Annotated in this window: 43 protein-coding genes and 2 pseudogenes; 18 read left to right on the top strand and 27 right to left on the bottom strand. The window is 70.2% G+C overall.

Annotated elements, in window-relative coordinates; translation table 11 throughout:
• Positions 1–413: 413 nt before the first annotated feature.
• Entirely contained in the window at positions 414–785 is a 372-nt protein-coding gene (locus tag IF06_RS0128870; protein WP_030274786.1) for an ArsR/SmtB family transcription factor, read from the bottom strand.
• A gap of 188 nt (positions 786–973) precedes the next feature.
• On the opposite strand from IF06_RS0128870, the gene IF06_RS0128865 reads away from it, so the two are divergent.
• Positions 974–2,020: an ArsO family NAD(P)H-dependent flavin-containing monooxygenase gene (locus IF06_RS0128865; RefSeq protein ID WP_123111594.1), complete on the top strand. Its 1,047-nt coding sequence runs from the start codon at positions 974–976 to the stop codon at positions 2,018–2,020.
• Positions 2,021–2,131: 111 nt separating this feature from the next.
• Here the strand turns inward: IF06_RS0128865 and IF06_RS0128860 are convergent, their stop codons facing one another.
• From IF06_RS0128860 to IF06_RS0128820, 9 genes are all read right to left on the bottom strand, one after another.
• Entirely contained in the window at positions 2,132–3,529 is a 1,398-nt protein-coding gene (locus IF06_RS0128860) for an FAD-dependent oxidoreductase (RefSeq protein WP_030274782.1), read from the bottom strand.
• Positions 3,530–3,685: 156 nt separating this feature from the next.
• Positions 3,686–4,618, bottom strand: coding sequence for a thioredoxin-disulfide reductase (gene trxB / locus IF06_RS0128855; RefSeq protein ID WP_030274780.1), 933 nt, complete (start codon positions 4,616–4,618; stop codon positions 3,686–3,688).
• A gap of 64 nt (positions 4,619–4,682) precedes the next feature.
• Positions 4,683–5,090: an arsenate reductase ArsC gene (locus tag IF06_RS0128850; RefSeq protein WP_030274778.1), complete on the bottom strand. Its 408-nt coding sequence runs from the start codon at positions 5,088–5,090 to the stop codon at positions 4,683–4,685.
• Positions 5,087–5,278: a hypothetical protein gene (locus IF06_RS0128845; RefSeq protein ID WP_030274776.1), complete on the bottom strand. Its 192-nt coding sequence runs from the start codon at positions 5,276–5,278 to the stop codon at positions 5,087–5,089. The genes IF06_RS0128850 and IF06_RS0128845 overlap by 4 nt, the downstream gene beginning before the upstream one ends.
• Positions 5,275–6,021 (bottom strand): aquaporin, encoded by a 747-nt coding sequence (locus IF06_RS0128840; RefSeq protein ID WP_036311740.1) that lies wholly within the window; start codon positions 6,019–6,021, stop codon positions 5,275–5,277. Before IF06_RS0128840 ends, IF06_RS0128845 begins: the two co-directional genes overlap by 4 nt.
• A gap of 53 nt (positions 6,022–6,074) precedes the next feature.
• Entirely contained in the window at positions 6,075–6,737 is a 663-nt protein-coding gene (locus tag IF06_RS34485) for an arsenate reductase ArsC (RefSeq protein WP_030274772.1), read from the bottom strand.
• Positions 6,734–7,420 (bottom strand): helix-turn-helix domain-containing protein, encoded by a 687-nt coding sequence (locus tag IF06_RS0128830; RefSeq protein WP_030274770.1) that lies wholly within the window; start codon positions 7,418–7,420, stop codon positions 6,734–6,736. Before IF06_RS0128830 ends, IF06_RS34485 begins: the two co-directional genes overlap by 4 nt.
• Positions 7,421–7,521: 101 nt before the next feature.
• Positions 7,522–8,196 (bottom strand): permease prefix domain 1-containing protein, encoded by a 675-nt coding sequence (locus IF06_RS0128825; protein WP_030274768.1) that lies wholly within the window; start codon positions 8,194–8,196, stop codon positions 7,522–7,524.
• Positions 8,178–8,516: a PadR family transcriptional regulator gene (locus tag IF06_RS0128820; protein ID WP_030274767.1), complete on the bottom strand. Its 339-nt coding sequence runs from the start codon at positions 8,514–8,516 to the stop codon at positions 8,178–8,180. The genes IF06_RS0128825 and IF06_RS0128820 overlap by 19 nt, the downstream gene beginning before the upstream one ends.
• A gap of 117 nt (positions 8,517–8,633) precedes the next feature.
• On the opposite strand from IF06_RS0128820, the gene IF06_RS0128815 reads away from it, so the two are divergent.
• Positions 8,634–10,847, top strand: coding sequence for a PEP/pyruvate-binding domain-containing protein (locus IF06_RS0128815; RefSeq protein WP_176921742.1), 2,214 nt, complete (start codon positions 8,634–8,636; stop codon positions 10,845–10,847).
• 98 nt (positions 10,848–10,945) lie between these two features.
• On the opposite strand, the gene IF06_RS0128810 is transcribed toward IF06_RS0128815, so the two are convergent.
• Positions 10,946–11,293, bottom strand: coding sequence for an ArsR/SmtB family transcription factor (locus tag IF06_RS0128810; protein ID WP_082171419.1), 348 nt, complete (start codon positions 11,291–11,293; stop codon positions 10,946–10,948).
• A gap of 62 nt (positions 11,294–11,355) precedes the next feature.
• Between IF06_RS0128810 and IF06_RS0128805 the strand changes: the two genes are divergently transcribed.
• Complete coding sequence (locus IF06_RS0128805; RefSeq protein WP_047893943.1) at positions 11,356–12,474, top strand: flavin-containing monooxygenase; 1,119 nt, start codon at positions 11,356–11,358, stop codon at positions 12,472–12,474.
• Between the two features lie 45 nt (positions 12,475–12,519).
• Here the strand turns inward: IF06_RS0128805 and IF06_RS0128800 are convergent, their stop codons facing one another.
• The gene (locus IF06_RS0128800; RefSeq protein ID WP_030274759.1) at positions 12,520–12,903 is read right to left on the bottom strand and encodes an ArsR/SmtB family transcription factor; all 384 of its coding nucleotides are present in this window, start codon (positions 12,901–12,903) and stop codon (positions 12,520–12,522) included.
• Positions 12,904–12,990: 87 nt separating this feature from the next.
• On the opposite strand from IF06_RS0128800, the gene IF06_RS33730 reads away from it, so the two are divergent.
• From IF06_RS33730 to IF06_RS0128765, 7 genes are all read left to right on the top strand, one after another.
• Positions 12,991–13,140, top strand: coding sequence for a hypothetical protein (locus IF06_RS33730; protein ID WP_157551546.1), 150 nt, complete (start codon positions 12,991–12,993; stop codon positions 13,138–13,140).
• A 14-nt stretch (positions 13,141–13,154) separates the two neighbouring features.
• Positions 13,155–13,403 carry a hypothetical protein gene (locus IF06_RS0128790; protein ID WP_030274757.1) on the top strand — a complete coding sequence of 83 codons (249 nt, stop codon included), beginning with the start codon at positions 13,155–13,157 and terminating at the stop codon, positions 13,401–13,403.
• Positions 13,400–14,644, top strand: a complete 1,245-nt coding sequence (locus tag IF06_RS0128785; protein ID WP_030274755.1) for a M28 family metallopeptidase — start codon at positions 13,400–13,402, stop codon at positions 14,642–14,644. The genes IF06_RS0128790 and IF06_RS0128785 overlap by 4 nt, the downstream gene beginning before the upstream one ends.
• An 11-nt stretch (positions 14,645–14,655) precedes the next feature.
• Positions 14,656–14,982, top strand: coding sequence for an ArsR/SmtB family transcription factor (locus IF06_RS0128780; RefSeq protein ID WP_030274753.1), 327 nt, complete (start codon positions 14,656–14,658; stop codon positions 14,980–14,982).
• Positions 14,982–15,476 carry a GNAT family N-acetyltransferase gene (locus IF06_RS0128775; protein WP_030274750.1) on the top strand — a complete coding sequence of 165 codons (495 nt, stop codon included), beginning with the start codon at positions 14,982–14,984 and terminating at the stop codon, positions 15,474–15,476. Before IF06_RS0128780 ends, IF06_RS0128775 begins: the two co-directional genes overlap by 1 nt.
• A 76-nt stretch (positions 15,477–15,552) precedes the next feature.
• Positions 15,553–16,962: an FAD-dependent oxidoreductase gene (locus IF06_RS0128770; protein WP_030274749.1), complete on the top strand. Its 1,410-nt coding sequence runs from the start codon at positions 15,553–15,555 to the stop codon at positions 16,960–16,962.
• Complete coding sequence (locus tag IF06_RS0128765) at positions 16,962–18,353, top strand: MFS transporter (RefSeq protein WP_082171418.1); 1,392 nt, start codon at positions 16,962–16,964, stop codon at positions 18,351–18,353. The genes IF06_RS0128770 and IF06_RS0128765 overlap by 1 nt, the downstream gene beginning before the upstream one ends.
• Here IF06_RS0128765 and IF06_RS0128760 read toward each other — a convergent pair.
• Positions 18,325–19,023: a hypothetical protein gene (locus IF06_RS0128760; RefSeq protein ID WP_030274747.1), complete on the bottom strand. Its 699-nt coding sequence runs from the start codon at positions 19,021–19,023 to the stop codon at positions 18,325–18,327. The two genes, IF06_RS0128765 and IF06_RS0128760, sit on opposite strands and share 29 nt — an antisense overlap.
• Positions 19,024–19,339: 316 nt before the next feature.
• Here IF06_RS0128760 and IF06_RS0128755 point away from each other — a divergent pair, with 316 nt between their 5' ends.
• Positions 19,340–19,642, top strand: a complete 303-nt coding sequence (locus IF06_RS0128755; protein ID WP_143025381.1) for a hypothetical protein — start codon at positions 19,340–19,342, stop codon at positions 19,640–19,642.
• Between the two features lie 249 nt (positions 19,643–19,891).
• A complete protein-coding gene (locus IF06_RS32370) occupies positions 19,892–20,683 on the top strand; it encodes a tyrosine-type recombinase/integrase (RefSeq protein ID WP_091331295.1) in 792 nt (263 codons plus the stop codon).
• Between the two features lie 582 nt (positions 20,684–21,265).
• On the opposite strand, the gene IF06_RS34055 is transcribed toward IF06_RS32370, so the two are convergent.
• Together IF06_RS34055 and IF06_RS32365 are read right to left on the bottom strand one after the other, a co-directional pair.
• Positions 21,266–21,454: a hypothetical protein gene (locus tag IF06_RS34055; RefSeq protein ID WP_084588867.1), complete on the bottom strand. Its 189-nt coding sequence runs from the start codon at positions 21,452–21,454 to the stop codon at positions 21,266–21,268.
• Between the two features lie 187 nt (positions 21,455–21,641).
• Positions 21,642–22,927, bottom strand: a pseudogene (locus IF06_RS32365) (IS256 family transposase).
• An 84-nt stretch (positions 22,928–23,011) separates the two neighbouring features.
• On the opposite strand from IF06_RS32365, the pseudogene IF06_RS33720 reads away from it, so the two are divergent.
• A pseudogene (locus IF06_RS33720) lies at positions 23,012–23,194 on the top strand (IS3 family transposase); the annotation flags it as partial.
• Here IF06_RS33720 and IF06_RS0128735 read toward each other — a convergent pair.
• From IF06_RS0128735 to IF06_RS0128720, 4 genes are all read right to left on the bottom strand, one after another.
• Positions 23,170–24,624: a GH1 family beta-glucosidase gene (locus IF06_RS0128735; protein ID WP_030274739.1), complete on the bottom strand. Its 1,455-nt coding sequence runs from the start codon at positions 24,622–24,624 to the stop codon at positions 23,170–23,172. The pseudogene IF06_RS33720 and the gene IF06_RS0128735 overlap by 25 nt on opposite strands.
• Positions 24,621–25,520, bottom strand: coding sequence for a carbohydrate ABC transporter permease (locus IF06_RS0128730; RefSeq protein WP_030274737.1), 900 nt, complete (start codon positions 25,518–25,520; stop codon positions 24,621–24,623). The genes IF06_RS0128735 and IF06_RS0128730 overlap by 4 nt, the downstream gene beginning before the upstream one ends.
• A 10-nt stretch (positions 25,521–25,530) precedes the next feature.
• Complete coding sequence (locus IF06_RS0128725) at positions 25,531–26,463, bottom strand: carbohydrate ABC transporter permease (protein WP_013476096.1); 933 nt, start codon at positions 26,461–26,463, stop codon at positions 25,531–25,533.
• Between the two features lie 64 nt (positions 26,464–26,527).
• A complete protein-coding gene (locus IF06_RS0128720) occupies positions 26,528–27,799 on the bottom strand; it encodes an extracellular solute-binding protein (RefSeq protein WP_030274735.1) in 1,272 nt (423 codons plus the stop codon).
• A 287-nt stretch (positions 27,800–28,086) separates the two neighbouring features.
• Here IF06_RS0128720 and IF06_RS0128710 point away from each other — a divergent pair, with 287 nt between their 5' ends.
• Positions 28,087–29,082: a LacI family DNA-binding transcriptional regulator gene (locus tag IF06_RS0128710; RefSeq protein ID WP_232236787.1), complete on the top strand. Its 996-nt coding sequence runs from the start codon at positions 28,087–28,089 to the stop codon at positions 29,080–29,082.
• A 1,036-nt stretch (positions 29,083–30,118) separates the two neighbouring features.
• Here IF06_RS0128710 and IF06_RS0128700 read toward each other — a convergent pair.
• A complete protein-coding gene (locus IF06_RS0128700) occupies positions 30,119–30,388 on the bottom strand; it encodes a hypothetical protein (protein ID WP_030274731.1) in 270 nt (89 codons plus the stop codon).
• A gap of 293 nt (positions 30,389–30,681) precedes the next feature.
• Between IF06_RS0128700 and IF06_RS0128695 the strand changes: the two genes are divergently transcribed.
• Positions 30,682–31,911 (top strand): trypsin-like serine peptidase, encoded by a 1,230-nt coding sequence (locus tag IF06_RS0128695; RefSeq protein WP_030274730.1) that lies wholly within the window; start codon positions 30,682–30,684, stop codon positions 31,909–31,911.
• 219 nt (positions 31,912–32,130) lie between these two features.
• Positions 32,131–33,198 carry a glycoside hydrolase family 43 protein gene (locus tag IF06_RS0128685; RefSeq protein WP_069089513.1) on the top strand — a complete coding sequence of 356 codons (1,068 nt, stop codon included), beginning with the start codon at positions 32,131–32,133 and terminating at the stop codon, positions 33,196–33,198.
• 324 nt (positions 33,199–33,522) lie between these two features.
• Here IF06_RS0128685 and IF06_RS0128680 read toward each other — a convergent pair whose 3' ends face one another.
• Positions 33,523–33,873 (bottom strand): hypothetical protein, encoded by a 351-nt coding sequence (locus IF06_RS0128680; protein ID WP_013476101.1) that lies wholly within the window; start codon positions 33,871–33,873, stop codon positions 33,523–33,525.
• A 302-nt stretch (positions 33,874–34,175) separates the two neighbouring features.
• Positions 34,176–35,714 carry a ricin-type beta-trefoil lectin domain protein gene (locus tag IF06_RS0128675; RefSeq protein WP_030274728.1) on the bottom strand — a complete coding sequence of 513 codons (1,539 nt, stop codon included), beginning with the start codon at positions 35,712–35,714 and terminating at the stop codon, positions 34,176–34,178.
• A gap of 357 nt (positions 35,715–36,071) precedes the next feature.
• Here IF06_RS0128675 and IF06_RS0128670 point away from each other — a divergent pair, with 357 nt between their 5' ends.
• The gene (locus IF06_RS0128670; RefSeq protein WP_030274727.1) at positions 36,072–36,602 is read left to right on the top strand and encodes a hypothetical protein; all 531 of its coding nucleotides are present in this window, start codon (positions 36,072–36,074) and stop codon (positions 36,600–36,602) included.
• A 214-nt stretch (positions 36,603–36,816) separates the two neighbouring features.
• Here IF06_RS0128670 and IF06_RS0128665 read toward each other — a convergent pair whose 3' ends face one another.
• The 5 genes from IF06_RS0128665 to IF06_RS0128635 all read right to left on the bottom strand — a co-directional run bounded on the left by IF06_RS0128665 (position 36,817) and on the right by IF06_RS0128635 (position 43,279).
• Positions 36,817–37,848 carry a methyltransferase gene (locus tag IF06_RS0128665; protein ID WP_030274725.1) on the bottom strand — a complete coding sequence of 344 codons (1,032 nt, stop codon included), beginning with the start codon at positions 37,846–37,848 and terminating at the stop codon, positions 36,817–36,819.
• Positions 37,845–39,023 (bottom strand): aminotransferase class V-fold PLP-dependent enzyme, encoded by a 1,179-nt coding sequence (locus IF06_RS0128660; RefSeq protein WP_030274722.1) that lies wholly within the window; start codon positions 39,021–39,023, stop codon positions 37,845–37,847. The genes IF06_RS0128665 and IF06_RS0128660 overlap by 4 nt, the downstream gene beginning before the upstream one ends.
• Positions 39,020–40,297 carry a tryptophan 2,3-dioxygenase family protein gene (locus tag IF06_RS0128655; RefSeq protein ID WP_052166228.1) on the bottom strand — a complete coding sequence of 426 codons (1,278 nt, stop codon included), beginning with the start codon at positions 40,295–40,297 and terminating at the stop codon, positions 39,020–39,022. The genes IF06_RS0128660 and IF06_RS0128655 overlap by 4 nt, the downstream gene beginning before the upstream one ends.
• Positions 40,298–40,355: 58 nt before the next feature.
• Entirely contained in the window at positions 40,356–41,060 is a 705-nt protein-coding gene (locus IF06_RS0128650; RefSeq protein WP_030274719.1) for a tryptophan 2,3-dioxygenase family protein, read from the bottom strand.
• A 758-nt stretch (positions 41,061–41,818) separates the two neighbouring features.
• Positions 41,819–43,279, bottom strand: coding sequence for a PepSY-associated TM helix domain-containing protein (locus IF06_RS0128635; protein WP_030274717.1), 1,461 nt, complete (start codon positions 43,277–43,279; stop codon positions 41,819–41,821).
• A 170-nt stretch (positions 43,280–43,449) separates the two neighbouring features.
• Between IF06_RS0128635 and IF06_RS33335 the strand changes: the two genes are divergently transcribed.
• A complete protein-coding gene (locus IF06_RS33335) occupies positions 43,450–43,725 on the top strand; it encodes a cation transporting ATPase C-terminal domain-containing protein (RefSeq protein ID WP_082171463.1) in 276 nt (91 codons plus the stop codon).
• Positions 43,726–43,915: the final 190 nt, after the last annotated feature.

Below are 43,915 nucleotides of genomic sequence, written 5' to 3'. Positions count from 1 at the left end.
AGATCCACTCAGAGTCGGCCGCGGTGATCACCTGCACCCAGGCATCCTGCCCGACCATCCTCAACAGACAGACGGCAGGGTTACGAGACATCCCTTAGGTATCAGATGCAAGCCCTGGTTCAGGAGAAGGACCAGGCTGCCGGCAGGCCGTCGGACACGGCCAACCAACGATGACCATTGGGTCGGCAATTGCCACGGTTGAGAAGCGGCTTACCGGGCAGCGACGCCGGCTGGGCGCCCACGGGTGCATACCAGTGTCCCTGCTCCTCGACCACGGTGTCGCCACAGATCCGATCAGCCCGGGCATCATTTGATGAGGCAAGGCCTTGTCGGCGTGGTCGACGCGGCCGTGACCAGAACGGACGCCATTGTCGGCACCCGCAGGAGCGAAAGCCGGCCTTCGAGGGTGCCGGTCAGCGGGCCTTCTTCGTCGTCCGCTTGCGGGGCGGCGTCAGCAGGTCGGCGATCGCCGCGATCGCGGACGGCACCAGTCGGTAGTACGCCCAGACGCCGCGCTTCTCGCGCTCGATCAGGCCGGCCTCGGTGAGGATCCGCAGGTGATGACTCACGGCCGGCTGGGACAGACCAAGCGGCGCGGTGAGGTCACTCACGGACGCCTCGCCGTCGGGAGCGGACTGGATCAGACTGAGCAGTCGCAGCCGGGCCGGGTCGGCGAATGCCTTCAGCACTCCCGCGAGCCGCTCGGCATCGGCACGCTTGATCGGCTCGCCGGCAAGCGGCGAGACGGCAGGCGTAGCTGTTTTCGCAGTTGGCACGTCTTCCATCGTTGCACCAACACCATCGATAGGCCGCTGGAACCAGGACCCGGTCACCGTCAGGTTGCGGGTAGGGAGCCCTGTCGGCTCGTCCCGGCCGTGTCAGGGGCCGGATGGGCGGTGCCGGCGTCGGCCCAGCGTGACGTGGAACTTGGGCCACTCGGCATGATGATCCGCGGACGAAGGAGGTGCCGGGCGTGCCCGGATCGTGTGACGTGGTGGTCGTCGGGGGCGGGCAGGGTGGCCTGGCGGCGGGCTACTACCTGCGCCGTGCCGGTCTGGATTACGTCATCCTCGACGCCCAGTCTCAGCCGGGTGGCGCGTGGGGGCATGGCTGGGACTCGTTGCGGTTGTTCTCGCCGGCCGAGTACAGCCCGCTGCCGGGGTGGGGGATGCCTCGGCAGGAGGGCGAAGACTTCCCGACCGCCGGGCACGTCGTGGACTATCTGCGGGCGTACGAGCAGCGGTACGACCTGCGGGTGCGCCGGCCGGTCCGGGCACATGAGGTGCGGCGAGCCGGGGAGCGCCTGGCGGTGGAGACCGACGCTGGGAGATGGCTGGCCCGGTACGTCATCTCCGCCACCGGTACGTGGGAGTGCCCGTACGTGCCCGACATCCCGGGCCGTGAGGAGTTCGCCGGCCGGCAGCTGCACACGGTGAACTACGCCTCGCCGGAGGAGTTCCGGGGGCAGCGGGTCGTGATCGTCGGCGGAGGTAACTCCGCGGCGCAGATCCTGGCGGAGGTGTCCCGGGTCGCTGAAACCACCTGGGTCACCTTGCGGCCGGCGCGGTTCATGCCGGACACCGTCGATGGTCGGGTGCTGTTCGGTGTGGCCACCCGTAAGGCCGCCGGTGGTGCCGGTGGCGGCGTCAGCGACCTTGGGGACATCGTGATGGTGCCCAGCATCCGCGACGCGCGGGAGCGCGCGGTCCTGCACTCCCGTCCGATGTTCGTGCGGCTCACCGACCGCGGCGTGCGTTGGGCGGATGGCGCAGAGCAGCCCTGCGAGGCCGTCATCTGGTGTACAGGTTTCCAGCCCGACCTCGCCCACCTCGCGCCGCTGCTGCCCGGATGGCGGCAGGGGAAGGTGGCGGTCGAGGGCACCCGGTCAATGGACGAGGCCCGCCTTTACCTGCTTGGCTACGGCGATTGGACGGGGCCGGCGTCAGCCACGCTGGTGGGTGCCGGCCGCACAGCGAAAGCGACGGTCGCCGACATCGCCACTCGACTGCGCGCAGCTTAGCGTGCCTCTTGACAGGTCGGCTGCCCGCCGGCCGAGGTGGCGACGCGGCAAGCGGGAGTGCAGGCGAGCGACAACGACGGCGACGCGGAACCAGACGAGGGCCTGCAGCCGTCAGGGGAGGTCGGCGGTGCGGGCGCTGACCCATCGCTGCGCGGCCGTTTGCACGGCGTCCCAGGGGCTGCCCAGCGGCGGGGTGTAGGACAGGTCGAGGTCAGTGAGGGCGTCGACAGTCATGCGGTGGTGCAGGGCGCCGGCGTAGATGTCCACGCGGGTGGCGACTGCGGTGTCGCGGTGGCCGACGAGCTGGGCGCCGAGCAGCTGTCCGCTGCGCTGGTCGCCGGTGATCGCGATCGTGACCGGTTTGGCGCGCGGGTAGTAGGCCTTGTGATCGTCGACGCGGGCCACGTGCGTGGCGGGATCGAATCCGTGCTCTCGGGCATCGGCGTCGCGCAGACCGGTCCGGGCGGCTACGAGGTCGAAGACTTTGACCGCCTGGGTGCCCAGCGAGCCGGCGAACTGCCGGTCGCCGCCGGTGGCATTTTCTCCCGCCACGCGGCCCTGCTTGTGCGAGGTGCTGCCGAGCGGCAGGTACGTGTTCGTGTCCAGGAGCCGGTGGTAGGTGTGCACGCAGTCCCCGGCGGCGTAGACGTCCGGCACCCCCGTGCGCATGTGCCGGTCCACCGCAATCGCCCCGCGCACTCGGAGCCGGACGCCGGCGGTCTGCGCGAGCGCGGTGTCGGGCCGGACTCCGACGACGACAAGCACCACGTCGGTGATCTGGCTGAAGCTGCCGCTATCGCCGAGCTGGTTGGTGGAATGGCCGGTGACCTTCAGCCGGCCGCCCTCGCGTGCCACCTCAGTGACGGTGGTGTCGGTGACGACGCGCACGCCGTGGCGTGTCAGTTCGTCGGCGACCAGCGTCGCCAGCTGCGGGTCGACGGTTCCCAGCACCTGCGGGATCTGCTCGACCACGGTGACCTGCAGGCCTCGGGCGTGCAGGGCTTCGGCCATCTCCAGCCCGATGTAGCCCGCTCCCACGATCAGCGCGGATTCCGGGCCCCGCTGCAGCGTCTCGGCAAGGGAGAGGGTGTCGTCCATGGTGTGCAGCAGATGCACCCCGTCGGCCGGTGTGAGCTCGTGCAGGCCGGCGATCGGCGGGCGGACCGGGACGGCGCCGGTTCCGATGATGAGCCGGTCGTAGCGGAGCTCTTCGTCACGCCCGCCTGGCCCACTGACCGTGACGGTGCGGGACGTGGGATCGATGTGCCGGGCGCGGGTGTCCAGGAGTAGTCGCAATCCGGCGTGTTCGAGGTCGTCGCGTGTGCGGTGGGCAAGGTTCCGCCAGTCGGGCACGTCGCCGGAGATGTGGTACGGGATGCCGCAGATCGAGTAGTTGGGGAAGGCGTCGGCGGCGACCACAGTGGTCTCGACGGACGGGTCGACATGTCGGGCGCGTAGCCCGGCGCTGACGCCGGCATCGCTGCCACCGATGATCAGAATGTGGGTCATGATGCCTCTCCCATCGGCGGCCCTGGACGGGCATCTCACCGCTTAGGTTGCCTGCTTGGCCACGCTGCCCAACAGCAGCCAGCGGGTCGGGGGCGCTGGGGGTTGACTCTGCCGGGTCAGTCCTGCCGGACATCCGACCGGCAGGACTGACCGAGTTCAGGACGTGGCGGCGAGGTACCGCTCGGCGTCGAGGGCGGCGGCGCAGCCGGTGCCAGCGGCGGTGATGGCTTGCCGGTAGGTGTGGTCGACGAGGTCCCCGGCGGCGAAGACGCCGGGAATGTTGGTGCGGGTGCCGGGGGACTGCACGCGGACGTATCCCTCGTCGTCCAGGTCGACCTGGCCTCGGAACAGTTCGCTGCGAGGGTCGTGGCCGATGGCCACGAACACGCCGGTGACGTCAAGGACCGTGATCTCGCCGGTGTGGACGTTGCGCAGGCGCGCTCCGACGACGACACCGTCGTTGCCGATGATCTCCTCGACGACGCTGTTCCACACGATGCGGACCTTGTCGTTGGTGAGGGCGCGTTCGGCCATGATGCTGCTGGCGCGGAAGGTGTCGCGGCGGTGCACGATGGTGACGCTGCGGGCGAAGCGGGTGAGGAAGGTGGCTTCTTCCATGGCCGAGTCGCCGCCGCCGATGACCGCGATGTCCTGGTCGCGGAAGAAGAACCCGTCGCAGGTGGCGCAGGAGGAGACGCCATGCCCGAGGAGTTCCTGTTCGCCGGGGACGCCGAGGGGTCGCCAGGCGGACCCGGTGGCGAGGATGACAGCGTCGGCTCGATAGGCCTGCTCGCCCACGTACACGGTCTTCAGGCCAGGGCCGGTGAGTTCGACGCGGGTGACGTCGTCGGTGATGAACTGGGCGCCGAAGCGGTCGGCCTGCTTGCGAAGATTGTCCATCAACTCGGGGCCCATGATGCCGTCGGGGAAGCCGGGGAAGTTCTCCACCTCGGTGGTGGTCATCAGCGCGCCGCCGGACTGGACGCCCTCAATGACCAGGGGGGCGAGGTTGGCGCGGGCGGCGTAGAGGGCGGCGGTATATCCGGCGGGTCCGGAACCGATGATGATCAAACGGTGGGGGTCGGGCACGAGGGGCTCCTCGATCGGTCCGCCCGCCACCCCTGTAGGGGCGGCGGGCGGTGGGGTGGACTCGTCAGGTGGTGGGGGTGAGGTCGGCGAGGAGGTCCTCCACCCGGGTGCGGATCTCGTCACGGACGCGACGGACCATGTCCAGGCCCTGGCCGGCCGGGTCCTCGAGCTTCCAGTCCTCGTACCGCTTGCCGGGGAAGGCCGGGCAGACGTCGCCGCAGCCCATCGTGATGATCACGTCGGAGGCTTCGGCGGTGGCGTAGTCGAGGATCTTCGGCTTGTTGGCGGTGATGTCGATGCCGACCTCCCGCATCGCCTCGACGGCCACCGGGTTGATCTGGTCGGCGGGCTCGGAGCCGGCGGAGCGGACCTCGACGGCGTCGCCGCCGAGGTGGCGCAGCCAGCCGGCGGCCATCTGGGAACGGCCGGCGTTGTGCACGCAGACGAACAGGACGCTGGGCTTGGACATCAGATGCCTTCCTTGGAGTACACGTGGTCATAGGGCCGATTCACGGGCGTCTCGGCGCGGGGTGCAGGCAGGGACCGGTCTGGGGCGCTGCTGCGGTCGAGCAGGCGGTAGCGGCCGGCGGGACGCGGCGGGTTGAGCAGGCGGCGGTAACGCACCTCTGCCTCGCCGTGCTCCGGGTCGTGGTTGGTCATCGGCGGTGGTCCAGTGCCGGGTCGCGTTCCTCGGCAGGGACGACGACCTGGTCGGCGGCCCGCCCGGCGTCGGGGTAGAGCGCGGCGAGTAGGCCGACGCCGACCGCCAGCCCGACCAGTTGGGCGACGACGAACCCTGGGACGGAAGCGGGGGCGATGCCGGCGAACGTGTCGGTGAACGCACGGCCGATCGTCACCGCAGGGTTGGCGAACGAGGTCGACGAGGTGAACCAGTACGCCGCCCCGATGTAGGCGCCGACGGCGGCGGGAGCGACCGGCGCGCGGCCGGAGCGGGCGAGGGCGAAGATCAGCAGGATCAGGCCGGTGGTGGCGACGACCTCCCCGAGCCAGAGATGCCCGGCGGCCCGGTCCTTGCTCGACCAGGCCACGGCGGACAGGTCGAACATCAGGTTCGCCAGGATCGACCCGCCGATCGCCCCGAGGACCTGGGCGATGACATACCCGCCGAGTTCGCGCAGGGTCAGTCCGGTTCCGACGCGGCGGCCGAGGAACCAGTCGGCGGCGGACACCACGGGGTTGAAGTGGGCGCCGGAGACCGGACCGAAGATCAGGATCAGCGCGCCGAGGGCAAGAGCGGTGGCGACCGAGTTCTCCAGCAACTGGAGCCCGACGTCGCCGGGAGAGAGCGTGGCGGCCATGATGCCGGAGCCCACGACGGCGGTGACGAGCAGGGCAGTGCCGATGAACTCGGCCAGCAGACGCCGCCGGAGTGCGATGGTCATCAGTGTTTTCTCTCCCATGATCTGACTGTCCCCGACAATCGGGGCACAGCGGGTTATCGGGTGGCGGGAACGTCCAGTTCGTCGAGGAGCCGCCGGACCCGGCGCTCGATCTCGTCCCGGATCGGCCGCACATCGGCGACGCTGAGGCCCGCTGGGTCGTCGATGTCCCAGTTCTCGTAACGGGTACCGGGGAAGACTGGGCACGCGTCGCCGCACCCCATCGTGACGACCACGTCGGCGGCGCGGACCACTTCGTCGGTCCAGGGCTTGGGGAACTCCTCGGAGATGTCGATGCCGCGTTCGGCCATCGCGGCGATCGCCGAGGGGTTGATCTCGATGCCGGGTTCGCTACCGCCGGACCAGGCGACGGCGTGGTCGCCGGCGAGGTGGACGAAGAAGCCCAGGGCCATCTGGGAGCGGCCGGCGTTGTGGGTGCACAGGAACAGCACGACGGGACGGCCGTCGCGGTGGTGTCCCTCGACCCGTGCCAGGGCCCGCAACCGCTGGCGGGCGAAGCGCTCGGCGAGCAGGGGCAGGTAGTTCGGGATGCTGGCGGCGGTGGCGAACTGGTCGTAGCTGCTGTGCAGGAACCGCTTGATGGTCTCGGTGCCGTAGATGCCGTCGAACTCGGCGGCCAGCCGGGTTGCTGCGGTGTGCAGGGCGAGCTGCTGGTCGAGAGTGATCTCCTGTTGAATGCGGGCGCTGATGTCGGTCATCGGGTGCCTCTCAACATGGTGGTGGGGGCGAGGCGGTCGACGCGGTCGGCGAGGTCGGCGTAGGCCGCCTCGAACGCTTCGTCGGTGTCGATGCGGACCGGGTCCGGCACGGACCAGTGCAGGCGGGGGCGGACCGGTCCGGTGAGCTCTTCGTGGGCGTTGTCGCAGACGGCGATGACCAGGTCGTCGTCGCGGACGACGTCCTTGACGTGGGCGGTGCCGGTTGCATCGAGGTCGAGGGCGTGGCGGTGGGCCACGGCAAGCGCGCGGGGATGCACTCGGGTCGCAGGCTTGGTGCCGGCCGAGGCGGCTTCCCCATGGGTGCGCCGCTTCCACAGCGCCGCGGCCAGCTGGGAGCGGGCGGAGTTGTGGGTGCAGACAAAGACCACCCGTCCCACATCGGCCAGCGGGGGAGGGGTGAGGGCGGCCAAGGCTGCCGGCTGAAGTCGCAGGTAGGTGCGCCGCCGGTCGCCCTCGGACCGGCCGCGCTGGACGAGGCCGGCTTCGGTGAGCACCTTGACGTGGTGGGCGACGAGATTGGTCGGCATCTCGAGGGTGTGGGCGATCTCCCCGGGCGAGGCGTCGCCCTGGCTGAGCGCGTCCACGATCGCCAGGCGCGCAGGGTCGCCGAGTGCGGCGTGGACCCGTGCGCGCCCGGCCAGGGAAGCAAGCTCAGCGTTCATTGAGTCAACTATCGCTGAGTGATCTGTCGTTCGTCAAATGGGAGTGAGGGATAAGCCCGTCGGGGGCTTGGCGGCGCTCAGTCGACGGGCGGGTTCGATGATCAGGAGGGCGGCGAGGTGCGCATCGCGGTGGCGTGGCGCATCGTGACCAGGCTGCAGACGATCCGAGTGAGGCTAGCGGCGACGGCGAACGTGGCCAGTGACTTCGCCGGAATCTCTGACCGGAGGTGGCTCGCGATCACCGTGAGATCCCCGGCGAGCGCAAGGGCGGCGATGGTGATGGTCGCGGCGAGTGCGTGTTGTGGGCTTGCTTCGGGTAGCCAGCGCATGAGGCGACCGGTCGTGGCCACCGTCCCAGCGGCGGTGGCGATCGCGATGATGATCAGTGGGATGACGGGGATCGCGGCCAATAGGGCGACCAGGCCGGTGCGCCAGGGGTGGGGCTGCAGGAGCAGCAGCCACCAGATGCCCACGACAGGTCCGGTGGCGATGTACCAGGCGATGGTGCGCCGGGCGTAGGCGGTGGCCAGCTCCCCGGCGAAGGCCTCGGCGACCGCTTGCGGGGTGCCGAACTGGGCGATCGCGGCGGCGACCGCCTCACCTTGGGGTAGGCCGGCGGCGGTGCGGTCGGCGACGGCGTGGTGGAGTCCGTCGCGTAGTTCGGCGAGGATCTGCTCCCGACGCCGCCGTGGTCCACGCAGTCGTGCGGCGAGGTCGCCCAGGTAGGCGTCGAGAGGTGCTTCGCCTGCTCGGCTGGTCAGGCGGTCGTTGGCCATGCCCGCCCGCCCAGAACTGCAGTGACGGCGGTGGAGAAGTGGTCCCAGACTGCCCGCTGCTCACCGAGCGCGGCCTGTCCGGCCGGGGTGAGGTGGTAGGCGCGGCGGCGGCGGCCGCCGACGGTCTGCCAGTCACTGGCGATCAGGCCTGCGCGTTCGAGGCGGTGCAGCGCCGGGTAGACGGTGCCGGTCGGCAGGTCCAGTGCCCCGCCGCTGCTGTCTCGCAGGGCTTCGATGACGGCGTAGCCGTGCTGTGGCCCGGGTTCCAGGACCGCGAGCAGCAACGCATCGAGATGGCCTTTGAGCAGTTCCGGTCGCATCGGCAACACCTGTGGCTCCTCGTTCTTGCTGATGGCGGCCCAGCGGTTCTACTGTAGCGTCACAATACTTTGCGGTGCTACACATGGTGGTGGGTGATGAGCTCCAACCTCACGGTGGTGGACCTGGCCGAGGCGAGCGCGGTCGACCGGGCGCTGATCGGTGGAAAGGCGGCCGTGCTGGCGGACCTGACCGCAGCCCGGTTCTCGGTGCCGCCCGGGATTGTGGTCACCACCGGCGTCCTCGATGATCCGCAGCTTGACCGACGGCTCGCGGCCAGTGTCGAGGGCCTGGGCGGGGAGCGGTTCGCGGTGCGTTCGTCGGGAGCGGCCGAGGATCTACCGGATGCCTCGTACGCAGGCCTGTACGAGACGTACCTGAACGTGCCCGCCGACGGGCTGGGTGCGGCGGTGCGGCGATGCTTCGCCGCGGCGGCCAGCGAGCGGGTCACCGCCTACCACCAGCGGCGTGGCGGGGCGACGGCGGCGATGGCGGTGCTGGTGCAGGTGATGGTCGACCCGATTGTGGCCGGGGTGGCGTTCACCGCGCATCCGGTCACCGGCGACCGCGATCAGACGTTGGTGGCCGCCGTCGCGGGGTTGGGTGATCCGCTGGTGTCGGGTGTGACGACCGGCGAAGAGTGGACGGTCACCGCGAGTCGCACCGCGATGACCCGGTCCGGCCCCGGCGGTGGACGGGTCCTCACCGACGTCCAGGCCGACGCGGTCGCGGAGCTGTCGCGTCGGATCGCCGACCGGTACGACGGCCGCCCGCAGGACGTGGAGTGGGCCATCGACCGGGCGGGCCGTCTGTGGCTGCTGCAGGCCCGGCCGATGACTGCGGTGCCGGAGCCGGTGTCGTGGACGGCGCCGGGACCGGGGTTGTGGATGCGCAACTTCCGGCTCGGGGAATGGCTCCCCGAGGCCGTCACTCCGCTGTTCGCCAGCTGGCTGCTGCCGGTGCTCGAAGACGGGTATCTCGATGGGATGTACGGCAGCGTCGGGGTGCGAGTGCCGTTCCGGTACGCGCTGGTCAACGGCTGGTACTACAACGCCACACCAATCCCGTCACCAAAACTCCTCGCTGGGGTGCTGTGGCAGGGACGCTGGCGGGCCGCGAAGATCCTCTTCAACGCGTTGATCCGGGTCAGCCATGACCCGGATGCCGCCGACCGCGCCGTCCTGTCCGAACTGGAGCGGGCCTGGCGTGAACAACAACTGCCCGGCTATCGACGCCTCGTGGCCGCCGCGGAGGCGGAGGTCGACACGGCATCGCCTCGGCGATTGGCCGAGCTCGTCGACGCACTCGGGCGGGAAGCCGGGATCTACCTCTGGTATCTGGCGATCGTCGGCGGGTCGGCGTGGAAGATGGAAGCCTGCCTGACTCGCTTCGTCCGCCGGCATCTCATCGACGTGCTCCCCGACGATGAGGGCGGTGCGCAGGTGCTGTTGCGCGGGCTCCCCGGCGCCCAGCCGGTGGCCGGCGCGCACGCCGTACAGAGCGTCGACTGGTATCACCCGGTCGCCGGAGAACTGGCAACGGGCCGACCACCCCGAGCCGGGGACCGCTACCGCTCGCTTGCCGAACAGCGGATGGTTGCCGAACAACGCTGCCGAGCGACGCTGGCCGACCGCCCGCGGTTGCTGGCTGACTTCGACCGGCTGCTGAAGGTCAACCAGCGCTACGCCGTCATCCGGGAGGAGCAGGCGCGGGAGTTCACCCTCGCCTGGCCGGTCCTGCGGGCCTGCACCGCCCGCCTCGGGCGGCACCTGGTCAACCTGGGAGCTATCGAGCAGCCCGGAGACATCTACTTCTGCACGCGGGATGAAGTGAACAGCGGGATCGAAGGCGACCCCGGACAGCTGAGCGCCAGGGTTGCCGAGCGGCGCGCCCTCTGGCAGCGCCAACGCCGCCTGACCGCGCCGTTGACCCTGGGCCGTCCCGCGCGACTGATCGGCGACGTCATCGAACACGCGGTTCAACAGGCCCGCGGCACCACGGAGACCGCCGAGGGCGCCCTCGTCGGGCATCCCGCCTCGGCCGGCCGGGCCACCGGCGAAGTCGCCATCGTGCACGGACCTGAGGACTTCGACGGCTTCGCCGATGGTCAAGTGCTCGTCGCGAAGGCCACCGCCCCGGCATGGACACCGCTGTTCTCCCGCGCCGCCGCAGTGGTCACCGACGGCGGCACCCTAGCCGCACACGCCTCCCTGGTGGCCCGTGAGTACGGCATCCCCGCCGTCGTCGGCACCGGCGACGCCACCCAACGACTGCGCCCCGGGCAGCTCGTAACCGTCGACGGAACAGCCGGAACCATCACACTCCACACCTAACCTGTCATGCCTGCAGGTGCGGCATGCATGTCGGAGGGGGTGCGCGGCGTCCGGGCGGAGGGTGCTGGAGACCGCCGGGTCGCCGGTGGGCGACCTGGTCAGCAGCAGGTCGCCAGGTAAGACTGCAACTCCGCGAGGGCGGCGAGCGCGCCGTCCCGATCGGCCCGGTAGTACACGGTCTTCCCGTCGCGACGGGAGGTGACCACCCGTCCGCGTCGCAGCAGGGTCAACTGCTGCGACGCCGTGGCCTGGCTGATGCCCGTCCGCTCGGCCACCTCGCCCACCGACAGCTCGGCGCCCTGCGCGAACAGCATCATGATCCGCTGCCTGGTGGGGCTGCCCAAGGCCTTGAGGAACTCCTGCGTCTGCGGCGCCAGGCCCTCCGGGACTCCGGCCGCGCGCGCGGGCGGGGATGCCCCTGCGGGCTGTCCGGTGGCGTCGCTCATGGCCCTACCTTTCCCCACCATCATCATATTGTCATTCAACAAAACGACGATATGATCGTGACATGACCACCCCATCCCAGCCAGTGATCATCGTCGGCGGCGGCCAGTCAGGCCTGGCCGCCGCCCGAGCCGCCCTGACCGCGGGCCTGCGGCCCGTTGTCCTGCAGGCGGGCAGCGAGCCGGTTGGCTCCTGGCCTGACTACTACGACAGCCTCACCCTCTTCTCGCCCGCCCTTTACAGCGCCCTGCCTGGCATGCGCTTCGACGGCGACCCGGACCGCTACCCCCGGCGCGACGAGGTCACGGCGTACCTGCGCCGGTACGCGCAGACCGTGGACGTCGACATCCGCACCCGCACCCGCGTCACGGCCGTGCACCCTCGCCGCGACGGGGGGTACCTCGTCCGCACTGACACCGGGGACGAGATGGCTGCGGTCGGCGTCGTCGCCGCCAGCGGATCGTTCGGCAACCCGTACCTGCCGACGCTGCCCGGCCAGGACGACTACGCCGGCGATCTCCGGCACGTCGCTCACTACCGCCGGCCGGAGGTGTACGCGGGCAAGCGGGTCATCGTCGTGGGTGCCGGCAACTCCGCCGTCCAGGTCGCCTACGAGATCGCCGGCCACGCCCGGGTCACGCTCGCCACCCGGGAACCCGTGCGCTTCCTGCCCCAACGCCTCGGCGGGCGGGACCTCCACCACTGGCTGCGGGTCACCGGCGCGGACCGCCTGCCACGCCGCGTCCTCACCCGACTTGTCCGACACGCCACCGTGCTCGACACCGGCGTATACCGCGACGCTCTCGCCTCCGGGCTGCTCTCCCGGCGGGACATGTTCACCGCCTTCACCCCTGAGGGCGTCATCTGGGCCGACGGCACGCCCGAGCCGGTCGACGCGGTCATCTTCGCCACCGGCTACCGCCCGGACCTCGCGTACCTCAAGCCCCTGGGCGCCCTCGACCATGGCGCGCCCCGGCACGTGGGCGGGATCTCCACCACCCATCCAGGGCTGATCTATCTCGGGTTGGAGTTCCAGCGATCCTTCGCCTCGAACACCCTGCGTGGCGTCGGTCCCGACGCCGCGCACGTCATGACTGCCCTCGCCGCTCACGTGTCCGGACGGCAAGGCCGGCAGCGGACAGCGGACGTCGCCTCGCACACGGGATCCGGCGCTCAACGCTGATCGCGTTGCGCGGTCGGCGCTGGTAGGTACGGGTTTGCCCGCGGCTTACGCCTGCGACGAGGGGGCGGGCTCGACCGACAGCAGGGCGGCGAGCTGGCGCAGGATTCCCGGGCGGGCGCGGTAGTAGACCCACGTGCCCCGCCGTTCGGCATCCACCAGGCCCGCTTCGCGCAGCGTCTTGAGGTGGTGCGAGATCGTTGGCCCGGTCAGGTCGAACGCCGGCGTCAGGTCGCACACGCACGCCTCCCCGCCCTCGGCGGAGGCGATCATCGACATCAGCTGCAGCCGCACCGGGTCGCCGAGGGCCTTGAACGCGGGAGCGAGCACCGCGGCCGTCTCGGCCGGAATCCGACGCTGCGCCAGCGGGGGGCAGCACGGCGTGTCGGCGTTGAGATCGATGACGGCGAGGGGCGCCTGTTGCTTTGACATGTCTCTAGGTTGACATCTCTCTAATCAACGTGCAACTCTCTGCTTAGACGGACGTCAAGACAGGCGTCTGGAGGAAGGGGACCCACCATGTTCGGCTCCACCCGCCGCTCATCCGCTCTTCGCGCTGGAGTCCGGTTCTGCGACTCCTGCGCTCAGGTGTCCACCGCCGACCAGCGTGCGCAGCGCCGCTACGACCGTGCCCGCACCACCGTCTACACGCTGATCAGCCCCCGCTGACGAGAGGACCTGTCATGAGCGACAACACCCAGACCACCGGCGGTTTCGCGGGCGACCCGGCCGCCGCCCTGCAGGTCACCGGCTCCGGCGCCTGCTGCGGCAGCCCCGCCCAGGCCGTCGGGTCCATCCTGCCGCCAATCGGCGAGGCCGCGAGCGCCGGCCCGTGCTGCGGCACCCAGGAAGCCGCGCAAGCGGCCGGCTCGTGCTGCGGCACGCAGGCCAAGGCCGACGCGGTGGCCGCGGGACAGGGGTGCTGCGGATGACCACCCCAGACGACCTCGCGGGCCTGCTCCGGGTAGTCAGCGCCGACCGGATGTCCGCGACCGTCGCCACCCTCGCCTCCGACCGCATGGCAGGACGGCGAGTCGGATCACCCGGCGGCGCGGCAGCCCGGGCGTGGCTCGTCGACGAGCTCACCGCTCTCGGCGCCACGGTCCGGACTGAGGAGTTCCCGGTCCGGGCGGTGCCGCAGGTGCACGAGGCGCCGACGGTCACCTGGGGCGGCGGGAGCAGCCCCATGCCGCTGGTATTCGGTCGCCAGGTCGCGATCCATTCCGCCTCCGCCGACGCCGCCGAGACCCGCCGCGGCCCGCTCGGCGTCGCCGGTGCCGACGACCCGGCCGGGCGGTGGCTCGTGGTGCCGGCGGAGATGAGCCTGTTCGACGCCTACCGGGACACCCGCGGCGCGGCCGGGCTGCTGATCCGCCGAGCCGTCGACGCCGACGGCTGGCAGTTCACCACCCTCGCCGGACCGGACCCGGGACCGCTGCCCGTCCTGACCCTCGACCCGGACACCCACCGCACCGTCCTCGCTGCGGCAACCGACAGCGCCAGCTGGTTCGCCGGCGCCACGCCGGTTCGCCGCGACGACGTCACCGGCACCAACATCCACGCCCGACTCCGGCAGACCGTCCCCGGCGGGGCGGAGCTGCTCCTGACCGCCCACTACGACGGCGTCGGCGACCACCCCGGGCTCCGCCAGCCCGGAGCGTCGGACAACGCCACCGGCGTCGCGGTGGTCCTCGAAGCCGCCCGCGTCCTCGGCCGCGGACTTCCCGACGGCGTCGGGCTCTGCGTCGCGCTGCTCGACGGTGAGGAGGTTGGCGCGCTCGGCTCGGCCCACCACGCCGCGCAGCTGCGCGACCAGGGCGCCGCGCCCCTGGTGGTCAACGTCGACGGAGCCGGCCGCCTGGATGGGGCGGCGGCGGTCGAGGCCGGCGGGCCCGCCCACCGCCTCCTGGCGCTGCTGGACCAGGCCGGCCGGCACACCGGCGTCCCACTCGCTGCGGGGCCGATGGCCTCGGACAACCGCCGCTACGGCGCAGCAGGCCTCGCCGCGGTCGGCATCGGTGCCGGGATGGGCGGCTACCACAGCCCCGCCGACACCCCTGACAAGGTCGACCCGGCCACCCTGGCCGCGATCGCCCGCCTCGTCGTCGCAACCGCCCACCTCACCGGGACGGCGCCTGCTAGGCTTTCATCGCCAATCGGCGATAAACGATAGAGGGAGTGGTGGTGGGCGAACTCCTCGACCGGGATACCGCGCAGACCTACGCCTCGTGGTTCCGGGCCCTGGCGGACCCGACCCGGGTGCAGATCGTGGAGTACCTGGCCCGGCATGCCCGGCCGATGAGCGTGGGGGAGATCGTCGCAGCTGTCGGGCTCGCCCAGTCCACCGTCTCCCAACACCTGAAGATCCTGACCGAGGTGCGGTTCGTGCTCGTCGAGCCGGTCGGCACCGCCCGCCACTACCGCATCAACGACGCATGCGTCGGCTGCTTCCCCTCCGCCGCCGACGTCGTCATGGGCCGACCCGCCCCCACCGTGAAAGGAGCCTGCTGATGGCCGACATCACCGTCCGCCCGATGACCTCGGACGACGCCGATCGTGTCCTCGCCATCTACCAGGCTGGCCTCGACGCCGGCAACGCCAGCTTCGAGACCACCGCCCCGACCTGGACAGCATTCGACGCGGCCAAGCTGCCGGACCACCGCCTCGTGGCCGTCGACGCGGACGACACCGTCCTCGGGTGGGTGGCGGTCTCGCCGACATCGAGCCGCGCGGTCTACGCCGGGGTGGTCGAGCACTCCGTCTACGTCGACCCCGCCGCCCAAGGCCGTGGCGTAGCCCGGCTGCTGCTGGACGCGCTGATCGCCTCCACCGAGGCCGCCGGCATCTGGACCATCCAGTCCGGAATCTTCCCCGAGAACACCGCCAGTCTCACCCTGCACCAGCGGGCCGGCTTCCGCGTCATCGGCACCCGCGAGCGGGTCGGCCGGCACCACGGCCGGTGGCGCGACGTCGTCCTGCTCGAGCGGCGCAGCCCCGTCATCTGAACCCCTTCGGCTCCGCCCGCCCCAGCACAACTGCACCTTCTTGATTCGACAGTTTTCAACACAGAGGAGTTTTCCGATGAGCATCCCGAACGAGCTGCCCGTCGTGGTGATCGGCGCGGGCCCGGTGGGTCTGGCCGCCGCCGCCCACCTGCACGAGCGTGGCCTGCCCTTCCTTGTTCTGGAGGCCGGTGACACCGCCGGCGCGGCGGTGCGGCAGTGGGGGCACGTGCGGGTGTTCTCCCCGTGGCGGTACAACGTCGACCCGGCCGCCCGCCGCCTGCTCGACGACGCCGGCTGGGTCGCCCCGGCCGAGGACGCGCTGCCCACCGGCGCGGAGCTGGTCGCCGACTACCTCCAGCCCCTCGCGGAGCTGCCGCAGCTCAAGCCGCACCTGCGCTACGGCGCGCGGGTGGAGGCGATCAGCCGCCTCGGCCTGGACCGGCTGCGCACCGCCGGCCGCGAGCAGACGCCGTTCCTGATCCGCCTCGCCGACGGTGACGAACTGCTGGCCCGCGCGGTCATTGACGCCTCCGGCACCTGGGGCACCCCCAACGTCCTCGGCGCCTCCGGCCTGCCCGCCCGTGGAGAGAAGGACGTGGCCGCGTACCTGGAGCACGCCCTGCCCGACGTACTCGGCGCCGACCGGGACCGGTTCGCCGGCCGGCACACCCTGGTCGTCGGCGCCGGCCACTCCGCCGCGAACACGCTGCTCTCCCTGGCCGAGCTGGCCGCCGCCGAGCCGGGCACGGAGGTGACCTGGGCGATCCGCTCGGCCAGCCCCGCCCGCACCTACGGCGGCGGCGACGCCGACGCGCTGCCCGCCCGCGGCGCGCTCGGCTCCCGGCTGCGCGAACACGTGGACGCCGGCCGGATCCGGCTGCTCACCGGCTTCTGCGTGCACGCGCTCACCCCGGCCGACGGCCGGGTCGCCGTCGTTGTCCGGCACGCCGACGGTAGCGAGGAGGAGGTGATCGTCGACCGGATCGTTGCCGCGACCGGCTTCCGCCCGGACCACTCGATCGCCGCCGAACTGCGCCTGGACCTGGACCCGGTCATGGGCGCCACCCGGGCTCTCGCCCCGCTGATCGATCCGAACGAGCACTCCTGCGGCACCGTCCCCCCGCACGGCGTCCACGAGCTCGGACACCCGGAGTCCGGCTACTACGCCGTCGGCATGAAGAGCTACGGGCGCGCGCCGACGTTCCTCATGGCCACCGGCTACGAGCAGGTCCGCTCCGTCGTCGCCGCCCTCGCCGGCGACTGGCAGGCGGCCCGGGACGTCCAGCTCGACCTGCCCGAAACCGGCGTCTGCAACAGCAACCCCGCCGAGGCGACCGGCACCGACAGCAGCTGCGGCCCCGCCCCGCAGCCGGCCGGGAAGGGGCTTGCCACGGGCATCGCCGGTGGGCTGCTGTCCGCCCCGCTGAGCCTCATCAGCCTCGACACCTCGACCAGCGGCCAGACCGGCGGCTGCTGCGCCAGCTGATGACCACCACCACGATGGCGCCCGCCGACCCCACCGTCGGCGGGCACCACCGGTGGCGCATCGTCGCCGCCCTCGCGATCACCTCGACCGTCGGCTACGGCACCATCTACTACGCCTACGCCGTGCTGCTCGGCCCGATGGCGACCAGCCTCGGCGCCTCGATCACCGCCGTCACCGGGGCGCTGACCGTCAGCGTCCTCGCCGGCGCGTTGATGGCCATCGCGGTCGGCAGGTGGCTCGACCGGCACGGCGGACGGGCCCTCATGACCCTCGGCTCGATCACCGCCACCGCGCTGCTGATCGCCTGGTCCCAGGTCCAGACCATCGGGCAGCTCTACGCCGTCATGATCGGTGTCGGGATCACCGGCGCGATGGTCCTCTACGAACCCGCCTTCGCCGTCATCGTCTCCTGGTTCACCCCCGACCGACGCCCCACCGCCCTGCTTGCGGTCACCGTCGTCGCCGGGTTCGCCAGCACGATCTTCATGCCACTCACCGGCTACCTGGTCGCCCACCTCGGCTGGCGCGGCGCGCTCCTCACGCTCGCCGCCGTCCACGGCGTAGTGACCGTGCCGCTGCACGCCCTCACCGTTCGCAAACCGCCGCACGTCACAGCGTCCAACCCCACGCTGCGAACGGCCCACGCCTCGCGGCGGACGGCGGCGCGCGCCGCGATGCGCGATCCCCGGTTCTGGATCCTCGCCGCCGCCCTCATCGCCCACGGCGCCGCCACCAGCACCATCGGCGTCCACCTGGTCAGCTACCTGACCAGCCGCGGCCACCCGGCTACTTACGCCGCCACCGCCGCCGGCCTCCTCGGCGTCCTGTCCGTCACCGGAAGACTCGTCCTCACCGCCGCCCGACGCCGACTCCCCGTCACCACCATCGTCGCTGGCGTCTTCGCCATCCAAGCAGTCGCCGTCCTCGCTATGCCCCTCGCCGCCGGAACCCGCGTCGGAGCCATCGTCACCGTCACCGGATTCGGGCTCGGCTTCGGCATCGCCAGCCTCGCCACCCCAGCACTCCTCGTCGACCGCTACGGCACCACCGCCTACGCCACCATCGCGGGACGACTCGCCGCCCCCGTCACCACCGCCAAAGCCGCCGCACCCCTGCTTGCCGCCACGCTCCTACCGCACGGCGGCTACCACCTCTTACTCGCCGCCGTCAGCACCGCATGCCTCCTCGCCGCCATCAGCATGCGCACCGTGGGGGAGGCCAGGACCGACAGCGGCGAGTACCGCAACCAGCCGGACTTACCGCGTCCAGGAACCCGCGTGGCTGCCGTGCCAGGGCCAGATTCAGCTCAAGCACCGGCAGATGGCGAGCGTGCAGAAGGCCGACACAACGACAGCCCGACGTCTACCCCAGGTCCCACGCGGTCCACGTGACGACCCATGGCCGCCCGGGTCGCGCGGCCGGAAGCGGCTGATCCCCGAAGAGAACTGCTCCTACCGCCTCGGCGGCTGCCCGCATCTTCGCCTCCGCGTCCCGCAGCGGATCACACACCACCAGCAGGAGATCGCCGTGAACGAGTGTCTGGGCGTGGTGGCCCGTCTGCTGCCTGATCAGCGACCGAATCTCCTTCCGAAGGACGGCAAGCTGGTCACCGGGGACCTGCCGGACCTCCGCGTGCCCGTGCTCACGCACCACGTCGCAGACCACCTGCGCGACGACCGGGACTCTGCGGTCGACCGCCGGCGCGGGGAACAGGCGGTCCATCAGCGTCAGACACCGTCGGCACGTCGGCGCGAACGCCGGCTCCCGGTACCTGCTCAGCGTCCCGCCGTCACCGCCGACCATCAGCGCCCAGACCCGCCCGCACATCGTCGTGTGCTCCCAGATCGGCTCCCGCAGCGCCTCGACGTCATAACGCCGCTGGACTGCCTCACGCTCACTGTCCCCGCCCGTGAGGTAGTGGTCGGGTACGGCGCTGCGGCCCTGCTCCAACGGCCCCTGCCGGCGCGCGAGGTGCACGGCCTCACCGCCGGCGACCGCCACGAGAAGCAGCACGGCCTCCCCGGCGGTGATGACGTTCGGTCCGTGCAGGCCGTCACGCATGCCAGCAGTATGCCCGCCCCCGTTTGATGCCGGGCGGCCACACGCGAGGCTTGGTCCGGCCTCCAGAGCCCGCTGCCGTCAAGCTCGTCGAGCACGTCGACGCGGGACCGCATCTGCCGTTGTCGCCGGCATGACACAAGCTTCCCGCCTGTACGGCGAACAGCTCGTCCGGCCGCTCGTTCCTGCCGCCATGCCCACCTGGCCCCGCCCGTGCCCGAGGCCGATGCCGGCACTGCCCGTTCACGTTCCTCCGCGGGTGTTCGCCGCCGCGCAGGACGTGCTGCTGGGGATGGCTGTCCCGTCGAGCTGCGGCCGGGTGACCGCACAACAGCTCCTGCACCCGTTGGGCTGGGAGCCGGGCCGCCGCCTCGACATCCAGCCACCTCAGGGGATGCTCGTCGTCGGCTCGGCCCACGACGGACGGCACCAGATAGGCAGCCGCGGTGAGCTGCCTCTACCGGCACCTGCGCGGCGGATGTGCGGGATCGAGCCCGGCTGGCCGGTGCTGCTCGCTGCTCTCGTCATCCACGACCTGCTCGTCGTGCACCCCGCCAGCACCGTCATCGGCGTCCTCGCCGACCTACACACTCGACTTGCGGGAGCTGGACATGCCCGCTGACGCCACCGCCGACGCCGCAGCGCGGCAGGTCTTGGCTCACCTCGGCGTTACCCTGACCGACCTCCAATCCCACACCGACGGCCCAGCCCCCCCTGCCGACGATCGCCGAGTACCTACCCCGCGTCATCGCCGCAGCAGGCCCCGGCGCCCAACGCACCTACGGCACCTACTGGCAGCGCATGGCCGCCGTCTGGCGCGACCGACCGCTGGACGCCGTCGCGGCCAGCGACGTCGAGGCCATGACAGCAGATGACCATCACTGCCCGGTCGCGGCGTAACAGCCGCAACGGCCGGCACGCGGGCGAGCATGTCATCGCCGCCGCTCGCGCTTTCTACTCCCGGGCTGTTGCTGATGGTCTGATCGACGCGTCGGCCAGTCCCGCCCATCGTGTCGCCAAACCCCGCCGCCTCCCTAGCACCCGCCGTGCCCTGACGTCCTACGAGTTGGAGGAGATCAATGCGGTGGCACGGACCAGCGGCAATGACGTCATCCTCGACGCCCTCCTGCTACGCCTGCACACCGAAAGCGCCTGCCGGCGCGGCGGCGCCCTCGCCCTGCGGCTTGTTGATCTGGACCGCTCCAACGGCCTCGTGCGCCTGAACGAGAAGAGCGGCACCGTACGGTGGCAGCCGATCAGCCTCGGCCTCGCCGAGCACCTGCACGAACACGCCCGCGTCCGCGGCGCAGTTCTGCCCACCGACCAACTGTTGCGCTACCGCAACGGCCTGCCGATCAGCAGCCGCCGCTACGACCACCTGTGGAAACGCATCGGGGAACGCCTGCCCTGGGTCGTCGTGCACGGCATCTCCACCCACTGGCTGCGGCACACCACGCTCACCTGGGTGGAACGCCACTTCGGCTACGGGGTAGCCCGCGCCTACGCGGGTCACACCGACAGCCCAGCATCGTCCACCATTACCTACATCAAAGCCGATCTCCACGACGTGGCCGACGCGCTGTCGGCGATGACCGGACAGCCACACCCATTCGCAAAAACGAGCGAGACCCCGAACGGCCCGGCGACAGACACCCTGCCCTGATTAGCCTATGTGACCCACCCGGGCGGCGTGCTGGGGAATGGCTCCGCATCGCGCCGAACGGCAATTTCAAGAACTCCGGATTCTTCGGCCGTATTGGTGCCAGCGCAGGCAGCAGAATTGATTGCATTAGTTGCGCCCTGGCGTGCTCGCGGGCAGCTCACGCCTGTAGTGTTACGCATCGTGAAGTGCTAGACTTAACGCATGAGCACCCGTTTGTATAACGGATGCTACATAGGAGTGTTCAGCTCCCCCCTCGGACACAAACCGAATCCCAACGGTGCGTGGCAAGATCTACACTTGCCCGCACCGTTTGCGTTTCCGGGTCGTACGACAGGCGCAGCCCAGGCTGCGGTAGACCTCCAGCTTGTGTTCCGGCTCGGCGTTCCACAGGGCGCGCTCACGAGGTCGCCGAATACTTCGACGATGGCGATGATCTCCTCCTGGCTGAAGCCCGGAGCGGTTTCGGCTTTCTCTTCGATTGGCGTGTGCCGGCGTTGTTCAGCACGCTGGCGTCCGGCCTAAGTTCCGGCGATCCAGCCGGCGACCACGGCCGGGTCGGCGCCGGCTTCGAGTGCCGCTCGATTAGCGGGCCAGTTTCGCGTCGCACTCAGCCACGGTCGGTCCGTCCGGTACGACTGGGGTCACGGCTGGCATGTCGGCATGAGCCTGGTCGAGGAGCGCGGCGACGGTGTGACGCCGCTGTAGCGGCCCGAAGCCCTGGACGAGCCAGGTGTCCAAGGGTTTGACCAGTGCGTCTTCCTGCATGATCACGTTGCGTGGGTGGCTCAAGGCCGTCGCCGGCAGCCGGGCCGCCAATCTCAAGGTCTTGTCGTACGCGCTGGAGGATCAGGCGGCACGGCTCGAGAAACTGTCTGGTCGCGGATCGCGGCAGACGCGGCGGCCCGGGGGCACGCCAAGCTTGGGGCTGTCTCGCTAACGGTGTTTCCGGCGATCTTGGTTAGTAGGTTTCAGCGGCTGGGAAGCGGTCGCTGAAGGTGATGGCGAAGGTGTTCAACGCGGGTTTCCAGCGCATCGTCCATCGGGTTCTGCCTGCTCCGGTGGGGTCCAACGATCGGGTCACCAGGTACAGACACTTCAACGCGGCCTGCTCGTTGGGGAAGTGGCCGCGGGCTTTGACGGCCCGCCGGTAGCGGGCATTGAGCGACTCGATCGCGTTGGTGGAGCAGATGACTGTGCGGATTTCCAGGTCGTAGTCGAGAAACGGGATGAACTCGGCCCAGGCGTTGTCCCACAGCCGGATCACCGCCGGATACCGGCCACGCCACTTGTTGGCCAGGTCGTCGAACGCCGCCCGGGCGGCGTCGGCGTTGACGGCCGTGTAGATCGGCTTGATGTCCCGCTTGAGCTCGTCCCAGTACTTGCGGGAGGTGAGCCGGAAGGTGTTGCGGATCAGGTGGATCACGCAGGTCTGCACCACCGTCTGGGGCCACACGTTCGTCACGACCTCGGGCAGGCCCTTGAGACCGTCACAGACGAGGAAGAACACGTCTTTGACGCCCCGGTTGCGCAGGTCGGTCAGCACGCTCATCCAGAACTTCGCGCCCTCACCGCCAGCGCCGGCCCACAAGCCCAGGATGTCCTTCTCCCCGTCGAGGGTGACGCCGATCGCGGCGTAGAACGGCCGGTTGGCGACCTGCCCGTCGCGCACCTTGACCACGATGGCGTCGATGAACACGGCGGCGTAGATGGCGTCGAGAGGTCGGTGGGACCAGTCGGTCATCTCCTCGATGACCTTGTCGGTGATCCGGGAGATCGTCTCCTTCGACACCGAAGCCCCGTAGATCTCGGCGCACTTCGCCGAGATCTCCCCGGTCGTCAAGCCTTTGGCATACAGCGACAACACGACCTCGTCGACCCCTGACAGGCGCCGCTGCCGCTTGCGCACGATCTGCGGCTCAAAGGTGCCTGCCCTGTCCCGCGGCACGTCAATCTGCACCGGCCCGTTGGCCTCGGTCAACACGGTCTTCGGACGGGTGCCGTTGCGGATGTTGCCCGAACCAACACCGGCCTGGTCGTGCTTTTCGTAGCCGAGGTGCTCGGTCATCTCCTTTTCAGCGCGGTCTCCAGGACCGTCTTGGTCAGCTGCTTCAGCAGCCCGTCCGGACCGGTCAGGGACAGCCCTTGTTCCTTGGCTGCCCGGACCAGATCGGCGGCGGCCTTCGCCTCCGCCGACGGCTCGGGCCGCTTCCTGCGTCCGGTCTGGTCGTTCAGTGTCGCGGTCATCACGGCGCCCTCCTCACCAGGCACAACGCCCGGCAGGTCAGGCCGGAAACACCCTTAGATCCACAGACCCGGAAGGATCGAGAGATGGCAGGAACGAAGCCGTATCCGCTGGAGTTGCGAGAGCGGGCGGTGCGGATGGTGGCGGAGGTGCGGCCGAACTACGAGTCGGACCGGGCGGCGATCACGGCGGTGGCGGCCCGGCTCGGGATCGGTACGGCCGAGACGTTGCGCAAGTGGGTCCGTCAGGCGCAGGTCGACGATGGGCAGGTGGAGGTGCGTTTCCGCCACGCCCGCAAGCGGTCACGCAGCCAGTGGTAGCTGGCCTTGGGCGTACGGGATCCGGTGCCGTAGTCGACGTGGGCCAGACCGAAGCGGGGCCCGTACCCGCGGGCCCACTCGAAGTTGTCGATGAGCGACCAGTAAAAGTACCCCCGCAGATCGAGCCGGTCGTCGACGGCGGCCGCACGGGCCGCCGCCGCCAGGTGCCCGGCCACGAACGAGATCCGTTCCGGGTCCGGCTCGGGTTCGTCCCGCAGGTCGGCGCAGCCGTTCTCCGTCACGTACACGGCAGGCAGGCCCGGGTAACGGTCCGCGAGCCCGGTCAGGGTGTCGAAGAGCCCTTGCGGCTCCACCGGCCAGCCCAGGTCGGTGGTGGGCAACCCGTCTGGCCGTAGCTGCCGGACCCCGATGTCGAACGCGCTGCGCAGCGCCGGGTCGGGCTGCTCGTATGGGGCGTCGGCGACGTGCACCCGGTAGTAGTAGTTGACACCGAGGAAGTCCAACGGTGTCGAGATCACCGCCAGGTCACCGTCCCGGCGGAACGACAGATCGCTCACCCCGGCGTAGAGCCGCTCGAACCCGGACGGGTACGCGCCGCCCAGCACCGGATCCGTGAACTGCCGGTTGAGCATGAGGTCCTGCCGATCCGCCGCCGCCCGGTCGGCCTCGGTATCGCTGGCCGGCACGGCGGGGGAGAGGTTGAGCGTGATGCCGACGCGCGCCCGCGGGCCGGCGGCGGACCGGACTGCGGCGACCGCCCTGCCGTGCCCGAGCAGCAAATGGTGGGCGGCGGCCAGGGCACCGTGTCCTTCGGCGGCGCCGGGCGCGTGCCGGCCCTCCGCGTAGCCGACCATCGACGAGCAGTACGGCTCGTTCAGCGTGATCCAGTCCTGGACCCGGTCACCGAGGACGCCCGCCACCGCGGCGGCGTACTCGGCGAACCACTCGGCGGTATCCCGTACCCGCCAGCCACCCTCGTCCTCGAGCGCCTGGGGCAGATCCCAGTGGTACAGCGTGACGAACGGCCGGATGCCGTGCCCGCACAGGGCGTCGACGAGCCGGTCGTAGTAGTCGAGGCCCCGCCGGTTCACCGCGCCCCGCCCTGCCGGCATGACCCGTGGCCAGGCGATCGAGAAACGGTAGGCGTCCACGCCGAGGCCGGCCAGCAGGTCCACGTCCTCCCGCCAGCGGTGGTAGCTGTCACAGGCGACCGAGCCGGAGGCGCCGTCGTCGACGGCACCGGGGCGGCGGCAGAAGGTGTCCCAGATCGACGGCCCGCGGCCGTCCTCGTCGACCGCCCCCTCGATCTGGTACGCCGCGGTGGCCGCGCCCCAGCTGAAGCCGGCCGGCAGGTCCGGCAGCTCGGGCAGGTCCGGCTGGGTTGCGGCCGCGGCGGCACCTTGGGATGTGGTGGTCATCCCTTCACCGCCCCCTGCATGATGCCGTCGACGAGATGCCGGCCGAGGAGCATGAAGACGACGAGGATCGGCAGCGTGGCGAGCAACGTGCCGGTCAGCGTCAGGGTGTAGTCGGTGGTGTAGCCGCTGGCCAGTGCGGAGAGCGCCACCTGCACGGTCGCGTTGTTCTGCAGCACGACCAGCGGCCAGAAGAAGTCGTTCCACGCCTGCATGAAGGTGAACAGCCCGAGCACCGCCGCGGCGGGGCGGGCCGCCGGCAGGACGATGTGCCAGTACAGGCCGAACGTGCTGGACCCGTCGACGCGGCCGGCCTCCAGCAGTTCGTCGGGCACGGCGCGGCCGAGGTACTGGGTCATGAAGAAGACGCCGAACGCGGTTACCAGCCCAGGCACGATCACGGCGGTGAGGCGTCCGGTCCAGCCGAGGTCGGCCATCAGGATGTACAGCGGGATGATGCCGAGCTGGTGCGGCACCATCGAGGTCGCGATGGCCACGACGAGAAGCGCCTTTCGGCCTCGGAACCGCAGTTTGGCGAACGCGAACCCGGCCAGGGTCGAGAAGAACACCACGGAGACGGTGATTGAGCCGCTGACGATGAAGGAGTTCACCAGGGCCCGGCCGAAGTCGGTCGTGTCGAACACGCGCGCGATGTTGTCGAAGAGGTGCCCGCCGGGCACCAGGGCCGGCGGCACCTTCGTGACGGCGTCGCTGGTCTGCGAGGACACGACGATGGACCAGTAGAGCGGGAAGACCGACCCGGCCACGACCGCCAGCAGGGCGCCGTAGCTCCAGACCGAGCCCTTGCGTGGGTACCCGAAGCTCCGGCGCCGGTGGGACCGGCGTTGCGGCGGCGAGGGTGTGGTGCCGGTCTGTGCGGGGTCCGCGAGGGTGGTCACGGCGTCCTCCTCAGTCCTCGTCCTTGGCGATGCGCCGGGTGAGCAGGAAGTTGATGATCGCGAAGATGGCGATGACCAGACAGAGCGTCCAGGCGACCGCCGAGGCGTAACCGAAGCGGAACTCCCGGAACCCCTGCTCGTACATGAACAGGGCGACGGTCTGGAACTGCCGGTCGGAGCCGCCGGTGGGCGTCTGGGAGCTGGCGAACAGCAGGGGTTCGGCCATGATCTGCAGGCCGCCAATCGTCGAGATCACCGTGGTGAAGATGATCGTCGGCCGCAGCATCGGGACGGTGATCCGCCTGAACTGCTGACCCTGCGACGCGCCGTCGAGGTCGGCGGCCTCGTACAGGTGGTGCGGGATCGCCTGCATCGAGGCGAGGTAGATGAGGGCGTTGTAGCCGGTCCACCGCCAGGCGACGATGAACGAGATGGCCAGGTGGGAGCTCCAGGTGTTGGCCTGCCAGTCGATCGGGCCGATGCCGACGAGGCCGAGCGCCCAGTTGACCATGCCGAAGTCGCGGCCGAACAGCTGGGTGAAGACGATCGTCACCGCCACGATCGAGGTGACGTTGGGCAGCAGCACGCCCATCCGTAGCGCGGTGCGGGCCCGCAGCCGGTGGTTGAGCAGGTGGGCGATCCAGAGCGCGGCGAGCAGTTGCGGCACGGTGGACAGCACCCAGATGCTGAGTGTGTTGCCCAGGGCGTTCCAGAAGTACGCGTCCTGCAGCATCTCGCGGTAGTTCGCGAGGCCGACCCAGCGGTGCGACCCGGAGTCGAGCAGGTCCCAGTCATTGAACGAGACGTACGCCGTGTACAGCAGCGGGAACAGCCCGAACGCGCCGAACAGCAGGAAGAACGGGAGGATGTAGAGGTAGGGCGAGCCTTTGGTGTCGAGCCGGCTCAGGCCGGCCCGGCGGGCCTGGTGGAGGTAGGTGGCCATCGTCGATCCTTCGTCGCCGAGGGCCGCCGGCGGTCAGGGGCGACCGCCGGCGGCGCGGGTCGAGTTACTTGGCGAGGCGCTCGACGTCGCTGACCATCTGCTTCCAGGACTCGTCGGAGCTTTGCTTGCCCTGTTCGATGCGGACGAGGGCGTCGCGGATGGTGGTCTGCACATCCCCGGCTCGCGGGCCCTGGTGCTGGGGCTTGAGTTGCTTTGCCGCGGTGGTGAAGAGCTGGCCCACCGGGGCGTTGTTGAAGAAGGCGTCCTTGTACTGGGCAATGTCAGGCTTGTCGTACAGCGCCGGGATGGACGGCAGGTTGCCCCGCGCGGTGAACACCTTGGCCTGCTGTTCCGGGGCGGTCAGCCACGCCGCGAGCTTCTTGGCCTCCTCGATGTGCTTGCCCTGCTTGGGAACGGTGAGGTACGAGCCGCCCCAGTTGCCGCCGCCGCCCGGGACGCTCGCCACGTCCCACTTGCCGGCGGCATGCTTCGCCTGGTCCTTGATCTTGGCCATCATCCAGGCCGGGCACGCGATCGTGGCGAACTGGTCCTTCGCGAAGCCGTTGTTCCACTCCTGCGAGCTGCCGATCAGCCTGGCCGACAGGCTGCTCTGGATCGCCGTCACCGTCAGGTCCCAGGCCTTGCGGACATCGGGGTTGGTTCCCACGACGATGCCGTTGTCCTCGTTGTAGTACCCGACCGGGGCCTGGCCGATGATGGCGTTGAACAGTTGGCCTCCGCCATCGAAGAAGGCGCTGCCGGCCGGGGCCTTCGCCGCGTACCGCTTGCCGAACTCGATGTACTTGTCCCAGCCGCTGCCCCAGGCGGCCGACACCTGGTCGCGGTCGAACGGCATGCCGGCCTTCTCGAACAGGTCACGCCGATAGCAGATGGCCAGGCCGCCGACGTCGGTGCCGTACCCGATCTGCTTGCCGTCCTTGGCCAGCGACGCCGCCCACTTCCAGTCGAGGTACTCGGACTGGCGGTCCTTGCCCAGGTCGACGAAGAGGTTGCCCCGCTCGCGCATCTGCGCGATGAAGCCCGTGTCGACGCCCTCGATGTCGCCCGCGCCGGAGCCGGTGGCCAGGTGGGTGATCAGGTCGCGATGATGGTCGTTGTAGGCGGCCGTGTGCTCCTGGATCGTGATGTTCGGGTGCGACTTCTGGTACTCGTCGTACAGGTCCTGGTACCCGAAGTTGCCGAACAGATTGACGTTCAGGGTGATCTTTTCGTTGCCGCCGCCGGAGCTTTCGTCAGTGCCGGTGCCACACGCGGTCAGCAGTACTCCGGCGGCCAGGATGGCTGCCGTCAGTCGCAACAGTCGGTTTGGGTGCATACCAGGGAACCCTTTCGTGCGATCATGTAACCGGTTACTTGAAACCGGTTACATTGTCGGCGAAGCGATGGCGGTGGGGCGGGTGGAGTTGGATGAAGATCGGATGCTGGCCGAGTCGAGGGTGACCGCCGGTGAGCGCCTTTCCTGGGAAGTGTGAACGGTTTCGGCTAGGGGGTGTCAAGTTACGAAACGGTAACGGTCGATGCAGCTTGACCGGCGGACATCGCTGACGCTACGGTCGTGAAACCGGTTACAGATAAGGCACCACATTGACCACAATTAGGGAGTTGGCGCGCCGCTCCGGCGTGTCCGTCGCCACCGTGTCCCGCGTCTTCAACACCCCCGAGGTCGTCAGCCAGCACACCCGCCAGCGCATCCTCGACCTGGCCGCCGAGATCGGCTACCTGCCGAACGGGTCGGCCCGGACGCTCGCCACGAAGAAATCCAACATGGTGGGCCTGGTATGGGACACCGACCATCGCCGCCCTGGATGGCGCCACCCGTTCCTGCAGGAGATCCTCGTCGCGCTCAAGACGGCGCTCAGCGCGCACGGGCTGAACCTGCTCATGCTCGCCGGCCACGACGCGGCGGGGCCCGACGACGGGCAGCGATACGTGCGCGCCGTCCGCCAGCACAATCTCGACGGCGCCGTCATCATCGACAACGGCACCCGGGATCCAGCCGTGCTCGCCCTCGTCGAAGCCCAGGTGCCGTGCGTCGCTCTCGACCTGCGGGTCGACGGCCCGACGTCGACCTACATCACCTCGGACAATGCCGGCGGCGCGGCGCTCGCCGTGCGCCACCTCGTCGAACGCGGCCACCGGCACATCGCCACCATCACCGGCCCGCTGCGAACCTGGCCGGGAGCCGAACGGCTCGTCGGCTTCCGGGCCGCTCTGGCCGGGGCCGGCCTGCCGCTCGCCGACAGCCACGTCATCGAGGGAGACTTCTATCTCGACGGCGGTCACGCCGCGATGAACCGGCTGCTCGCCCTCGACGACCGCCCTACCGCAGTGTTCGTCGCCGGTGACGAGATGGCTGTCGGCGCGATGCGTGCGGCCCAGGCGGCCGGCCTACGGATCCCCGACGACATTGCGATTATCGGCTTCGACGACATCGAAGTGGCCGCGCTGATCCCGCCCGGGCTCAGCACCGTCGCCCAAAACAAGCCCGGCTTCGGCACGGCCGCCGCCGAGGCGCTGGTCGCCATGCTGCACGGCGGCGACGACCCGCCCAAGCCGACCGTGTTGCCGACGACGCTGGTCGTCCGCGGCTCCACCTGACCCGAACCGCGCGACGTCGGCGCCGTCCCGCTCTGGATCGTGCTACTGCTCGCGGTTGCTGTTGCCGGAGCCGCTGTCACCGCCCCCGCAACCGGGCCTGCCTCGAGCGTCACACCCGTGCCTGGGCGAGGTCGCGGCCGGCGGTGGCTCGAATGATCCGGGGCCAGGTCCATGCGGCGCGCAGGATGAAGGCCAGAGGAGCGGGTCCCACAGTTCGAAGTCTTGATGGCGGCCATCGGGCGATGGAGCGACTGGGTCTCGTCGCCCGCCCGAAGTGGTCACCGAGGCCGGGCAGAACGGAAGGCTTTGGCCTGCGGTGATGTGGGCGATGAATCCGGTGTGACCTCCCAGAGAACTCCGGAGTGGTCACGCGCATCGCTCCCCGCTTGACTGGTGTCGGCTGTTGTCTCGAAGCTCGCTGACGTCAGCCAACAGGGCTTCGTCGCGTCACCGCATGGCACGGATGCCATCGCGGTGACGTCGGCATGCATCCCGGGGCTGAGACTCGAATCCCACCCGAAGCCTGCTGACCAGGGCATCGTGCTCGGTGACCTCTTCGGCGAGCCCGAAGGTTCATGCAGCCGGGTTTCCTGACCGACGCGACGCTGTCCGGGCGGGAGGTCAGCTAGACCTCGGGTCCCTAAAGTCTCTGCTGCCGCGCAGATGGTCAGCCGGTGCTCTCAGGCACGGGTGCGGATGGCCCTGACACTTGCCATCACTTCCGAGGCCGCGATTGCAGGGGTTGGGATGGATCGGGGAGACAGACGCACACGCGGAGCGGCTCGGGCTCTTCCGGGCCGAGTACGGCCACCGGTTCGGCGTGCCGGCCGAGGCCGCAACGGAGACGTAGCGGGTGCCACTCAGGTCGGCCGCACCAGCTACCGCCTCGAAGATCCCGGCTAGGCCCAGCAAGACAGCCGCCAGTCGTAGGCCACGACCTGCTGACCTGGCAGGTCAGCGACAACGGGCCCGGGCTGGGTGAGATCTGAGCCGCGGCCCGCCGAACCAGTTGGGCCGCCGTTCGGCGTTCATGCGCTCACCACGCCATCGCGATGATCATCTGCTCGGCAGAAGGTTGGCCATCTCGGTCTGGAGCCAGCCCAGCATTGCCCCCGTGTTCTCCTCCCTGGGTCCGACGTTCGGGCCACGAGTCGCGCAACGCCGCGTCGACCTGCGGCCAGTCGGGCATGGATGCACCGGGGTGGGTGTCCACCGCCCCGGTCAGCGGCAACGCGAAGGAATTCTCCTGCCCCTCGACCCTCGCCATGACCTCCGGAACGACCGCGATGCCCGAGGGCGTGGTCATCGATCGACCTGCGGTCGTCACATCCGACTGAAGCTGTCGATGCCTCCGTCCGCAGCCGCAGGAGGGCCGGGGCGTTACGCCATCTCGGCATCCCCACGGACCCGCGGGGGGCGGGCGACCGTGCGGCGCTCCGGCCTCGCTGCCGGGCCGGCCGTCGAAGGCGAGCGGACGGGCGCGGGCAGCCGTTCGATTTGGCGGTACCGCATCCCGCCATCAATCGATACTCTTCTATAAAAGCTCGTGCGAGGGAGCCCGTCGGAACGGCATCCGCCGTTCCTCGGAAAGGAGTGCGGATGAGACACATGTTGCGGCGCGGTGCGCGATACGCGGCGGTAGTGCTCGGCGTGTGGGCGCTCGGGGTGAGCATGCTGCCCGCGTCCGCCTCCGGGGCGAATCCGGCCCGGCCGGTGGCTCCGGCGTCGGTCCGGGCGCCGGAGGCTGCACAGTTCTCCGCCGAAGGCGTCACCACGGTGGGTGAGCTGCGCACACTCGACACCACCCGCACCGCCGACCGGCCGGGTGCGCGTCAGCTCATCCGGCATCCCGGCGCCACGTACATCAAGGTCCACTTCAGCGCACTGCGGCTGAACGAGGGGGACTACGTCACGGTGTCCAGCCCGGATGGCCGGGAGACCTACCGGTACGACCGGAGCCTCGACCGGACGACCGGCTCGGACTACACCACCGACGGCGGGCCGGGCTTCTGGGCGATGTCCGTGACGGGGGATACCGCCGTGGTGACGCTGCACAGCGCGCGGCCCGCTCGCGCGGTCGTCGACATCGACCGGTTCTGGCGAGGGTACGACCAGGCCGAGATCGCCCAGCACAACTTCTCGACCACGTCCGTCTGTAGCACCGACGCCCGCCGGGACGTGGTCTGCTACCAGAGCACACACCCCACCGAGTACGCCCGGGGCCGGGCGGTGGCACGGTTGCTCATCGGTGGCGGCGGACTGTGCACCACCTGGCGGGTCGGGAACACCAACCGGATGCTGACCAACAAGCACTGCTTCTCGACCCAGTCCGCGGTCAGCGCCAGCGAGGCGCAGTTCAACTACCAGTGCGCCACCTGCGGTGGCAGCAACCCCGGCCCGGGCACGAAGGTGAGCGGTGCGACCCTCTACCGGGTGAGCAGCGGTGGCTCGGGTGAACTGGACTACGCGCTCTACTCGGTGAACAATTTCGCCGCGATCCAGGGGTTCGGCACGCTCTACCTGAGGACGACCGCGACCAGCACCGGCACCCGGATGTACGTGCCCGGGCACGGTGATGGCAGCCCGAAGCGACTGTCGATCTACGAGGACACGCAGAACGGTGGTGTCTGCACGGTGCGCAACGCGAACTACAACACCTGGAACATCAGTTACAGCTGCGACACCTCGGGCGGCAACTCGGGTTCCCCGGTACTCGACGCCAGTCACCGCGTCATCGCCCTGCACCACCTCGGTGGGTGCCCGTCCAACCAGGGGGCGAAGGCACACCTGATCTACAACGAGATCGCCGGGCTGATCGACAACGGCTGACGGGCGCTTGCCGGTGGCTCGCCGACCGCACCCGGCGGCCGGGCCACCGGCGCGTCGCGGTCGCCACGCGCCGGCCGACGGTCGGTCCGTTGCCCCCCACCCGCACTCGACCCGAGTCGTTGGTTGACACGACGAGCGTCGATTGGTCAGTCTGGGAGAGCGCTCTTGCGCGCCGGGAGGTCAGCCGCCTCTCGTTTCTAGCGGGAACCGGTCGATGCCATGAGACGGCAGCGGATGCTCGGCAAGCTCCTCGTCGCCGTCCTGCTCGCCGCGGCCGGCTTGTGGCAGGTGGGGTTCGTCTACTCGCCGGCCGAAGCCGCGCAGAGCATCCGTGCGGCGGATCCCAGTGTCATCCGGGTCGGCGGCACCTACATCTCCACCCAGTCGGTCGGTGACGGCATCGCCGTTCGTCAAGCCTCGTCACCCGACCAGTTGAGCGGGGCGGTTCAGCGCCAGGTGTGGACGGACACCCGGGGCCGCGGCGGCGTCTGGGCACCGGAGATCGTCCTCGACGGTGGACGCTACTACATCTACTTCGCGCTGGGCGCGGGCAGCAGTCGCCGCACGTTCGTGATCAGCTCGACGTCGCCGGACGGTGGGTACACTGCCGAGCAGAAACTGGCCCTGCCGGACGACAAGTGGGCGATCGACGGGTCGTTGTTCACGTTCAACGGACAGCGCTGGTTCGTCTGGTCCGGATGGGCCGGTGACACCAACGTCGAGCAGAACATCTACCTCGCCAGGATGAGCAGCCCGACCACGCCGGTCGGGGCGCGCTACGTCATCTCCCAACCCCGGGAGCCGTGGGAGCGGGTGGTCGGCAACCCGTTCATCAACGAGGGGCCGGAGCCGATTCGAGACCCGAATGGCCAGTTGCACATCGTCTACTCCGCCAACGGCAGCTGGAGCGACCAGTACTGTCTCGCGGACCTGCGACTGCGGGCCGGAGGCGACCCGACGTACGTGTGGGACTGGTACAAGTCCAACGGCTGCCTGTTCGGCTCGAACCGGTCCACCATGATGTCCGGCTGGGATCCGACCCTCTACGTCAACGGCCCCGGGCATCACACCTTCGTGCTGCTGCATGGCGACATCGCCACGAGCCCACCGGCCGGGCCGCGATTCCCGCTGATGTTCCACGCGGTGCCGAAGGGAACGCCCTACACCTGGAGCAACCGGTTCTGGTACACCGGCACGTTCTGCTGGTGGGGCAACACCACCTACCGGCGGGCTAACGTCCCCGGCCCGAACACCGACACCGGCTGGAGCCTGAAGTTTTTCGAGTAGCGGCCGGTAGGGGGACCACACGGGCGGCGGACAGCGCGGACGCCACTCGTCCGCGTGTCGGCATCCGGGCCCGCCCGGTGGCGTGCAACAGGAGCGTGCCGGGGCGGGAGGGAACGGGCCCCGGCCAGCCGGAAGGCCGCCGCCACGTGGCCAAGCTCCACCTCGCCCAGCGGCGAGTCGGTTTCGGCTGCGGTGAGGATATCGAGGGCACGTGTGCCGGCTCGTGGTGAGCCATCGTCCCTCTTCGAGGGCGGGCGCCGGTGCCGGGGCCCCACGGCATGCGGAACTGGCGTCGCGCGTGTGTCCGGTCCACCCCGCGCAGGGTCAGCCGGCGACCTGGTCGAGCAGTTGCAGCAGGTCGTGCGCGGCCAGTTCGACGTCTTTGTGCCGCCACTCCGAGGCGCGGTAGACGCACGCGACCAGACCGGACCGGTGGACGCGGCGGAAGTCGCCGTAGGCGAAGGCGTACCGGGCCTTCGTCTCCTCGTTCGCACCCTCGGTACGGCCAAGGAACCATTCGCCATACTCGCGCCACGAGTGCTTGTCGAGGTAGCCGTTCTCGTCGGTGGCCCGGGGCTGGACAACGCCCCAGTCACTGTCGAGCACGTACTGGCGCGCTTCGATGAGCCGCCGGGCGCGGACGACAGCCGCCTGATCCACCGAGTACGAGGCCATGCCCGGCAGTATTCCCCGGCGAACGATCCGCCATGCCTACCGAGGTGGCCTCCAGGGTCCGGTCCGGCCATCCTGACTGGCGGAGTAGCGGGTCCGCCTCGGCGGGCTCGTCGGTCCGCCGGGGCCGTCGGTCACCGTGGGCGCAGCGCGGAACCGGCTCGCCAGCACCCCGCGACGAGGGTGATCGGCGCACCGTCCGACACCGGTCACTGCCGGCGACGGCCGCACCTGAGCTGGCACGTCCCGGAGCGACACGGCGCACCTCGGACCGCCCCGGGCGGGACGCCGTGTCAGGCCTCGGATCAGCCGGAGCGCCACTTCTGGTTGGCGGTGCCGGCGCACTCCCAGAGTTGCAACCGCGCACCGTCGTTGCCGTTCCAGTCCTTGATGTCGACGCACTTGTTGGCCTGCGGGTTGACCAGGTCGCCGGCGGCGGACAGCACGAACTGCTGGGCCGGGTTGCCGCTGCAGGTGGCGATCTGGATGACCGCTCCGTTGTCCCGGGAGCCCCAGGCGACATCCATGCACATGTTGTTCTGCGTGCGCAGGCTGCCGCCGGTGAACGTCCACGCCTGCGCGGCCGTGCCGTTGCAGTTCCACGCCTGCAGCGGGACCCCGTCGGAGAAGTTCGAGTTCGGCACATCGACGCACTTGTTGTTCCAGTTGCTGATGATCCGGGTGCCGGAGCCGCCCCCGCCGGTGGTGACCAGACTGAGTCCGAAGACACCGAGGATCTCGTTGACCGGCTGGAACCACATGGTGCCGCCGGTGGTGCAGTTGCCGGATCCGCCGGAGGTGACTCCCTGGGCCTGGTCGCCGGAGAGCCAGGCGCCGCCGGAGTCGCCGCCCTCGGCGCAGGCGTTGCTGCGGCTGAGCCCGTAGACCGCGCCCTGCGCGTAGTTGACCGTCTCCTCCCGGCCCAGCAGTACGCCGCACCGCCAGCCGGTCGTGCGTCCCGACCGGCACACGGAACTGCCGATCACCGCGTCCCGGGACCCGGCGACGGGAGCATTGCCGCCGGCGTAGTTGTTCACCCAGGGCCGCGGCGTCCAGTCGGCGTTGGTGCGGACCCAGGCGTAGTCGTTGCCCGGGAACGACGAGCCGGCGAAGGTGCCCTGGGCTGCGTTATTGAAGCCGCGGGTGGGGCTGCCGGCGGCTCCGCAGTGCCCTGCGGTGACGAACCCGCCGACCACGGCGAAGCCGACGGAGCAGAGTACGTTGCCGTTGATGACGAACTGGTCGCCGCCGCGGATGTCGTACATCGGGCGCGGCGCGTCGGGCGCAGGCGCGTAGCGAACGAGCGCGTCGGCGAGGCCGGCGCCGCGCACGAACGCTCGGCCGGTGCGTTCCTGTCCCGGTGCCACCCGCACCACCACCTGGTTGGCGGCGACGTCCACGTACCAGCCGCGGACGGCGGCCCCGGGCGGTTGACCGGCGGCGCTCCGGTCCAGGGCGGTACGCGCCGATGTCAGGCTCGTGAGCGTCCGAGGGACGAGCCTGGGCCGGGCTCCCTCGGCCCGCACCGCGTCGGCCGCGGAGGCGTCGGTGACGGCGACCGTGAGCGGGCCGTCCGTCTCCAGCCACGAGCCGGCGTACCCGGTGCCGAGGCGCCCGCGCAGCCGTCGGTCGACCAACGCCGCGGCGGCCTCGGCCGCGAGCCGGGCGGTGAGTTGGTCGTCGGTCAGGTGCAGGTCGCGGCGCATCGCGGCGGCCATGCCGAGCGGCAGGCCGGCCACGGCCGGCCGTGCTTCGGAATGGTGGGCGATGTGAGCCGCCGCGGGGACGGCCGGGACAGACAGGCCGAGCATCGCAGCGGTGAGCAGCGCAGTTGTCTTGATCATCGAACTCCTTCCGGTTGTTCGTGACGCACCGGAGGCGGCGCGGGAGAGCGCTCTCAGCCTGAAACCGTAAACAATCCTTGTCAATAGATTGAACTCGATTTATTCCCTAGTTGAGCGGCCGTCGCGCCCGTCTCGGCGGATCGACGGGACGAGCGCCGGTCACCACCCGGACGTCAGCGGGAGCTCCACGTCTGGTCGGACTGGCGGTTGCCCGAGTCCCATATGGCCGACCGGGGTGCCGTCCACCGTGACGCACTGGTGCGGGCCGTCCTGGTCGTGTTTCCTAGGCGACATTGCGTCGTGGCGCCTGTGCGGGCACCGCTCGGAGCGGTGGTCATCGGCACCTAGACTGCGCCGATGGATGCTGAATTCGCGGCCAACGCCGCGGCCACCGCCGCGATTTTCGGGGTCTTCGGGATCGTCTGGTTCGGCTGGGCGCAGGAGGCACCGCCCAGGGCGTGGCGTCCGTGGCTCGGCATCGGTTCGGTGTTGTCTCTGGTCGCAGCGATCATCGGCGGCATCGTCACCGCACGCACCTGGGACAAGGGCAGTTCCGTGGACGAGAGGACGGGGCCGGTCTTCGGGGTGATCGTCCTGATCGAGGTGGTCCTCTGTGCCGTCGGCGCGATCTGGCTCCGGCGCGCCGGCCGCACCTCCCTGGTTCCGGTTTGGATCGCCCTGATCGTCGGCCTGCACTTCTTCCCCCTAGCGCCGCTTCTGGGGTATCCGGCCCTCGCGATCTGGGCCGCGCTCGTCACCCTGGTCGCGCTCGTCAGCGTCCCTGTCGCCCGACGGTGCGACTTCACCCCCAGCGCCGTCGTCGGTGCCGGCACGGGTGTGGCCCTCCTGGCCGGAGCGGCGACCGCACTGGTGCACGCGCTCACCTAGGTGTATTGCCGGAGTCGCTGGTGCCGCACAGCGCTGGGACGTGTCTGACCGACGGCGACACGGTGGGCGGTGCGCGACGCCGAGCTCCGCGCCGATGCGCCGGACGGATCGGCCGTCACGGCCGCAGGGACGGGCGCGCCGGCCGGCAACGGTGAGCCCGGGACGACTTGCGGCGGGTGCGGCTACGCCCGCACCGTCACGCCGGCTGGGCGGGTCACGCTTCGGCCACCGGTTTGTGCCCGCAGGCCAGCTCCCAGCCGCCGGGCAGCACGGCCACCCGGTCGAAGCCGACCTCCTTGAGCAGACTGGTGTAGAACTCCACCTCCCGCAGCCGACTGACGCAACTGTCGACCCCGATGAGGAAGTAGCTCCAGAAGAACTGCATCGCCAGGCGGTCTGGGGTGCGGAACTCCTCGCAGATCACCAGCAGCCCGCCCGGTTCGAGGGCCGCGTACGCCTTCTCGACCAGCCGGCGGGCGACGTCGTTCGGCCAGTCGTGCAGCACCCGGACGAATGCCATGGCGTCGTAGCCCGAGGGCAGCGGCTCGGCGAAGAAGTCGCCGCCGACGAAACCCAGCCTGTCGACATGCCCGGTGCGGGTCCGGGTCGCCTCCACCAGCGGAGCCACGGCCGGCAGGTTGTACACGTCGACCCGTAGCCCAGGCGCGTCGTCGAGGATGTGCGCGGCGAGCGTGCCGTCACCCCCGCCGATGTCCAGCAGACGGCGCCGGTCCGACCACAGCCGGCTGGCGTTGCGATGCATCGTCTCGATCACCGGACCGAGACCGACGGCCATGCTGCGCTCGAAGTCGGCGGTCTGTTCGTCGGTCTTCGGGGGCCAGGCGAAGTCGTCGTCGCTCATGCTCACCTCGCCGCGCAGGCTCTCGGCCAGCCGGCCGTGCAGCAACCGCCAGGGGTAACGGTCCCGGTCACGTTCGACAGCACCGGGGCCGACGACCGCCATGACGGCATCCCGGAGGCCGGGTACCGCACGGTACGTTGCCATCGCGATGTCGTCACCTGGCTCGCTGCGCTCAACGACACCGAGGCTTTCCAAGCAGTCGAGGAACTTGTAGAGCCGCAGGGGCCGCACGTCGAAGCGGGCGGCCAGCTCACCGAGGCTCGCCGGCCCGGGCTCCAAGGCGTCGAGCAGACCCGTGCCGAGCGCGGTCTCCAGCACGTCCATGGCCTTCGGCCCGTTGGCGAGCAGACTCATCAGCGCGCGTGGGGACAGCGTGACCTTCACCGTTTCAGCTCCTCTTCCAGGGCGTCCATGAACGTGTCGATCTCGTCGAGGGTGTTGTAGACGTGCGGGCCGACCCGCAGGTAGCCCCGCCAGCTGCAGACCATGTCGCGAGCGACCAACCGCCGCTTGACCGCCTCGCCGTCGGCGACGTCCAGGCACACGACGCCACCGCGCCGGTGCGGCTCGGTTGGGCTGACCACGTCGATGCCAGCCACCGCGGCCCGCTCCAGGATCCGCTGGGTGCAGGCGAGCGAGTGCCGTCGAATCGGGCCGGCACCTACCCCGGCCAGCAGATCCAGGCCGACCTGGGAGATCAACGAGGTCAGGGGGAACGGCGTCCCGCCGGCGAACCGTCGGGCCCCACCGGCCCAGCCTGTCGACGGCTGGAATGTGAAGGCCCGGTCACCGGCCTGCCAGCCGGTCGCCGCTGGCTCCAGCTGCGGCACCAGACCCGGGCGCACGTAGAGGAAGGCAGTGCCGACTCCGCAGAGCCACTTGTGCGCGCCGCCGAGAACCACGTCGACGCCGAGCGCCGTCACGTCCATCGGCATGACCCCTACGCTCTGGAAGGCATCAACGACCACCAGCGCGCCGACGTCGTGGGCGCGCCGCACCAGCCGGGGCAGGTCGACGGTGGCCCCCGAGGAGAAGCTGGCGTGCGGGATGCACACCAGCAGCGTGCGTTCGTCGATCCGTGCCTCGACGGCGTCCTCGTCGAACCGCGGGCCGCCCGAGCCGACCACGTCGAGCCGGGCGCCGTACCGACGGAACGCGTTCCAGATGAACGGCACCGTCGGATACTCCAGATCGGTGGTGACGATCCGGTTCCGCGGCGGACGATAGTCGAAACAGGACGCTACCCGGGCGAGCAGCGTGCTCAGGTTCGCGTCGGTGACCACGCTGCCCGCCGGTGCGCCGATGAACGCGGCGACGGAGTCGGCGTACCGGTCGAGGCCGGCGTGCCAGTCCTGCCAGACCTCGTCCCGCCAGTTCCGCAGCGTCCGCCAGTAGCCGGTGAGCACCTGTTCCGCGCCCCGCGGCACCGCGCCCGTCGAGTTGTTGTTCAGGTAGACGCCGGTGCTCAGCAGGGGGAACTCGGCGCGCAGCGCGGCGTGCGCGCTGGCGTCGAGGCACTCGGGCGTATCGAGGTCGGAGTTCCGGTGCGGTGGGCTCACTCAGGGCTGCCTCTGGTCGGCTCGATGGGGGACGGGGGGCGGGGCTCGCAGGCGACGGAGGTGAAGACCGGGATGGATCGGGCGGCGGCCAGATAGGGCGTGCCCTCCGTGTAGCCGGTGCCGGCCCGCGGGCCGAGCATCCGGGTCGCGAGCCGGTGGTGCGTGCGCCGCCACTGGAATACCGCGGCGGCGAACGACCGCATCTCCTCCTCGACCCGCCCGCCTTCGGGCGCGGCGAGCAGGCCGTCACGCACCGCCGCCCGGAACGCGTCGTCGATCGACGGCTGGCCGGCGTGCACCAGCTCGCGCACCTCCGGGACCTGGTGGTACGCGGCCGAATCCAATCGCGACCCCTCGGGTGTGCGGCACAGCGACTCCATGAGCTTGTAGGAGCGGGACTGGATGGCGCTGGCCCCCGCGGTGTACTCCCGGAACGTCCGGAACGCCTCCGGCTGCATCGTCGCCAGCAGCGCGAACAGCGGCCCGGCGGCGGTGAGCTGCTGTCGGGCGTACGCCAGCCGTTCGGTCGCCCGCCCCGCCTGGCCGGCGGTCAGGGCGGCGATGGTGGCGCGCAGCTCCTCGGCGACCCCCGCGAAGAGGCATTCGTACGACTGGAGCACCCGGATGAACAGGTACTCGTCGTGCGACACATGGACCGGCAGCATGCTCAGCCGCAGGACCAACTCGCCGGCGGGATCGGCGTCGGCGGCGACGGCCCGCAGCTCGTCCGGGGTCGCCACAGCTTCCCGGCCGGGGACCATCCCGGCGATGCCCAGCCGGGCGAGAGCGGGTGACACGGCCCGTACGCCGAGCCGGTAGCGCTTGGACACCACGTCCCGGCTCGGGCGCCGCTCGGGCAGCAGGTCGGTGGCACCGGAGGCGGCGGTCAACTCGAAGGCCAGCACGTCGGCGACCAGGCGAACGAGGAGCCGGTCCCGGTCCCGTCGCGCACCGAACGGGCCGGCGACGTCGCCCCCGCCGGGCAGCCGGAGCAGCCGCAGCGCAAGATAGCTGCGGTAGTCGTACCGGCCGTCCCACTTGTCGAGCGCGACGTCGAGGAAGTCACCCAGCAGCCGGGCCTGCGGCTCCCGCGCGGTCGCCGGCACCGTCAGCTGCGTACGGGCCTGGTCGAGCAGAGCCAGCACTTCCTTTTCGACGAAGTGTTTACCGACCCGGTGAAACTCCGCCAGCACGGCGGAGTACGGAAAACGGCAGGTCTGACCGCCGCCGGACAGCCAACTCGTCAGTTCGCGCACGAAACCGCACCTCGACATTTCGGTCGCTACGCAGGTGGGTGAGGAAAAATTGACAATTACTGGTGAACGAGGATTGTCAACGTTGGTCGGCCTGTGATTCGTTGGCGGATCCGTCGGAGGGCTTCAGGCGGGCCCGCCACAGTGCAGGGAAGAACCGGTGCCCGACGAGCTTGGCGAGCATCGTCGCCTCGGCGCCGCCGGGATCGTGGCCCCCGACGCGCAGAGCGACCCGGTAGTGCCGCATACGCCACAGCGACACCCGCTCGTCCCACTCGATGAGCGCCTCGGCGAGCCGCTGGACGGGGTCGGCGGGATCCGGCCGACCCAGTGCGGCCGGTTCAATTCCTCGGACTTCGAGGTGCTCGGCGAACGCCCGGCCGAGCTGCCGGCTCATAGCGTGGACCTGCCGCCATCCGGGTGACTCGGCCCCGGATCCCTTACCCAGCGCCGGTTGCATGGCCTGGAAGTCGGCCGGGGACAGGTGCCGGAACATCTCCAGCTGGTCGGTGACCAGTCGGATCCCCAACGTCGCCCGGGTTAGCAGCGACTCGGTCACCGCCAGCTCGCCGACGCGCAGCCGGGTGACCGCCTCGGCCAACTCGGCGGCGATGAGCTTCAGCCACAACTCGGTGGACTGGTGCACCACCTGGAAGAGCAACTCGTCGCGGTGCATCATCTCGTCCGGCCGTCGTTGCAGGGCGAGCAGCGTGTTCAGTCGCATGTAGCGCGCATAGTCCGTGGCGCCGTCGCCGGGCAGCACAGGTGAGTGGTCCTGCTTCACGGAATCGGTTCCCTTCGGTCGACGTCGCTGCATCGGAAACCGATGGTGCGACCATGCGTGCAGCGGACATTATGCAACGGCAAACGACAATGTGCTATATCTCAACCCGATCGATCTGAGAGCGTAAAACCTCCTTTCCGCCCTTGGAAACGGTCAGGCTGGGCAGGGCGAGATTTGGCCGTACGTGTGCGGTGGGTCGGCAGGCCGTCCACCGATGCAGCCGGGGAAAGGCTGCGATGTGGCCGGCCCGGGCGCGGGCGGGGTGGCGGCGCCCCTGCTGATCGGCCGCGAGGTGGACCTGCTCTGGCTGGGCCAGGTGCTCACCGGGCCTTCGGGCGCTGGTGCTCGTCGAGGTTAGGGCCGGCGCGGCAGGAGCCGGATTCGCGGTGCCACCTATGAACTCCCCGTCGAGTCTGGGCGCTACCGGCCGACGGCCGAGAACGGCACGACCACGACGGCGTGGACCGTCACGTCCGGCGCTGTCGCCCGCGCCGAGCCGCCGAAGGGGTCCTGCACGCCCGGAGGGATCGGGCAGTCCGTGCCGCGCCGACCCCTGCTGTTACTGCCGGAACATGGAGATCTGCATGATCACGCCCGACGACAAGATCTCGGTCTTCCTGCGGATCACCGGACAGAGCGGTTCGGAGATCACCGGGCCATTCCGCCGGTGACCGGCTCCCGGCCCCGCTGACCGACACGCGACCACCGCTGTCCGGCCGCCCCGCAGCGGTGGCGGCCGGACAGCGGTGCGGGGTCAGCTACCGGCCGGGGGCGGGTGAGACGGGTATCGGCCGGCGGCGCCGACGGGTGAGCATGCCGAGGGCGATGTCGATGAAGAGGAAGCCGAGCAGAGTGACGCCAAGCCAGGGCAGTACCCAACCGAGTGCCACGGTGACCGGTCCACCGAGCGGTAGCGCCCACCACGGAAGCCCTCGGACCCCACCTCGGGCGGGCGGCGCGCCGAGCGGTGCGCGGCGACCGGCGCGGGTGGGGCGGCGCTGCCACCACATGCGGTAGCCCCAGACGATGACGCAGAGCAGGCCGAGAGCGAGCGCGGCGAGCAGGATCTGATTGACCGGGCCGAACAGGATTCCCATGTGGGCTTGAATGCCGAGGCTGCTGAGCCGCGCGAGGATCGGCCAGTCGGCGAAGTCGCTGCGGTCGGTGACCGCGCCGGTGGTGGGGTCCACAGAGATCCGGTCCTTCGCGACCGGCCAGGTGTTGTCGACCTGGGCGACGGTCCATGCCTGGCCGGACTCCGCGGCAGGGCTGATCTCCACCGGCCCCGAGAGTCCGGCGCCGCGCGCGGAGGTCAGGACGATGTCGAAGGACGCCGGATTGTCCGCCGTGCCGGTCACCGCCCCACCGTGCTGGTGCCCACCACCACTAGCGGGCGGGGGCACGCCGTCGAGGGTGGTGGACAGTTCCGGAGTGCCGGCGCGCAGGACGTCCAGGCCGGCGCCGAAATTCGCGCCGGCGTACCGGGACCAGGTCAGGCCGGTGGCGGAGAGGAACAGCAGGCCGACCGCGAGCCAGACACCGGTGGTGGCGTGCCAGCCCCGCGTACGCCGGACTCCCTTGCGGGCGCTCAGGTCCGGTATGAGCAGGTGTGTCGTCCGGGCGCGGGTGGCGCTGCGACGGCGCCACCACAGGATGACGCCGCCGAGCACGAGGATCCACAGCCAACTGGCGGCGATTTCCGAGTAGTGCCGGCCGATCTCACCGAGGTGCAGATTGCGGTGCAGGTCGTCGAGCCAGGTGGTGGCCGGGGTGGAGCCGAACCAGGTGGTGAGCTGCCCGGTGACCTCGCCGGTGTACGGGTCGACGTAGACGGTGTGCTGCTTGTCGCCGAGTTTCTCGAGCGAGAACACCACCCGGGTGGTCCGGTCGCCTGCGCCGGGCGCCACGGTGGCGATGGTGCCGTCGGGGTGCGCGGCCCGTGCGGCGGTGACCTGTTGGGCGAGGGTCGTCGGCTGGTCGCCGACGGCGGCCACGGCCAGCTGGTCGCCGTAGAGGGCCTGGTCCAGCTGTGGGGTGATGGTGTACGCCAGGCCGGTCAGGGCGGCGACCAGGAGGAACGGGGCAACCAGGATGCCGGCGTAGAAGTGCAGCCGGGTCAGCAGCGCGGCAAAGGGCGTGGGCTCGCGACTCGAACGAGCGGTCTGCGCAGCGGCGGGAACATCCGGCGTGGGATCACCGGACAGGTCGGTGACGGACATCGACTACTCCGATCGGAAAGGAGATTTCTAGTTCGGGGTGGCTCGTGCCCGTCGAGCCCTGGGCTGCCCGGTTGCCGTCTCCCGGTCGAGTAGTCGGTCAGGTACGTCAGGAAGTTCCCGGCTGCCCGCGCACATCGTCGGCGTTGCCTCCGCTGTGATGCGGAGCCGCCATCGTTGCTTGTCAGGTCGGCACCGCGCTTGCCGTCCGCACTGACCGAGCCTCACTGCGCTCCATCGGCCTGGCGTCCAACCGGCTCCTGCTGTGGGGAATCGCGTTCGAACTCGCCTTCGCCGCCACCATCGTCACCGTGCCCCCGCTACAGGCGATCTTCGGCACCGCCGTGCCCGGCCCCGCCATCCTCGCCATCCTGATCGCCTTCCCGATACTCGTCTGGGCACCGGACGAGCTACGGCGCGCAGTGCTACGCCACCGCACCGGACGCTGACACCAGCTATCTGTGCTTTGTGCGGGCGATGGACCTGGGGAGATGAAGATCTTCTCCGGTATCGGCGGTAACAGCCGGTAATGGATGATCAATGAGCCATTTTCATCGTGACGGCGCAGGTCACGGGCGGTGTGGGAGGCCGGTGTCCAGGTAGGACGAGGCTCCCGGTAAGACAGCAATCGACCAAGAT

This window comes from Micromonospora globosa, from assembly GCF_000717585.1.
GTDB classification, from domain to species: Bacteria; Actinomycetota; Actinomycetes; order Mycobacteriales; family Micromonosporaceae; genus Micromonospora; species Micromonospora aurantiaca.
This window is presented reverse-complemented; position numbering and strand designations above follow the sequence as displayed.

Coding starts and splice junctions, on each gene's coding strand:
- IF06_RS0128870 (WP_030274786.1), bottom strand. CDS start 785: ATGGAAGACGTGCCAACTGCGAAAACAGCTACGCCTGCCGTCTCGCCG.
- IF06_RS0128860 (WP_030274782.1), bottom strand. CDS start 3,529: ATGACCCACATTCTGATCATCGGTGGCAGCGATGCCGGCGTCAGCGCC.
- IF06_RS0128845 (WP_030274776.1), bottom strand. CDS start 5,278: ATGACCAACCACGACCCGGAGCACGGCGAGGCAGAGGTGCGTTACCGC.
- IF06_RS0128840 (WP_036311740.1), bottom strand. CDS start 6,021: ATGACCATCGCACTCCGGCGGCGTCTGCTGGCCGAGTTCATCGGCACT.
- IF06_RS34485 (WP_030274772.1), bottom strand. CDS start 6,737: ATGACCGACATCAGCGCCCGCATTCAACAGGAGATCACTCTCGACCAG.
- IF06_RS0128830 (WP_030274770.1), bottom strand. CDS start 7,420: ATGAACGCTGAGCTTGCTTCCCTGGCCGGGCGCGCACGGGTCCACGCC.
- IF06_RS0128825 (WP_030274768.1), bottom strand. CDS start 8,196: ATGGCCAACGACCGCCTGACCAGCCGAGCAGGCGAAGCACCTCTCGAC.
- IF06_RS0128820 (WP_030274767.1), bottom strand. CDS start 8,516: ATGCGACCGGAACTGCTCAAAGGCCATCTCGATGCGTTGCTGCTCGCG.
- IF06_RS0128810 (WP_082171419.1), bottom strand. CDS start 11,293: ATGAGCGACGCCACCGGACAGCCCGCAGGGGCATCCCCGCCCGCGCGC.
- IF06_RS0128805 (WP_047893943.1), top strand. CDS start 11,356: ATGACCACCCCATCCCAGCCAGTGATCATCGTCGGCGGCGGCCAGTCA.
- IF06_RS0128800 (WP_030274759.1), bottom strand. CDS start 12,903: ATGTCAAAGCAACAGGCGCCCCTCGCCGTCATCGATCTCAACGCCGAC.
- IF06_RS33730 (WP_157551546.1), top strand. CDS start 12,991: ATGTTCGGCTCCACCCGCCGCTCATCCGCTCTTCGCGCTGGAGTCCGG.
- IF06_RS0128790 (WP_030274757.1), top strand. CDS start 13,155: ATGAGCGACAACACCCAGACCACCGGCGGTTTCGCGGGCGACCCGGCC.
- IF06_RS0128785 (WP_030274755.1), top strand. CDS start 13,400: ATGACCACCCCAGACGACCTCGCGGGCCTGCTCCGGGTAGTCAGCGCC.
- IF06_RS0128775 (WP_030274750.1), top strand. CDS start 14,982: ATGGCCGACATCACCGTCCGCCCGATGACCTCGGACGACGCCGATCGT.
- IF06_RS0128770 (WP_030274749.1), top strand. CDS start 15,553: ATGAGCATCCCGAACGAGCTGCCCGTCGTGGTGATCGGCGCGGGCCCG.
- IF06_RS0128765 (WP_082171418.1), top strand. CDS start 16,962: ATGACCACCACCACGATGGCGCCCGCCGACCCCACCGTCGGCGGGCAC.
- IF06_RS0128760 (WP_030274747.1), bottom strand. CDS start 19,023: ATGCGTGACGGCCTGCACGGACCGAACGTCATCACCGCCGGGGAGGCC.
- IF06_RS32370 (WP_091331295.1), top strand. CDS start 19,892: ATGACCATCACTGCCCGGTCGCGGCGTAACAGCCGCAACGGCCGGCAC.
- IF06_RS0128735 (WP_030274739.1), bottom strand. CDS start 24,624: ATGACCACCACATCCCAAGGTGCCGCCGCGGCCGCAACCCAGCCGGAC.
- IF06_RS0128725 (WP_013476096.1), bottom strand. CDS start 26,463: ATGGCCACCTACCTCCACCAGGCCCGCCGGGCCGGCCTGAGCCGGCTC.
- IF06_RS0128720 (WP_030274735.1), bottom strand. CDS start 27,799: ATGCACCCAAACCGACTGTTGCGACTGACGGCAGCCATCCTGGCCGCC.
- IF06_RS0128700 (WP_030274731.1), bottom strand. CDS start 30,388: ATGACCACGCCCTCGGGCATCGCGGTCGTTCCGGAGGTCATGGCGAGG.
- IF06_RS0128695 (WP_030274730.1), top strand. CDS start 30,682: ATGAGACACATGTTGCGGCGCGGTGCGCGATACGCGGCGGTAGTGCTC.
- IF06_RS0128685 (WP_069089513.1), top strand. CDS start 32,131: ATGAGACGGCAGCGGATGCTCGGCAAGCTCCTCGTCGCCGTCCTGCTC.
- IF06_RS0128680 (WP_013476101.1), bottom strand. CDS start 33,873: ATGGCCTCGTACTCGGTGGATCAGGCGGCTGTCGTCCGCGCCCGGCGG.
- IF06_RS0128675 (WP_030274728.1), bottom strand. CDS start 35,714: ATGATCAAGACAACTGCGCTGCTCACCGCTGCGATGCTCGGCCTGTCT.
- IF06_RS0128670 (WP_030274727.1), top strand. CDS start 36,072: ATGGATGCTGAATTCGCGGCCAACGCCGCGGCCACCGCCGCGATTTTC.
- IF06_RS0128655 (WP_052166228.1), bottom strand. CDS start 40,297: ATGTCGAGGTGCGGTTTCGTGCGCGAACTGACGAGTTGGCTGTCCGGC.
- IF06_RS0128635 (WP_030274717.1), bottom strand. CDS start 43,279: ATGTCCGTCACCGACCTGTCCGGTGATCCCACGCCGGATGTTCCCGCC.